At 59.2% G+C, this 56,906-nt stretch carries 52 protein-coding genes and 1 pseudogene (1 of these 53 cut by a window edge); 25 read left to right on the top strand and 28 right to left on the bottom strand.

The window, feature by feature from the left end; translation table 11 throughout:
* Both WA845_RS15040 and WA845_RS15035 read left to right on the top strand, forming a co-directional pair.
* Nucleotides 1–837 (top strand): ABC transporter substrate-binding protein, encoded by an 837-nt coding sequence (locus WA845_RS15040; protein ID WP_112555447.1) that lies wholly within the window; start codon nt 1–3, stop codon nt 835–837.
* Nucleotides 838–936: 99 nt separating this feature from the next.
* Complete coding sequence (locus WA845_RS15035; protein WP_004438040.1) at nt 937–1,611, top strand: 4-carboxy-4-hydroxy-2-oxoadipate aldolase/oxaloacetate decarboxylase; 675 nt, start codon at nt 937–939, stop codon at nt 1,609–1,611.
* Between the two features lie 262 nt (nt 1,612–1,873).
* Here the strand turns inward: WA845_RS15035 and WA845_RS15030 are convergent, their stop codons facing one another.
* From WA845_RS15030 to WA845_RS15010, 5 genes are all read right to left on the bottom strand, one after another.
* Nucleotides 1,874–2,923, bottom strand: a complete 1,050-nt coding sequence (locus WA845_RS15030; RefSeq protein ID WP_112555448.1) for an ABC transporter ATP-binding protein — start codon at nt 2,921–2,923, stop codon at nt 1,874–1,876.
* Nucleotides 2,923–3,969: an NAD(P)-dependent alcohol dehydrogenase gene (locus WA845_RS15025; protein WP_112555449.1), complete on the bottom strand. Its 1,047-nt coding sequence runs from the start codon at nt 3,967–3,969 to the stop codon at nt 2,923–2,925. Before WA845_RS15025 ends, WA845_RS15030 begins: the two co-directional genes overlap by 1 nt.
* 7 nt (nt 3,970–3,976) lie before the next feature.
* A complete protein-coding gene (locus WA845_RS15020) occupies nt 3,977–4,795 on the bottom strand; it encodes a carbohydrate ABC transporter permease (RefSeq protein ID WP_006698723.1) in 819 nt (272 codons plus the stop codon).
* Nucleotides 4,792–5,655: a carbohydrate ABC transporter permease gene (locus tag WA845_RS15015; RefSeq protein WP_004438055.1), complete on the bottom strand. Its 864-nt coding sequence runs from the start codon at nt 5,653–5,655 to the stop codon at nt 4,792–4,794. Before WA845_RS15015 ends, WA845_RS15020 begins: the two co-directional genes overlap by 4 nt.
* Before the next feature lie 67 nt (nt 5,656–5,722).
* Complete coding sequence (locus WA845_RS15010; protein WP_112555450.1) at nt 5,723–6,973, bottom strand: ABC transporter substrate-binding protein; 1,251 nt, start codon at nt 6,971–6,973, stop codon at nt 5,723–5,725.
* A 135-nt stretch (nt 6,974–7,108) separates the two neighbouring features.
* Between WA845_RS15010 and WA845_RS15005 the strand changes: the two genes are divergently transcribed.
* The 3 genes and pseudogenes from WA845_RS15005 (at nt 7,109) to WA845_RS14995 (ending at nt 9,438) form a co-directional block, all read left to right on the top strand.
* Nucleotides 7,109–8,041: an AraC family transcriptional regulator gene (locus tag WA845_RS15005; RefSeq protein ID WP_006698722.1), complete on the top strand. Its 933-nt coding sequence runs from the start codon at nt 7,109–7,111 to the stop codon at nt 8,039–8,041.
* Nucleotides 8,042–8,193: 152 nt separating this feature from the next.
* A pseudogene (locus WA845_RS15000) lies at nt 8,194–8,721 on the top strand (lipocalin family protein); the annotation flags it as partial.
* A 15-nt stretch (nt 8,722–8,736) separates the two neighbouring features.
* Nucleotides 8,737–9,438 carry an SDR family NAD(P)-dependent oxidoreductase gene (locus WA845_RS14995; RefSeq protein ID WP_162719226.1) on the top strand — a complete coding sequence of 234 codons (702 nt, stop codon included), beginning with the start codon at nt 8,737–8,739 and terminating at the stop codon, nt 9,436–9,438.
* A 104-nt stretch (nt 9,439–9,542) separates the two neighbouring features.
* Here the strand turns inward: WA845_RS14995 and WA845_RS14990 are convergent, their stop codons facing one another.
* Nucleotides 9,543–10,694: a glucoamylase family protein gene (locus tag WA845_RS14990; RefSeq protein WP_112555612.1), complete on the bottom strand. Its 1,152-nt coding sequence runs from the start codon at nt 10,692–10,694 to the stop codon at nt 9,543–9,545.
* Between the two features lie 325 nt (nt 10,695–11,019).
* Here WA845_RS14990 and WA845_RS14985 point away from each other — a divergent pair, with 325 nt between their 5' ends.
* From WA845_RS14985 to WA845_RS14975, 3 genes are read left to right on the top strand one after another with little or no spacing between them, the layout of a single operon-like run.
* Complete coding sequence (locus tag WA845_RS14985) at nt 11,020–11,679, top strand: ABC transporter ATP-binding protein (RefSeq protein ID WP_034498451.1); 660 nt, start codon at nt 11,020–11,022, stop codon at nt 11,677–11,679.
* On the top strand, nt 11,676–14,084 hold the full coding sequence (locus WA845_RS14980) for an ABC transporter permease (RefSeq protein WP_112555452.1): 2,409 nt from the start codon (nt 11,676–11,678) through the stop codon (nt 14,082–14,084). The genes WA845_RS14985 and WA845_RS14980 overlap by 4 nt, the downstream gene beginning before the upstream one ends.
* Nucleotides 14,074–15,141 carry a lipocalin-like domain-containing protein gene (locus WA845_RS14975; RefSeq protein ID WP_077986461.1) on the top strand — a complete coding sequence of 356 codons (1,068 nt, stop codon included), beginning with the start codon at nt 14,074–14,076 and terminating at the stop codon, nt 15,139–15,141. Before WA845_RS14980 ends, WA845_RS14975 begins: the two co-directional genes overlap by 11 nt.
* 69 nt (nt 15,142–15,210) lie before the next feature.
* Here the strand turns inward: WA845_RS14975 and WA845_RS14970 are convergent, their stop codons facing one another.
* Nucleotides 15,211–16,152: a GlxA family transcriptional regulator gene (locus WA845_RS14970; protein WP_282454772.1), complete on the bottom strand. Its 942-nt coding sequence runs from the start codon at nt 16,150–16,152 to the stop codon at nt 15,211–15,213.
* A 121-nt stretch (nt 16,153–16,273) separates the two neighbouring features.
* Here WA845_RS14970 and WA845_RS14965 point away from each other — a divergent pair, with 121 nt between their 5' ends.
* Nucleotides 16,274–17,068, top strand: a complete 795-nt coding sequence (locus WA845_RS14965; RefSeq protein ID WP_337322437.1) for an SDR family NAD(P)-dependent oxidoreductase — start codon at nt 16,274–16,276, stop codon at nt 17,066–17,068.
* A gap of 50 nt (nt 17,069–17,118) precedes the next feature.
* Here the strand turns inward: WA845_RS14965 and WA845_RS14960 are convergent, their stop codons facing one another.
* The 6 genes from WA845_RS14960 to WA845_RS14935 all read right to left on the bottom strand — a co-directional run bounded on the left by WA845_RS14960 (nt 17,119) and on the right by WA845_RS14935 (nt 23,622).
* Nucleotides 17,119–17,577, bottom strand: a complete 459-nt coding sequence (locus tag WA845_RS14960) for a 2'-5' RNA ligase family protein (RefSeq protein ID WP_223215420.1) — start codon at nt 17,575–17,577, stop codon at nt 17,119–17,121.
* A gap of 125 nt (nt 17,578–17,702) precedes the next feature.
* Nucleotides 17,703–18,827 (bottom strand): zinc-dependent alcohol dehydrogenase family protein, encoded by a 1,125-nt coding sequence (locus WA845_RS14955; RefSeq protein WP_022563521.1) that lies wholly within the window; start codon nt 18,825–18,827, stop codon nt 17,703–17,705.
* Nucleotides 18,828–19,285: 458 nt separating this feature from the next.
* Nucleotides 19,286–20,854: a gamma-glutamyltransferase family protein gene (locus WA845_RS14950; protein WP_174151638.1), complete on the bottom strand. Its 1,569-nt coding sequence runs from the start codon at nt 20,852–20,854 to the stop codon at nt 19,286–19,288.
* Nucleotides 20,855–20,953: 99 nt separating this feature from the next.
* Complete coding sequence (locus WA845_RS14945; RefSeq protein ID WP_112555614.1) at nt 20,954–21,976, bottom strand: ABC transporter substrate-binding protein; 1,023 nt, start codon at nt 21,974–21,976, stop codon at nt 20,954–20,956.
* A gap of 29 nt (nt 21,977–22,005) precedes the next feature.
* Nucleotides 22,006–22,779, bottom strand: coding sequence for an ABC transporter permease (locus tag WA845_RS14940; RefSeq protein WP_006698710.1), 774 nt, complete (start codon nt 22,777–22,779; stop codon nt 22,006–22,008).
* Between the two features lie 3 nt (nt 22,780–22,782).
* Nucleotides 22,783–23,622 carry an ABC transporter ATP-binding protein gene (locus WA845_RS14935; RefSeq protein WP_006698709.1) on the bottom strand — a complete coding sequence of 280 codons (840 nt, stop codon included), beginning with the start codon at nt 23,620–23,622 and terminating at the stop codon, nt 22,783–22,785.
* 231 nt (nt 23,623–23,853) lie between these two features.
* Between WA845_RS14935 and WA845_RS14930 the strand changes: the two genes are divergently transcribed.
* A complete protein-coding gene (locus WA845_RS14930) occupies nt 23,854–24,558 on the top strand; it encodes a GntR family transcriptional regulator (protein ID WP_037090971.1) in 705 nt (234 codons plus the stop codon).
* 23 nt (nt 24,559–24,581) lie between these two features.
* On the opposite strand, the gene WA845_RS14925 is transcribed toward WA845_RS14930, so the two are convergent.
* Nucleotides 24,582–24,980: a nuclear transport factor 2 family protein gene (locus WA845_RS14925; RefSeq protein WP_006698707.1), complete on the bottom strand. Its 399-nt coding sequence runs from the start codon at nt 24,978–24,980 to the stop codon at nt 24,582–24,584.
* Nucleotides 24,981–25,061: 81 nt separating this feature from the next.
* On the opposite strand from WA845_RS14925, the gene WA845_RS14920 reads away from it, so the two are divergent.
* Entirely contained in the window at nt 25,062–26,300 is a 1,239-nt protein-coding gene (locus WA845_RS14920) for an amidohydrolase family protein (protein ID WP_112555458.1), read from the top strand.
* Between the two features lie 110 nt (nt 26,301–26,410).
* Here WA845_RS14920 and glgX read toward each other — a convergent pair whose 3' ends face one another.
* From glgX to WA845_RS14905, 3 genes are all read right to left on the bottom strand, one after another.
* Nucleotides 26,411–28,486: a glycogen debranching protein GlgX gene (glgX, locus tag WA845_RS14915; RefSeq protein WP_112555460.1), complete on the bottom strand. Its 2,076-nt coding sequence runs from the start codon at nt 28,484–28,486 to the stop codon at nt 26,411–26,413.
* Between the two features lie 282 nt (nt 28,487–28,768).
* Nucleotides 28,769–28,957: a DUF2934 domain-containing protein gene (locus WA845_RS14910; RefSeq protein ID WP_004438121.1), complete on the bottom strand. Its 189-nt coding sequence runs from the start codon at nt 28,955–28,957 to the stop codon at nt 28,769–28,771.
* A gap of 319 nt (nt 28,958–29,276) precedes the next feature.
* Entirely contained in the window at nt 29,277–30,113 is an 837-nt protein-coding gene (locus WA845_RS14905; RefSeq protein ID WP_006698704.1) for a helix-turn-helix domain-containing protein, read from the bottom strand.
* Nucleotides 30,114–30,247: 134 nt separating this feature from the next.
* Between WA845_RS14905 and WA845_RS14900 the strand changes: the two genes are divergently transcribed.
* Together WA845_RS14900 and WA845_RS14895 are read left to right on the top strand one after the other, a co-directional pair.
* On the top strand, nt 30,248–31,282 hold the full coding sequence (locus tag WA845_RS14900; protein WP_112555462.1) for a fatty acid desaturase: 1,035 nt from the start codon (nt 30,248–30,250) through the stop codon (nt 31,280–31,282).
* Between the two features lie 20 nt (nt 31,283–31,302).
* Entirely contained in the window at nt 31,303–32,049 is a 747-nt protein-coding gene (locus tag WA845_RS14895; RefSeq protein WP_162719236.1) for a phosphate/phosphite/phosphonate ABC transporter substrate-binding protein, read from the top strand.
* Nucleotides 32,050–32,113: 64 nt separating this feature from the next.
* Here the strand turns inward: WA845_RS14895 and WA845_RS14890 are convergent, their stop codons facing one another.
* The 6 genes from WA845_RS14890 to WA845_RS14865 all read right to left on the bottom strand — a co-directional run bounded on the left by WA845_RS14890 (nt 32,114) and on the right by WA845_RS14865 (nt 37,934).
* Complete coding sequence (locus tag WA845_RS14890; protein WP_112555466.1) at nt 32,114–33,601, bottom strand: HAL/PAL/TAL family ammonia-lyase; 1,488 nt, start codon at nt 33,599–33,601, stop codon at nt 32,114–32,116.
* A gap of 88 nt (nt 33,602–33,689) precedes the next feature.
* A complete protein-coding gene (hutC, locus tag WA845_RS14885; protein WP_034498429.1) occupies nt 33,690–34,430 on the bottom strand; it encodes a histidine utilization repressor in 741 nt (246 codons plus the stop codon).
* A 100-nt stretch (nt 34,431–34,530) separates the two neighbouring features.
* Nucleotides 34,531–35,445 carry an ABC transporter substrate-binding protein gene (locus tag WA845_RS14880; protein ID WP_022563532.1) on the bottom strand — a complete coding sequence of 305 codons (915 nt, stop codon included), beginning with the start codon at nt 35,443–35,445 and terminating at the stop codon, nt 34,531–34,533.
* Between the two features lie 61 nt (nt 35,446–35,506).
* On the bottom strand, nt 35,507–36,178 hold the full coding sequence (locus WA845_RS14875; protein WP_004438136.1) for an ABC transporter permease: 672 nt from the start codon (nt 36,176–36,178) through the stop codon (nt 35,507–35,509).
* Complete coding sequence (locus tag WA845_RS14870) at nt 36,175–36,825, bottom strand: ABC transporter permease (RefSeq protein WP_006698697.1); 651 nt, start codon at nt 36,823–36,825, stop codon at nt 36,175–36,177. Before WA845_RS14870 ends, WA845_RS14875 begins: the two co-directional genes overlap by 4 nt.
* Nucleotides 36,822–37,934: an ABC transporter ATP-binding protein gene (locus WA845_RS14865; protein ID WP_112555468.1), complete on the bottom strand. Its 1,113-nt coding sequence runs from the start codon at nt 37,932–37,934 to the stop codon at nt 36,822–36,824. The genes WA845_RS14870 and WA845_RS14865 overlap by 4 nt, the downstream gene beginning before the upstream one ends.
* 645 nt (nt 37,935–38,579) lie before the next feature.
* Here WA845_RS14865 and WA845_RS14860 point away from each other — a divergent pair.
* The 4 genes from WA845_RS14860 (at nt 38,580) to WA845_RS14845 (ending at nt 43,390) form a co-directional block, all read left to right on the top strand.
* Entirely contained in the window at nt 38,580–40,199 is a 1,620-nt protein-coding gene (locus WA845_RS14860) for an FAD-dependent oxidoreductase (protein WP_112555470.1), read from the top strand.
* Between the two features lie 112 nt (nt 40,200–40,311).
* The gene (locus tag WA845_RS14855) at nt 40,312–40,491 is read left to right on the top strand and encodes a hypothetical protein (protein ID WP_006698694.1); all 180 of its coding nucleotides are present in this window, start codon (nt 40,312–40,314) and stop codon (nt 40,489–40,491) included.
* 78 nt (nt 40,492–40,569) lie between these two features.
* Nucleotides 40,570–41,427: an SDR family oxidoreductase gene (locus WA845_RS14850; RefSeq protein ID WP_034498416.1), complete on the top strand. Its 858-nt coding sequence runs from the start codon at nt 40,570–40,572 to the stop codon at nt 41,425–41,427.
* Between the two features lie 181 nt (nt 41,428–41,608).
* Nucleotides 41,609–43,390 (top strand): thiamine pyrophosphate-binding protein, encoded by a 1,782-nt coding sequence (locus tag WA845_RS14845; RefSeq protein WP_112555472.1) that lies wholly within the window; start codon nt 41,609–41,611, stop codon nt 43,388–43,390.
* A gap of 162 nt (nt 43,391–43,552) precedes the next feature.
* On the opposite strand, the gene WA845_RS14840 is transcribed toward WA845_RS14845, so the two are convergent.
* The 3 genes from WA845_RS14840 to WA845_RS14830 all read right to left on the bottom strand — a co-directional run bounded on the left by WA845_RS14840 (nt 43,553) and on the right by WA845_RS14830 (nt 47,114).
* On the bottom strand, nt 43,553–43,867 hold the full coding sequence (locus WA845_RS14840) for a plasmid stabilization protein (protein WP_112555474.1): 315 nt from the start codon (nt 43,865–43,867) through the stop codon (nt 43,553–43,555).
* A 348-nt stretch (nt 43,868–44,215) separates the two neighbouring features.
* Nucleotides 44,216–45,811: an EAL domain-containing protein gene (locus tag WA845_RS14835; RefSeq protein WP_112555475.1), complete on the bottom strand. Its 1,596-nt coding sequence runs from the start codon at nt 45,809–45,811 to the stop codon at nt 44,216–44,218.
* A gap of 454 nt (nt 45,812–46,265) precedes the next feature.
* Nucleotides 46,266–47,114, bottom strand: a complete 849-nt coding sequence (locus WA845_RS14830; RefSeq protein WP_044459754.1) for a LysR family transcriptional regulator — start codon at nt 47,112–47,114, stop codon at nt 46,266–46,268.
* 103 nt (nt 47,115–47,217) lie between these two features.
* Between WA845_RS14830 and WA845_RS14825 the strand changes: the two genes are divergently transcribed.
* Nucleotides 47,218–48,552, top strand: a complete 1,335-nt coding sequence (locus WA845_RS14825; protein ID WP_112555479.1) for an aspartate aminotransferase family protein — start codon at nt 47,218–47,220, stop codon at nt 48,550–48,552.
* Nucleotides 48,553–48,582: 30 nt separating this feature from the next.
* Here the strand turns inward: WA845_RS14825 and WA845_RS14820 are convergent, their stop codons facing one another.
* Nucleotides 48,583–49,209, bottom strand: a complete 627-nt coding sequence (locus WA845_RS14820) for a GDSL-type esterase/lipase family protein (protein ID WP_112555481.1) — start codon at nt 49,207–49,209, stop codon at nt 48,583–48,585.
* A gap of 55 nt (nt 49,210–49,264) precedes the next feature.
* A complete protein-coding gene (locus WA845_RS14815) occupies nt 49,265–50,176 on the bottom strand; it encodes a 2-dehydro-3-deoxygalactonokinase (RefSeq protein ID WP_112555483.1) in 912 nt (303 codons plus the stop codon).
* 116 nt (nt 50,177–50,292) lie between these two features.
* Between WA845_RS14815 and WA845_RS14810 the strand changes: the two genes are divergently transcribed.
* The 7 genes from WA845_RS14810 to WA845_RS14780 all read left to right on the top strand — a co-directional run.
* On the top strand, nt 50,293–51,201 hold the full coding sequence (locus WA845_RS14810; RefSeq protein ID WP_004438166.1) for a dihydrodipicolinate synthase family protein: 909 nt from the start codon (nt 50,293–50,295) through the stop codon (nt 51,199–51,201).
* Entirely contained in the window at nt 51,198–52,364 is a 1,167-nt protein-coding gene (locus WA845_RS14805) for a mandelate racemase/muconate lactonizing enzyme family protein (protein ID WP_044459757.1), read from the top strand. The genes WA845_RS14810 and WA845_RS14805 overlap by 4 nt, the downstream gene beginning before the upstream one ends.
* A 24-nt stretch (nt 52,365–52,388) precedes the next feature.
* A complete protein-coding gene (locus WA845_RS14800; protein ID WP_004438170.1) occupies nt 52,389–53,660 on the top strand; it encodes an ABC transporter substrate-binding protein in 1,272 nt (423 codons plus the stop codon).
* Nucleotides 53,661–53,726: 66 nt separating this feature from the next.
* Nucleotides 53,727–54,653, top strand: a complete 927-nt coding sequence (locus WA845_RS14795; RefSeq protein ID WP_112555485.1) for a carbohydrate ABC transporter permease — start codon at nt 53,727–53,729, stop codon at nt 54,651–54,653.
* 10 nt (nt 54,654–54,663) lie between these two features.
* Nucleotides 54,664–55,494, top strand: coding sequence for a carbohydrate ABC transporter permease (locus WA845_RS14790; protein WP_112555486.1), 831 nt, complete (start codon nt 54,664–54,666; stop codon nt 55,492–55,494).
* A gap of 2 nt (nt 55,495–55,496) precedes the next feature.
* Complete coding sequence (locus WA845_RS14785; RefSeq protein ID WP_022563544.1) at nt 55,497–56,579, top strand: ABC transporter ATP-binding protein; 1,083 nt, start codon at nt 55,497–55,499, stop codon at nt 56,577–56,579.
* Nucleotides 56,576–56,906, top strand: partial view of an NAD-dependent epimerase/dehydratase family protein gene (locus WA845_RS14780; protein WP_044459759.1) — the 5' end (the start) only. The gene runs 650 nt beyond the window's last position; only the first 331 of its 981 coding nucleotides appear in the window; it begins with the start codon at nt 56,576–56,578; its stop codon lies off the right edge, out of view. Before WA845_RS14785 ends, WA845_RS14780 begins: the two co-directional genes overlap by 4 nt.

Raw genomic sequence — 56,906 nt, 5'->3', positions numbered from 1 at the left:
ATGAACTGGAAATGCCTGACACTCACAGCGATCATCGCCGGTACGGCACTTGCCGCACCCGCGTCAGCCGACCAGCTGGACACCATCTTGAACAACAAGGTGCTGCGTTGCGCCACTTTTGCGGACGTTGTGCCCTTTGCTGCGCCCGACCCCAAAACTCGCGAAATGGCCGGATTTGATGTCGACCTCTGCAATGCGATTGCTAGAGAACTGGGCGTGAAGGCTGAAATCAAGCCGGTTTCGGTCGAGGCGCGTGTCCCAGAGGTCAAGCTCGGGCGTGTCGACATTACCGTCGCCAACCTTGCTTACACGCAAAGCCGCGCCGAGCAGATCCAGTTTAGCGATCCATATTACCTCGCCAAGGAAATGCTGATCGTTCCCGTTGACGATGCCGGACAAAAGAAGGCCGATTATGAAGGTCAGCGTGTGGCCTCGACGAAGGGCTCGACCTCGGAAATGTCGATCAAGCTCAACAAGTCGGAGCCCTTGACGTTCCAGGACACAGCCTCCGCCTACCTCGCCGTTCAGCAGGGTAAGGCACGCGGCATGGTAGCCAACACCATGACGACGACCAAGTTCGTCAACGAGTCCAAAACCAAGGGTAAGCCAATGCGCATGATCGAGGAGCCGATGTTGTATCAGCCGATCGGCATCGGTATGGCGAAGGATAATCCGAAGCTAACTGCGAAGGTCAATGAAGTGCTTCGCAAGCTGGATGCTAACGGCGAGATCAACAAGATCTGGGACAAGTGGCTCGGCCCGAATACTGAATACAAAATGGCCCGCACCGACAAGGTCGTTCCGCTGTCCGAACTGAAGTTCGATCCCATTCCCTGATCCTGCCCCGAGTTGCTCTCGGGCAAGAACTCCACCAGACGAAACATTCATTGCAGGCGGCGGGATGCTCTCGCCGCAGGCCTTACCGTGGGAGGTCTTATGATCCACATAAAAGATATAGCAGAGCGGCCGGGCAAGGCCGACATCGAAGCACTTTCGCAGTTTTCGCCAGCCACCATTCATGAGGCGCAGGGACGCAGGGGCGCGCTGTCATCGCGGCTTAAACCCGTTGATCACCGGATGAAGCTGTGCGGACCCGCATTTACGGTCAAATGCGCCCCCCGCGACAACATCATGTTGCAGCTTGCTATCAACTACGCCACACCGGGCGATATCATCGTCGTTTCCGCAGGCGAGTATGAAGAAGCCGGTTCTTTCGGCGATGTGCTTGCCAATGCCTGCCTGGCAAAGGGGATCGGCGGATTGGTTACCGACACCGGTGTCCGCGATACCCTGCAATTGAGAGAACTTGGCTTTCCGGTATTCTCGCTCAGCGTCTGCATCAAGGGAACTGTAAAGGAAACCATTGCCGCCGTGAACGACAGCATCATCGTTGGCGGTGAGATTATCAATCCCGGAGACATCATCGTCGGTGATGCCGATGGTCTCGTGGTCGTGCGTCGGGAAGACGCCCAGGAAACCGCCCGGCTATCCCGGGTTCGCGAAGATGCCGAGGCGGGCTATATCGAGGCCTACAAGCAGGGAAAATCCGTTATTGAAGTCAGTAATCTTGAACCTGTCTTGAAGGCCAAAGGTCTTCTCGTCGATATCTGACCGGGAAGGCAACGAAAGCCACGAGCGCACCAAGCTCCAGCAACTGAACGGCGCAGGCGACCAGCGCGCCGTTTCACGTCGGAGATTCCGACGACGCTTTCGCTTTTCGCTCTTTCTGCGTCACTTCGTTGAAATCCGGGTGCTTTCCGGGTGATCGACCGACGGATGGATGGGAGAAAGTGGAACCCGATGGACCGCCTGAGCTGCATCACAGGCGTTCCATTGCGCGGCACGCCGCCATCCTGGGCCGGTGTCACCACGGTTAATTCAGTCTCAGGCCCGATCCGGGATCAAAGACGTGAATATCAGAAGAGGCGACTTCGACTCCGATTATTTCGCCAATTGCTGGTCGTATCTCGGCGGGCACGGAAATGTTGATCTCGTGGCGATCATTCTTGAGGCAGATAAGGCGTGTCTCGCCGTGGAACTCATTGCGCTCAACGGTTCCACGAAACGCCTTGGCATCGTGGTTCAAGCGGAATGATCCCGGCCTGATCCCGACGGTGACCTCACCGGAGCGCAGACCAGCAGGGGCAGCAAACTTCACGAGATCGTCGCCGACGCCCTCCGGCGTCATCTGCAATTGCAGGAAATTCATGTTCGGAGTGCCGATGAAGCCTGCGGCAAAGATGGTTCGTGGTGTCTGGTAAATCTCTTCAGGCGTGCCCATCTGCTCGATCCGTCCGTCTTTCATGAGGACGATACGATCGGCAAGCGTCATGGCTTCGAGCTGGTCATGAGTGACGTAGATGCTCGTCGTTTTCAGGTCCTTGTGGAGCCGTGCGATTTCAACACGCAGACTGCCCCGCAGCTTTGCGTCGAGGTTCGAAAGCGGCTCGTCGAAGAGAAAAACTTCCGGCGTCTTGATCATGGCGCGGGCAATCGCCACACGCTGTTGCTGTCCGCCCGACAGTTCCGTGGGCTTGCGCGCAAGGTAGACGCCAAGTCCCAGCGCATTGACCACGGGTGCGAGACGCTGATCGATTGCGGACTTTCCAATACCGGCCCTCTCGAGCCCGAAGGTGATGTTGTCCCGTACGCTCATATGAGGGTACAGCGCATAATTCTGAAACACCATGGCGATGCCCCGGTCGCCGGGGTCGCGGTCGTTCATCCGCTCGCCGCCGATGAGAAGATCTCCGCCGGAAATTTCCTCAAGCCCGGCAATCATTCGCAGCATGGTGGATTTCCCGCAGCCTGACGGTCCGAGAAAGACGACGAATTCGTGGTTATCGATCTTGAGGTCAAAATCCCGCATGACCTCCAGCGAACCATAGACTTTCCGGATTCCCCGGCATTCGACGGTGGCCATCAATGCGTCTCCCCATTCATCACGATCTGCAGCTTCACATCTTCCGGCCGGCCTTCGGCCGCCCTCTCGAAAGCGGCAATCGATTGATCGAAGGCATAGGTGCCGGAGACCAATGGTTTCAGGTCAACCTTGCCGGCGGCAATCAGCGCCAAAGCGCGATCGAATACGTTGGCGTAGCGGAAAACCGTCTCGATACGGCATTCGCGGAAGCAGGCTGCTGCAAGGTCCACGGCGACGGGTTCCGGCGGCAGGCCGACGATAACAACCGTTCCGCCTGGGCGGACGACCTTGAAGAGATCCCGGACCGCAGCCGGCGCGCCCGAGCATTCGAAGACTATGTCCGCTCCCCAACCTTCGGTTTCCTCATTGACCGTCTGAACGAGATCAACCTCCTTCAGGTTGACACCGGTTATGCCACCATAGCTTTCGGCAAGTTTGAGCTTGGTCGCGGAAATGTCCGAAATGAACACCCGAGAGCAGCCACCGGCCAGAGCGGCGAGCGCCACCATGATGCCGATCGTCCCGCAGCCGGTAACGACCGCGGTATCGCCAGGCGTGATGTTGGCCCGGGCGGCCGCCTGCATGCCCACGGCAAATGGTTCGACCATCGCCCCTTCGGCAAAGGAGACATTGTCCGGCAGCTTGTAGGTGAAACTCGCCGGATGAACCGTTTCGGGGCAAAGCACACCGTGCACCGGTGGCGTCGCCCAGAAGGTGACAGCGGGATCAACATTGTAGAGGCCGAGCCGCGACGCGCGAGATTTCGGATCGGGAATGCCGGGCTCCATGCAGACGCGGTCGCCGGGCTTCAAATGCGTTACGTTCGCTCCGGTCTCGATGACGGTCCCCGCGGCCTCGTGGCCGAGCACCATTGGCTCATTGACGACGAAGTCACCGATGCGCCCGTGCGTATAATAATGCACGTCGCTGCCGCAGACACCGACGGTATGCAGACGAATGCGAACGTCATCCGGCCCCAATTGCTGAGAAATTTCGATGTCGCGCAGGGAAAGTTCGCCGACACGTTCGAGGACAAGTGCTTTCATGGGTCAGTCAACCTTGATCAGTTTTCTTGGAAAATGCGGCATTGAGGCCACCTGCAAGCACGCCGAGCAGGATCAGTGGCGGCAGCGACAAGAGGACGACGGCGGCGTTGAGGATGCCCCACGGCACGTTCATGCCGAGCTGCGACATTTCGGACGCGATGATCGGCAGGGTTTTCGCCTTCGAGGTCGTGAGCATCATGGCAAGCAGGAACTCGTTCCATACAAGAACGAATGAGAAGGCGACCGCGCCAAAGACCTGGAAACGGGCAATTGGCAGGGCGATGCGGAAGAACGTCGCATAGGGACCAAGTCCATCCACCCGGGCAGCCTCTTCAACGTGTAGGCTGACGCGCTCAAAAGCCGGCACGGAAAGCCATATGGTTATTGAAGCAGTGACGATGAGATAGGTCACGATCAGCGACAGTCTCGTGTCGTAGAGATCAAGACCAAGCCAGATGACCAGCATGGGAATGGCGATTGCGACGGGCGGCAGGAAACGGAGCGACAGGACAAAAAACTGCGCTTCCGCCGTGATCCTGTTCTTGAATCGGGCAATCACATAGGCGGCGGGCACACCGAGTACTGCGCCGAGGACGACCGCACTCGAGCAGATGATCAACGAGTTGGTGAGCGCGCGCGCGACCGAACGGCGATTGAGCACATAGCTCATATTGTCGAGGACAGGCTGGAAGACGAGTTTAGGCGTCGATACCAGCAGGTCGGCATTGGTCTTGAAAGCGTTGAGCAGGGTCCAAAGCAGCGGCAGCACGACAAGTGCGGCGGCCAGAACCAGCAACACCCTGAGGAAGAAAGTGGAGACTTTCATCGGTTCAGCCTCTTCCACGTAAAGGTAAAGGTGACAATGGTCAGGACCATCATGATGACAGCCATGGAGGAGGCGTACGAAATCTTGCCGGCTTCGATGAAGCCCTGCGAATAGGCGTACATGTCCAGCGTCTCGGTAGAGATGCCGGGACCACCGCGCGTCATGACGTAGACGAGATCGAAGGAACGCAGGCTCTCGATAGCCTTGACGAGGAGCAGGCTGATCAAGGGCGCTTTCAGCATCGGAAGCGTTACAAAACGATGGATTTCGAAGCGGCTCGCGCGATCGATACGTGCGGCTTCCAGCGGCTGCGGCGGCAGGGATTCCAGAAGCTTCAGGATGATGACTGCAAAGAACAAACCCCACTGCCAGACATCAACGAAGGCAACGGCAAGAAGGGCGCCGAGGGGTGTCGACAGAATATCGGGCGTAATGCCGGTGAGTTCCCTGACCGGCCAGGTCAAGGCGCCGTAGAGCGGATGAAAGGCGAATTTCCAGACGAAAGCGGCGCAAACCCGTGGCAAAAGAACGGGAATGATGAAAAGCACGCAGAGAACGTTTCGTACGCGAGGGCTTGCGGCCTCGAACATCGCAATCCCGAGAGCAAGCCCGGTCACCATGGTCATTGAGACGCTGATGACCTCCCACTTGAACGACACCCAAAGCGCGTTCAGAAAACGTGCATCTGAAAACAGCGCGGCATAATTGGCAAACCAGACGTAGTCCGCGTCGGGCGCAGACAGCGTGCGGTTTTGCAGGGAGATGTTGATGGCGTAGACCGTCGGCACGAGCGCCAGAACGATCAGGATGCTGAGAGTGGGTCCAAGAAAGACGTAAGGCAGCGAGCGGCCGCGGCGCATGGCAGATCCTCGGGTGGGGAAAAGGGGGCGCGTCACTGGACGCGCCCTTCAGACGGCTTGGGAGGCGTCAGAGTTTGGCGGCGAAAGCTTCGAGTTCGTTGAGCGTCGCCTTGATATCGGTGCGGCTGCCGGTGATCAGCTCTTCGAGCATGATGCCCCACTGGTTGCCCAGTTCCTGCCAGCGCGCATCCTGCCAGAAGGTCACGGTGGTCTTTTCACCGGTCGCGGCCATGGCATCGGCAAGGTTCTGGCCGAAGGTCTTGGCATATTCCGGGCTCTGGTAGGTGCTGGTGCGCGTCAGTTCGCCCGGCTGGCCGGCGGCGAGGCGGCGTGCTTCCTGTTCCTTGGATGTCGCCCAGGCAACGAAGAGACCGGCGCAGGCCTTCTCCTCGTCAGTCTTGTTGGCCTTGGAAGCAATCGCAAAACCATGGGCGTAACCGGCGCCGGGCAGCGGCGACGGCGGAACCGAGAAAGCGACCTTGTCCGCAACCTGGCTCTGGGCCTTATCGACGGACATGCCGCCAAGAGGTGCGGATTCGATGATGATCGCCACCTTGCCGGAGCGGAAAGCGCCGGTGGACTCGTCCCAGGAGCCGGTCTGCGTGCCCGGTGCGGAATATTTGAAGAGCTCGAGATAGGTCTCGGTCGCCTTTACGGCCGCATCGGAATTGAAGGCAGGCTTGCCATCCTTGAACCACTCGCCGCCATTTGCCTTGAAGAAGGGCATCCAGCGCCAGACATTGGCGCCTGAACCGCGCTGACCGCGCAGCGCAGTGCCGTAGACGCCATTGGCCGGGTCATGCAGCTTCTTCACGGCGGCAAAATATTCGTCCCATGTCTTTGGCGGGGCGATGCCCGCCTTTTCCAGAAGGTCGGAGCGATAGACCATCAGGTCGCCGCCGCCCTGTACCGGTGCAAACCATTCCTTGCCGTCGTAGGTCGCAGCGGCGCGCATGCCGGCGTCGAAGTCCTTGTAGTCGTATTCTGCCGGGTAAAAGCCTTCGAGCGGAACGATCCACTTTGACGAGGCAAAAAGCGCCAGATTGGCTTCGTCAACGTAATAGACGTTGAAGCTACCGACTGTCGAGGCGTCGGCCTGCGACTTTGCGCGGCGATCATTCTCGTTGAGATAGCTGATCTCGAAGCCTGCGCCGGACAGTTCTTCGAACTCGTCGACATATTTTTCGAGAAGGGTCAGTCCGTCGCGCGGCTGTGCCAGAACGCGCACGTCGCTCGTGCATTGTGCGGCGGCAAACGCGCTGGACGCGGCAAATAGGGCAACAACCGCGCAGCCTGCGCGGAGAGCATTGAGTGTCATGATGTCCTCCCTTGGTGGCAACTCCCGTGCCATCGACGCGTCCAGATTTGCGCAAGCGACGGGCGCAAACTAGTTGGCGTCAGTCACAGAACTGGTATTATCTTGACATTTGTACGCCATAACATGAGCAGATGAATGCGTATTGCATCAGACTTTCCTCAATCAGTATCTGAGACCTTCACCGCCACGCGCGAGCAGATCGTCTTGCCCAGAGGCGCTTCCTATCTGATCCGCCGGGACGACTATCCCAACCCGATCTGCATCTGGAACTATCATCCCGAATGGGAAATTCACTTCATACCTGATGCTACCGGCTTCGCTTATGTGGGAGACTACATCGGTTCGTTCCGTCCGGGGCATCTGGTGCTCACGGGGACAAACCTTCCCCATAACTGGATTACACCGGGCGCGCCGGCCTTGCCCGGCCGTGACATGGTCCTGCAGTTCGACGCGGATGCCTTGATTGGCGTCCGCTCGGTCTGTCCGGAGTTTGACGTGCTCTACCGACTGAAACCCCTGGCGCAACGCGGGATCGAGGTTCTGGGGGAAGACGCGTTCACTATCGGGGCAAAGATCCTCAGGCTGCATTCGGCAGGACACCGCGGCGGACTGGGTCTTTTTCTGGAAATCCTCGAGGATATCGAAACAGCCGCCGAGAAGCGGCTGCTCGCCAGCGAACACTTCATATCCGTTTATAATCAGGTGTCTGACCGCAGACATCGCAGGATCGATCAGGCGATCCAGATACTGCAATCGAATCCTGCCGCGCAAATGCAGGAAGTGGCAGAACTGGTCGGCTTCGAGCCCTCCGCATTTTCGCGTGCCTTCCGGCGCCTGACCGGCATGAACTTCTCCGACTATAGCCGTTCGGTGCGTGTGTGGCGCGCGAGAACCCTGCTTGCGGAGACCGAGACATCGATTACGGATGTCTGTTTCGAGGCGGGCTTCAACAACCTGTCGAACTTCAATCGTTACTTTCGGATGGAGATGGGGCTTACACCTCGAGCCTACAGAAAGGCCGCTCGCATCAGGGCGAAATCCGTTATCGCAGGACCATCAGCGAAATAGGGTTTGCCGATGGCCTGAACGGGCCTGCGTGTGCAACGCTTTCTGACGCGGATGCGTTCTATGCCGCCAGCGTTCGTCTTTCATCGCTGTGGGGTATGCCGCAAAGGCGGGCGGATACCTGGACCTATGGGCGCCATCAACAGGAGGAGTTCATGCACACAGGTATCAAGCAGCTGATCGGAGCGCTAACGCTTGCGGTTGCGCTATCGGCGCAATCCGCTTCCGCCGCCAGCCCAAAGCCGGTGCCGGTTGGGAGCGATCATTACCGCGGCACGTGGCTTGAGATTGGCCGTATGCCGATGCTGCTCACGGACGGCTGCGTCGCCGGCTATTCGACATACCGGCAGGGCAGGACTGCAAACGAGGTTCTGGTGGAAGACGGCTGCCGGGTCGACACTCCGCAGGGCCGGCTGAAAACCATCAGGGGCGTCGGCAAGATAGAGGACTTCGGTTCTGCGAATGCAAAGATGCGGGTTCGCTATCCTCTCCTCATCACTTTCAACTATTGGGTCCTGTATAAATCCCCGGACAAATCGTGGTTCATCAGCGCCAATCCCTCCACGGATGACGTGTGGATCTACGCCAGAAGCGTTCCCTCCAAAAGCAAACTTCAAAGAATGATCGCAGAAACGCGCAAGCTGGGTTACGACGTCAACAAGCTTGAGTTTCCAGCTCAGCGCCAAAGGACCCTGACGATGCTGCATTCCCTCGCAAATGGTTACAGGGCGATCGTGATAGGGGCATCCGGCGGCATAGGAGGGGCTTTGCTGTCTCTTCTTCAGACAGATCCTCGTTGCGCGCTCGCCCTGCCACTCTCGCGCAGTGGAGGTGATCTTGATATCACCGACGAGGCGAGTGTCGCCGGGGCTGTCAGCCGTCTGTCAGATCAGCGCGGCTCGTTCGATCTGGTCTTTAATGCAACGGGTGCGCTGACGATCGATGGCGTCGGACCGGAAAAGACGATCAAGGCGATTGATCCTTCCCAAATGGCCAAACAGTTCGCTGTCAATTCGATCGGACCAGCCCTGCTGCTGAAGCATTTTGCGCCGCTTCTGAAACGGGAGGAACGGTGCGTTTTTGCCTCGCTGTCCGCACGCGTCGGATCGATAGGAGACAACAGACTGGGCGGCTGGATTTCCTACAGGGCATCGAAGGCCGCCCAGAACCAGATAATCCGAACCGCGGCGATCGAAATCGCGCGTACCCATCCTCAGTCCATCGTGGTGGCGCTCCATCCGGGCACGGTGGATACTGATCTCTCGCAGGCCTTTTCAAAGGGCCGGGAGCGCTTTTCACCGAAACACGCCGCAGCAAGTCTCCTGGCAACGATAGATGGACTTACGCCCGCCCAGACAGGGCAGTTCTTCGCCTATGACGGCCGCAGGATAGAGTGGTAGGGCCGTGACAGCGGCGAAGGGAGGCGCAAAACACCTCCGTCAAGTGATTAAACTCTACCTTCCGGGGTCCGCTGCAGCCGATCATAGGAACTGGCAGGTCTCCGTTACCGCGACGCCAGGAGATCATCTGTTTCCCGGTACCTGTCCGTGTGAAAGCCCAGCTTTATCAAGCCACGGCTGACCTCCGCCGCATTCATGAATAAATCCCAGATCAGGCCGCTGCGATGGTTTTCCATCATAGCAACTACGGGCCCCTGATCGATGGCGAGATGGGTTTTTGAAACCCAGCCGGTGGACGGCTGGAAGGAATCCATCAGGCCGAAACGACCCCTTAGTGCGCCGCCACGCCATTGCAGAAAGCGCACAGCCGCCCGTATCGATCGAACCGGCAGGAACGGTATGCTAGAGAGCGCAGCCGTCGTGGTAATGATGCCATGGTCATCGGTTGGAGAATTGACGGCATACCCCTTCGGCCCGTCGCAGGCCGATAGACCCCATCCGTCTTCCGGCGCATAACGGGTGCTGCAATACCGATAGTTGATGAGGCTATGGGCATGGACCTGCTCGAGATAATCATTGCAATAGGCATCACCCAAACCGCGCGGATCGAGAGTGCAGAATGAATATTGCGACAGGAAGAGCGGACCTCCATACGGCTCGCCGAGCGGCAGCCTGACGCCAAGATATCTCGCGCCGTTTCTGATCTCGCCATCGCGCGCCCAGCCGGAGTGGTAGGAGACCGGGTTTATTGGATGCGCGGCCGATCCTGCCGCAAGAACGTAAGTGACCAGAGCCTCGTTCCATCCCGCAATCGGCAGGTTCTTCGCCCAGCCGAAGCGGGGGCTCCAATGCCAGTAGAGAGGGCCGGGCTTTCCCTGTGTAAACCAGTTCCACTCCACTGCCTCCACGATGTGGGTAACCGACCGGCGCAGATCCATTTCCGTCGATGTCGGCTCGTCGAAGAACTCGCGGGCGCAGATCAGTGCCTGAACCAGAAGTGCAGTCTCAACGAGATCGCCGCCGTCATCGAACTTCGCAAATGGAATTGTCTTTCCGCCGGAGCTGTGGACAAAATGCGGAAAAGCGCCGTGAAATCGCTTCACCGCGCCGAGAGATCGCAGCATAAGGTTCGCCCGATCGATCGCCTCCTGCCGCGTAATCCAGGACCGGTGAACGCCGACAATGAGCGCAAGAAATCCGAACCCCACCCCCGATATGGATGTGATTTCGTGGATCGTCTGACCATCTGATCCCATGCGGTCCCTGGGAAGTCCGCTCTCACGATGGCTGCCGGACCAGAAGTAGTCGAAGGTAGTGCGATGCAAGTCATCAAGTTCAGCAGAAAATTCGTCCGTCACCTCAAACCTCGAATGATCCGCAGCAAATCGCAACCACATCCGCAAACAGGCTTATCCGACTTGGTCATTGATTCCAAATACCCGTGGAAGTGGTGGACATCGTATTGGTAGACAAAATCGGGGCCGGCTTCTGTCTCGCGCCAAGGGAACATCGTCGGGTCAGCTTGGTTGAAATCTGTGACCACATCCGATCATATAAGATCAGTTAGAGACCAAAGCTCCCATGATCCTATCAATTTCCGGCCTCAGAAAGACCTATCAGACCGCCGAAGGGACGATACCGGTTCTCAATGGCGTTGATCTGAGCGTTGACGCGGGAGAGAGCCTTGCATTGACGGGAGAATCCGGCAGCGGCAAAAGCACGCTCCTGCATCTTGTTGGCGGCCTTGATCTGCCCGACAGCGGCACCGTCAGGGTGAACGGCCGTACGATCACCGATCTTAACGACAGAGACCGCGCAACATTTCGCCGGCATGACGTCGGTTTGATTTTTCAGCAGTTCAATCTGATTCCGAGCCTCGATGTCGGCTCCAATGTCTCTTTCCACGCAAAGCTCGCGGGCCGTTTTGATCGGACGTGGGAAAAGACACTGGTCGAAGCCCTGGGAATTGCGGCGCTCCTCGACCGTTATCCCGAGCAGCTCTCGGGAGGGCAACAGCAGCGGGTTGCGATCGCAAGGACGCTTGCGGCCCGGCCGCCGCTGATCCTTGCCGACGAACCGACCGGCAATCTCGACGAGAACACCGCAGATATCGTTATCGACATCATGCTGCGACTGACGACGTCAGCGAAAATCGCGCTTCTGCTCGTCACCCATTCCAGCCGGCTCGCCGCAAAACTTGATCGGCGCATTGCCCTCAGCGGCGGAAAGGTGTCGCAATGAACGCGACCGCCTTCAGTGCGCTGCTCTCGCACTGGCGCTACAGACCACTGCAATTCTTGATGCTCGTCATGGGCGTGGCGCTCGCGACAGCGCTATGGTCTGCCGTACAGGCCATCAATTCCGAAGCGCGTGCCAGCTATGACAGGGCGGCCTCGCTATTGTCTCAAAACCAGCTGGATCAGCTGGTCGCCAAAGACGGCGGCATGATAGCCTTGGAAACCTACGCCAGACTTCGCCGGGCCGGCTTGGATGTCTCTCCGGTCATCGAAGGTCAACACCGGTTCGGGACGACGCGTATCAGGCTGATCGGGATTGACCCGTTGACGATGCCCTCGGATGGATCGGTACTTCCCCCTTCGGACCGATCCGGCCTTATAGACTTCATGACCGCGCCCGGCGTTATGATCGTCTCACCGGCGACGGCCAGCGCCTTAAAGGATACGGCGGGTCTTGCCGTCAGACCGACGGCCAATATTCCCGACGGGGCGGCTTTTGTCGACATTTCCACTGCCGCCCGCATCCTCGAACGCAAAGGAGATCTCAGCCGGATCGTCATTTCACCCTCACAAGCAGTTGATCGTCAGGCAATCGCGGTTGCAGCACCGGACCTGACAATAAGAGAAGCGGGCGGGCGATCGGACGTTGCGCGGCTCACCGACAGTTTTCATCTCAACCTCACGGCATTCGGCTTCCTTGCTTTTGTCGTTGGTCTGTTTATCGCCTATTCCGCAACCGGTCTGTCATTCGAGCAGAGACGAGGCACCTTCAGAACCTTGAGATCGCTCGGCATCTCGCTCGGCTCACTCACGGTGATGCTCGTTTTTGAAATTACGCTTTTTGCCCTCTTGTCCGGCGCCTTTGGCGTCGTTCTCGGCTATGTCATCGCTTCTGCACTTCTGCCAGGGGTTGCCGCGACGCTCAGTGGGCTTTACGGGGCGAGCGTTTCAGGCTCACTTTCCATCAGGCCTGAATGGTGGCTGGCTGGTCTAGGCATGGCGCTGATCGGGACGTGGCTTTCCTCGCTGCAACATCTATGGCGTGTCTGGCGGATGCCGATATTGTCCGCGGCGCATAGCCGGGCATGGACAATGGCATCGGTCAGGGGGCTGGTGCTACAGGCAACAATCGGCACATTTCTGATCGTGCTGTCCGGCCTGCTTGTCTGGACTGGCAGTGGGCTCCTATCCGGATTTGCGGTTCTGGCCGCGCTGCTGCTCGGCGCGGCATTCATTCTTCCTCCTTTTCTCTCCTTTGCCATGAAGGCAGGCGAACACGTTTCCCGACACATACTGGTGCGATGGTTCTTTGCAGATACGCGTCAGCAATTGCCCGGGCTCTCCCTTGCTTTGATGGCATTGCTGCTTGCGCTATCGGCCAATATCGGCGTCGGCACGATGGTCTCGAGTTTTCGAGAGACATTTCTGGGTTGGCTCGATCAGCGACTTGCAGCAGAGGTTTACGTGACAGCGCGAGACGAGACGGAAGCCGAGAAGCTACGCCAGTGGTTTCCTCAACATACGCGCGCGGTTCTGCCCATCTGGAGCAGCCGTGGTGACGTTTCAGGCGAACAGGTGCAGATTTTTGGTGTCGCCGATGATCCTACCTACAGGGATCATTGGCCGTTGATCCTTCGCTCGCCCACGACCTGGGATGAAATCGCGAGCGGCCGGGGCGCAATCGTCAATGAGCAGTTGTGGCGGACCGGCAAGGCTTCACCTGGCCAGAAGGTCCAGTTGCCAGGTGGCTGGAGCGCTACCGTCGTCGGCGTATTTTCGGATTACGGCAATCCGTCCGGACAGGTGATTATCGGCATTGATACTCTTGTTGAGCACTATCCGGATGTCGAAAAACTGCGATATGGCCTTCGCCTTGCGCCGGAGGAGGTGGCGGATTTTCGACGCAGCCTGATGGACGAGTTCGGCCTGCCGGAAGCCAATATCGTTGACCAGGCATCTCTTAAGCGGCAATCCGCAGCCATTTTCGAGCAGACCTTTGCGGTGACGGGCGCCCTGAACGTCCTGACGCTCGGCGTTGCCGGTTTTGCGATGTTTTCAAGCCTCTTGACGCTCGCCTCACTCCGGTTGCCGCAACTGGCCCCGGTCTGGGCGCTCGGACTTCGCCGTCGTGATCTGGCGTGGCTGGAGTTTATCCGCACACTCGCTTTGTGGTTCATAACTTTCGTGGCCGCCATTCCCGTCGGGCTTGTTTTGGCCTGGGTTCTCCTCGTGATCATCAATGTGGAAGCGTTCGGATGGCGGCTGCCGATGATCCTCTTCCCGATGGAATGGCTGAAACTGGGCCTTGTCGCCCTCGTGGCCGCCATCATGTCGGTTTTGATCCCGGTCCGGCGATTGGCGAAAACGACACCCACGGACCTTCTCAGGATATTTGCCAATGAACGCTAGGCCCATCATTCGTCTTTTTTTCGTCTGTTGTCTTCTCGCGCCGGCGGCATCGGTAGCGCAGGGTTTCGCCGGACTGGGGTCAAATGCGGAAGGCTTCAGCGTTCCACGACGAGGGGTGCCGCTGGTTTTTCCACGGGAGCATGGGCCGCATCCGGACTTCAGGATCGAATGGTGGTACGTCACCGCAAATCTCCAGACCGCCGACGGTGAGCAGCTAGGGGCTCAATGGACGCTTTTTCGTTCGGCGCTCCAGCCCGGCGAGCGGGCAGGATGGGCGGATCCGCAGATCTGGCTGGGCCACGCCGCCGTGACAACCGCCAGCCGCCATTATGTTGCCGAAAGACTGGCGCGCGGCGGCATTGGACAGGGGGGTGTCGGGGTCGCTCCTTTTAAGGCGTGGATAGATAATTGGGAGATGAAGACGGCAGTGACCGGACATGCCGACCCTCTCGATAAAATTGACTTGAACGCCAACGGCAAAGGTTTCCATTATCAGCTCAAACTTCAGGCAAACGGCCCGTTGGTTCTTCAGGGGGACAGGGGCTTTTCGGTCAAATCAGCCGCCGGGCAGGCCAGCTATTATTATTCCCAGCCCTTCTACGAGGTCAGCGGCAACGTCGTTCTTGAGGGCCGGGTCCTGCAGGTGACAGGCAAAGCCTGGCTCGATCGTGAGTGGTCATCCCAGCCCCTCGCTTCCAATCAGACGGGATGGGACTGGTTTTCCCTCCACCTCGCATCCGGCGAAAAGATGATGGCGTTCAGGCTGAGAGATGACGAGGGAGGTTATACGTCTGCCAACTGGATTTCGGCCGATGGCACGACCTCGCCGGTCGATCCCCGGGAGATACAGATTTCGCCCTTGCGGACCGCAACGGTGAACGGCAAGGCGGTTCCGGTGGAATGGAACCTGAAGATTCCAAGCCGGGGTCTCGACATCAAAACGACGGCGCTGAACGAGCAGGCATGGATGGCGACCTCGACCCCTTACTGGGAGGGACCAGTCGAATTTACGGGAACGGCCTCGGGACGAGGCTACCTGGAAATGACCGGTTATTGAACTCGGCTCTAAAGCGTCCGGGGTTTCACCCGGGGGGAAAGGGCACTTATCTCTCTTCAGACTATCTAATCAGGCGGTCCTTGCAAGCCGCCTGATGGTTTGCGGCGGTTGTCCATACTGCCGCATGAAGGCATCGCGCATGCGCCGAAGATCGACGAAGCCACTTTCGCGCGCGATCTGATCCATCGGGTGCCGGGTCTCCTCGATCATCAGGCGAGCTGCCTCAAGGCGGATTTGCTCCACGGCCTTGGCGGGTGTCTGGCCGGTTTCGGCATGAAACGCACGGCTGAACTGGCGGGGCGAGAGTGCCGCGACCTCAGCCAGTTCCTCGACGGTCAAAGGGTTGGCAAGATGTGTCTTCGCATGGATCAGCGTCTTCTGGATGCGGTCACTGCTGGGTGCAAGTTGAAGCAATTCAGAATGTTGCGACTGACCGCCGGCACGGCGATGATGCATTACAAGTCTTCGGGCTATCGCGCCTGCCACATCGCGTCCCAGATCTTTTTCGATCAGTGCCACTGCGAGATCCAGGCCGGCGGTCAGGCCGGCCGATGTCCAGACCGGTCCCTCGTTGATGAAGATGCGATCGTCTTCAACGCGCACCTTTGGGAAGGACCTGCGCATCTCCTGCGCATAGGACCAGTGGGTGGTTGCGCGCCGTCCGTCGAGAAATCCCATTTGCCCAAGCAGAAACGATCCGGTGCAGAGCCCTGCGACCCGCCGCGATGCCCTGGCCATTGCGCGCAAGGTGGCAAGCGTTGGTTCATCCTGCTGCGGAGGCGGAAGGAGGCCTGCCAGAAGAAGCAGTGTATCCACCTGTCCCACCTCATCGAGTTTTGTGGTCGGTACGGAAAAACCGCTGGACGACATGACAGGGCCACCTTCGACCGAGGTGATCGAGAGCGTATAATAGGCTTCATCCCTCAACACATTGGCCAACTCGAAAGCAGCTTGGACGCCCAGCGCGAGAAACTGGAAACCCGGCGTCAGCACCATGGAAATATGAGGCACCCGTTCCTCCTATCCTGTGTCTTAAAAACGTAGTTTATACGTCATATCGGACAAATGTCATCTGGTCCATAACGTCCGTGTCGAAAGCGATGGCGCTTTCCCCCGAACAAGGAACAGACCAATGACCACAAAGGGAACTGCACTTATCACCGGCGCCTCAACCGGCATCGGCGCGATCTACGCTGACCGTCTAGCCGCGCGCGGTTATGACCTGATCCTTGTAGCCCGAAACGGGGACAAGCTGCAGTCGCTCGCCTCTGAGATATCGAACAAGACGGATCGTGTGGTTAAAGTGCTTGCCGCCGATCTGGGCGATACGGCCGATCTTGCCCGCGTTGAAAAAGTGCTGCGTGAAGACGCCAACATCACGGCGCTGGTCAACAACGCCGGTATCGGCACCCACACGACGCTGCTGGAAAGCGATGTCGATCGCATGGAAGCCATGGTCCGGCTCAACGTGACCGCTTTGATGCGCCTGACATACGCGGCAGTGCCAGGCCTGGTGGCGCGCGGCGGCGGCACGGTGATCAATATCGCTTCGATCGTTGCGGTTGCGCCAGAACTGCTCAACGGCGTTTACGGTGGTACCAAGGCTTTTGTGCAGGCGTTTACCACATCGCTCAATCACGAACTCGCGGACCGTGGCATCCGGGCGCAGGCCGTCCTGCCCGGTGCCACCCGGACCGACTTCTGGGCAATCGGAGGCCTGCCGGTCGAACATCTTCCCAACGAGATCGTCATGCAGGCCGAGGATATGGTCGATGCCGCGTTGGCCGGGCTCGATCAGGGGGAAACCAGCACCATTCCCGCGCTCAGGGATGTCGAGCTATGGCACGCCTATGAGGTGGCACGTCTCGCGCTCGGCCCTCAGCTTTCCGCCACCCGGCCGGCAACGCGTCTGATCGCGGCAGCCTGAAACGTCCGCCCTTTATGGTTTGAGACAATCGGAATCTTCGCCGCAGCGTATCAATCGGTGAACGGCACGGTGGCCTCCCTTTCCCAGGGGCCACCGAGATATCTCCACAGGTCAAGCCCTACAATCGTGATGTCGTGGGGCGAGAAGCCATCTGCAAGCGTGCGATAAAGCTCGTTCGCCTTCGCTCGCGAAGCCTTGTTTTGAACCGTGATGTGCGGTCGCCACGCCTGCATGTCTTGAGAGCCAAGCCATTGGACGAAATCGCTCCGCAGGGCACCACGAACCGAGCTCAGCGTCGCGCTTTCGATCGTGAACGCGACGCCAGCACCGAGGTGACGGACACCGCTGACTTGGGCCGAAATCACGCTGGTACCTTTCGCAATGGATCGAAGGCTCTCGCCAATTACATCAACATATTCGCCCGGCAGGCGGTAAAACATCGTCAGATGCGCCCGCAGGAAATTCCGGTCCTGCGGGAAATATTGCTGACGAAGCAGATCGAAGGGCATGAGATCGTGCTCTGCGATGCGGGCTGTCAGGATCATCGGATGGCGTGTCTTCAAATTAGCGGATCCGGGCTTGTCGCCCGGGTTTCCGAAGCGATCTCGGTGGCAGTGGCATCCCGTCGCAGCTCCTAGAACTCGATGACCTGGCGTACGGCGCTTCCGTCATGCAGGCGGTCGAAACCTTCGTTGATATCCTCGAGCTTGAGCCTTGCACTGAGCAAACGGTTCACCGGCAGCCGCCCATCACGGTAAAGCGCGATGAACCGCGGAATATCGCGGACGGGCACACAGGTGCCGATGTAGCTGCCTTTGAGTGTCCTCTCCTCGGCAACCAGTTGCACGATGTTCACCGGCAGGGTCGCGGACGGCGGCGGCAGGCCTGCGGTCACGGTCGTGCCGCCGCGTTTGGTCATCCTGAAGGCATTTTCGAGAGCGGGAATGGAACCGGCCATCTCGAATGCATAGTCAGCGCCGCCGGAGGTAAGCTGTCGAACCTGTTCGACGGCATCTTCATCGCGTCCGTTCACCACTGCTGTCGCACCAAGTTCACCAGCAAGCGCCAGCTTTTCCTCTGAAAGATCGACGGCGACGATCTTGCTGGCGCCAGCCGCCCGGGCTCCCAGCACCGCGGCAAGACCAACGCCACCCAGCCCGATGACGACGGCGGTTGAGCCGGCCTTTATCTCAGCCGTATTCACGACTGCGCCCACGCCTGTCAGAACCGCGCAGCCGAAAAGCGCGGCTTCCACAAATGGCAGGTCGCGGTCGATCTTGATAAGTGAATTGCGCGAAACGACGGCATATTCGGCAAAAGCGGATACCCCGAGATGATGATGGACGGCTTGACCGCGATAATTCAGCCTCATCGCGCCGCCGACAAGTGTTCCTGCTGCGTTGGCCGCAGCACCCGGTTCGCAAAGCGCTGGCCGACCTTCCGCACAAGGCAGACAATGCCCGCAGCTCGGCATGAAGACCATTACGACGTGATCACCCGGTTCGAGGTCCCGGACCCCATCCCCAAGGGCCTCGACAACGCCGGCTGCCTCGTGCCCCAGCGCCATCGGCATTGGCCGGGGCCTGTCACCGTTGATGACGGAAAGATCGGAGTGACAAAGGCCGGCGGCGCGGATGCGAACGAGGACTTCGCCGAGGCCGGGCTGCGAAAGTTCGATTTCCTCAATCGCAAGAGGCCTGCTTTCGCGGTAAGGAGGAGACACATTCATCCTCTGCAACACAGCTGCTTTGACCCGCATTATTCCCTCCTTCACCGACTTTCCCCAGAAATACACGATATCCGTCCACCAGTAATGCAAGGAGTGGCATAAACTGTTTTGAATTGGATTGACCAACCCGTCCGGCGTGCAAAAACCGCCGAGGAGCGTCGTCTTGTCCCGTATAGCCAGCGCGGTCTGAACGCGACGGTTTCGACGGCGAAACGCGCTCCGCGCGGCCTTTGCGCGTGGACGCGAAAGCAATGGCCAGATGCTACAGACCTGCTTTGGAGCAACGCAGTGAACACTCCGCTCGATATCGACGGATACGGCGGTAGAACTGGGTGCGCTCGAGCCCGAAATGAGCGCCCGCTCAATCACGAGTTTCGAAGAACAGTGGCAAGATCAGGATTTGCTCTTCACGAAAATCGCGCCGAGGGCAGGAAAACCATTCGATACTCTTTGAGACCAAGGAGGACGCCATGAGAGCTGCTGCTTGATCACGGAAACCACGTTGCTGATTTTCGATCGGTGGAAACACACATGGCAACGCCTTCACCACGTGGATCGTGGGATCCAAGAATCGTTTCTTGATCCTGGATGCAGATGACGCCCGCCTGTCCGAAAATCGGCGACAGTGCCGGCAGTGGCAAGACGTCATGCCCAAGCGCAGTCAGTCCCCCGATAATGTTCGCGTCAGGCGACTGCTCGACTTTCAGGCTGTGATGCACGTCGGAAAATGTCTTGCCAAGCAGAAAACGAGGTTGTGCCAAAGCCTGTTCGGGCGTCATGCCGTAGTCGAGCAGGCCTGTGAGCACCAGCGACAATGTTTGCGGCTGGCCATCTGCCCCTTGCGTTCCGTAAAGCAAATAGGGGGATCCATCCTTGAACGCGATGCCCGGGTTGAGGGTATAGAAGGGCCGCTTTCCAGGCTTTATGGCGTTCGGATGGCCGCTTGCAACCGAAAACGCCGCGCCGCGGTTCTGCCAGATGACGCCGGTGTCGCCAACGACCACGCCGCTGCCCCAGTCGAAATATGTGCTCTGAAGCACGCTTGCACAGCGCCCCTGCTCGTCGGTTGCCGCGAAGAAGACCGTGTCACCATGCTGGTAAGCATGAGGCCATTCGAGCGCCCGCTCGTGGTCGATGGCCTGAGCTTTCTTCTCAAGCCGGGTTGGGTCAAGAAAGCCGGGAGAGTGGCCGTCGGCGAAATCCGCGTCGGCGATGTGCTCGCGATCGAGGAACGCCTGTTTCACGGCTTCAACCAAAAGATGGTAACGCGCTGTGCTTGATGGCGGTAGTGACGCCAAATCCAGCCGGGACAGAATGCCAAGGATTGCAAGTGTGGAAACCCCTTGCGTCGGCGGGGGCGGGGCGAAAAGCGTTACGCCGCGATAGTCCTGCGACACGGGTTCCGCATCGCGGGTGCGGGTGAGCTGCAAGTCGACAGCAGTGATCGGCGAGCCCAGCGAAGCCATCGCCTCTCCAAGGCGGCGCGCCAACTCTCCCTCATAAAACGACCGATAGCCATGCTCGGCGATGTGCCGAAGGGTTCGAGCGAGCGGACGTTGCGTGAAAATGCCCATGCTTGCTGGATGATCAAACGCGGCTGCGAAACCCGGCCATTGGGCTATTTCGGGGCGTCTGAATTCAAGCCAGAAATCTTGTGTGTTGCCCGGCTGGTATCCGCTTTCCGCAAAAGCTATTGCGGGCATCAGAAGATCGGAAAGCTGCTCGCGGCCTTGCCAATGCTGCTGTCCAAACGCCAGGGCATGACCCCAGCTATCTACCGCGCAGGCGGTCGTTATCATGGAAGAGGGGCCGCGCAGCGGGATTGCCGTCTGATAGTCGGGAAGGACCGCCGCGGCCTGACCTATTCCCAGAAAGGACCGGCAGAGGCCCTGCTTGTCGGCGACCAGCCATACGGCATCGCCGCCCAGACCGCAAAAATGCGGCATCACCACCGCAAGTGCCGCAGCGATCGCAACGGCCGCCTCGGTAGCATTGCCGCCACGTCTTAGTACCGCTGCGCCGGCTTCGCTAGCCAGGGGATGTGGACTGGTGACCATTCCCGGCAGGGCAGCTTCCGGCACAGGTAGCGACATGATATTTCCTCTCTTGACGGACTGGCCGGAAACTTCCGGCCAGGGATGCACATCGTGGCTCGCTCAGTCGATCTTGTAGGCGAGCTGGCGGTCGTCCAGGGACGGCAGGAACTGGCGGGTGAATACCTGTTCGGGCTTTGGCTTGGAAGGCAGCTGATAGCCTTCGGCCACGATATCGATCGAACGCGCAAGACGAGCGTCATCAACGTCGCCGAGGCCGAGCCTTTCGACTTCCGGCGAGATGATCAGGTTCTCGTAGGAGAATTTCATGCGCGCAAGTTCGAGTTCTTCCTTGGCAAGATTGTCGTAGGCCAACACGGCCTCTATGCCTGCCCTGGAATTTTCGGCGATTTCCCTGGTGGCCTTGTTCACCGCGCGTACCAGTCCCTCCACCGCTTTCGGGTTTTCCCTGACGAGTTTCTGCGACACCATCATGCCGTTGGCGTAGAGATCAAGGCCATAATCGCCGAAGGACAGCCAGTTATAGTCCTTTGCCGGGTCCTGGCGATTATTGATGAGGTTGAACCAGCTGGTGATGTTGAACACGAGGGCGCCGTCGATATCGCCCTTGATGAGCATCGGCTCCTGCAGGTTGGGACCCATGTTCTCGATCGCGACCTTGGTCATGTCAACCTTGTTGATCGTACCCAGCACGTTGACGAGGCGAGTTGTAGGTGTGCCCTGCGCACCGCCCAGCTTCTTGCCTTCCAGATCGGCCGGCTTGGTGATGTTGGTTTCCTTCTTGCTGACGATGGCGAAGGGCGGCTTGCTCCAAAGCTGGTAGACCATGACGGGCACGTCGTTCGGCCGTGTGGCGGCATTCTGGATGATGGCATTGATATCGCCGAAGCCGGCATCGTAGACGCCCGACATGATACGCGTGACCGTTGCCGCCGAACCCTCGCCCTGATCGATGGTGACATTGAGGCCCTCGTCCTTGAAGTAGCCCTTCTGCAAGGCGAGCAGGAAGGGGGCGTCCGAGCCTTGCGTCTTCCAGCCGAGGGTGAACTTGATATCCGTGTCAGCCCGGGCGACACCGCCGAGGCAAAGGCTAAGTGCAAGAGTCGAGATCAGTTTCTTCAGCATGTCTGGCTCCATTTGTTTTGAGTAGATGTTCAGGCGGCAGTGAAATCCTGGCCGCGGGCGGCCCAGCCCGTGACGCGTGCCTCGATAAGGGAGAAGGCGACGTAGAGAAGCACACCCAGAAGGGCGAGGATGAAAAGGCCAGCAAAGACCAGCGGCACATCGAAATTGGACGAAGCCGACATCATGACATTGCCGATCCCGCGGTTGGAGGCCACGGTTTCCGACAGGACAGAGCCGACGAAGGCGAAGGTGACGGCGATCTTCAGCGAGGCGAAAAAGAAGGGCATCGTGCGCGGCAGTCCGACATTCCAGAGGATGTCGAGCTTGCTTGCGCCCAGCGATTTAAGCACGTCCTCCAGCTCCGGCTCTGTCGTTGCAAGGCCGGTAGCGATGTTGACGACGATCGGGAAGAAGCACATGGCGAGCGCAGTGAGAATTGCCGGCACGGAGCCGGAGCCGAACCACAGAACGAAGATTGGCACAACCGCTACCTTGGGGATCGACGAAAAACCGATCAACAAAGGGTAAGCCGTATCGTAAGCCACGCGCGACACGCCGATTGCAGCCCCAATGGCAACGCCGACCGCCACTCCGAGGACAAAGCCAACCATCGTCGTCCAGAGTGTCTGTATTATATGTGGCACGAGGATCGGAAAGCGCTCGACCAGCGTCTGGAAGACCTGGCTTGGACGAGGCACGACGAGATCGGACACCTGCAAGGCGATACAGAGGATTTCCCAAAGGACGAAGAACGCGAGGATGAGAGCGGCGGCCCAGAAGCGGCGGCGCAATTCGTAGGTCATGGGTCAGGCTCCCTGGATGGCGGTGTCAGACCGGGCATCGATGATGAGTTCGCGCAGGCGCTGGTTGAGCGCGACGAAATCGTGCTCGAAGGTCATTTCGATTGTGCGGGGGCGCCGGAAATCGACGGGGCTATCATCGATAATGCGACCGGGCCGCGCACTCATGACGCAGATGCGGGATGCCAGGAAACCTGCTTCCTTCAGGTCATGGGTGATGAGCAGGACGGTCGGCTTGCGCTTCATCCAGAGCGACTGCATCGTGCCCCATAGTTCTTCGCGGGTAAATTGATCGAGCGCGCCAAAGGGTTCGTCGAGCAGAAGCAGGCTGGGTTCGTGAACGAGCGCTCGGCAGAGATTGGCGCGCTGGAGCATTCCACCGGAGAGCTGCCATGGGTAATGGCTGGCGAACTTGTCCAGGCCGACATCTGCAAGCAAGGCGCGGACCCGGTCGCGGAATTCACCGTTTTTCTTCGCTCGGTATTCGGCACGGAACGGCTTCACGATCTTGAGTGGCAACATCACGTTGCGCTCTATCGTCAGCCAGGGAAGCATGGTCGGGTTCTGGAAGGCCATGCCGATGCGTAGCGCCTTGGCGCCAACTTCTCGCCCGCCAACGATGACCGCGCCCCTGGTCGGCTGCAGCAGGCCGGCGGTAAGCCGCATGATCGTTGACTTGCCGCAGCCGGAGGGGCCGACGAGTGCCACAAATTCCCCGTCGGCAATGCGCAGATTCGTCTCTTGCAGCGCAACGACTGCCTGTTCCTTGCGGCCGAAGGAAACCGCGGCTTGCGAGAGCTCCACGGCGGGAGCGGCGGATGTCGTCAGTTTAGGCACAGTCAGCATTAGGTCACCGTGAAAGCGTTTCGATAACTGTATGCAATATACGTGCCAACATACATGCATGTTCAATTGTCTTGTTCTGCATGCGATATCTCCGGCGTGTAAAATGAATGCACTAATTGTATGCATGTGTTTTGGGCATTTTTGATTTGCCTTGCATTTAAATGCGGCAGCGCGCCGAGTTGATTTTCCCCGTCGCCTCGCTTATCGATTGGCCGTAGAAGAGGGTTGGCAATGACCGGCAGTAAACGTTCGGTAAGAGGTGAAGGGGATCGCGTCGCAGCGATTTGTACGGCTCTGCGCCGTGCCATCATCGAGCGGGCGCTGCAGCCGGGTGACCGGCTGCCGGAGGATGCGCTCGGTGAGCGGTTCGGTGTCAGTCGCACTATTGCCCGTCACGCGCTCGGCCAGCTTGCGGCCGAAGGTCTCATCGACCTTCGGCGAAACCGTATCGCCGTGGTCGCTACGCCATCCTTCGAGGATGCACGGGATATTTTTGACATCCGCCTTGATCTGGAAAAGCAGGTGGTGAGACGTCTCGCGGGCAAGTTGACGGACGCGCAGGCCAAGCAGCTGAGGGCAATCGTTGAGGCCGAGCATGAGGCCCGGCACGGGCCTGAAGGCGCTTCGATCCGCCTCGCCACAGACTTCCACGTGCTTCTGGCAGAGATGACCGGCAAGCCTATCCTGATCCGATATGTCACGGAAATCTGTTATCGTGCAGGCCTGTCGCTTGCTGCCTTCGGGCGGCCACACTCCTCCGACTGCGCGGTCAGCGAGCATCTTGACCTGATCGAGGTGATCCGCACCGGGCCGGCGGAGAAGGCTGAGGCGATGATGGTCGAGCATCTCGAGGCGGTTGCCTCGCGGGCGCTGTTGCAAAGCTCAGGCGCCAAGCCACGCGACCTGATGGATATCCTGGCGCCTTATGCAGACTGAAAGGAGCCGGGCTCCTCTGACGTTTAGCGGGCGACGGATGGGTCGAGTATCCATTCGGCGCTGTCGTTCCAGACGTCTGTATCCAGGATCAGGCCGTCACGCACGGTGAATCGGTCGATATATCGGTTGTTGTCGAAAGGGGTGCCGTCCGGCCATTCGCCGTAGAGATAGCCGAGGCTATAGATGATGGTTTCCGTTTCGCCAGGCACGACGTCGTAACGCTCGATACGCTTCTTCACCCATTTATAGCGAGCCGCGTTGAAGTCGGTTGGGCCGCTCGGTGTGTCAAAAAGCCGATTGCCGGTAAAGCGGCAGATGAAGCCCGGGGCGACATAGGTCGCGGCGCGAGCAGGATCGCGCGCCATTGAAGCAGCGAGATAATCCTTCACCGATTGCAGATCGCGTTCTGTTGCCTCGTTCATGGGAACCTCCAAATCTGTTGCGAATGTTTCTTCAAAAGTGCATACAGTTATTGTTACGCAAACTACCCGTCGAGTTGCAATATGTCATTTCAAGAATCCTTCGATCTTGTGCTGCGCGATGCACGCGTGAACGGATGCGCCGCGCTGCAGGATATAGGCGTCACCAATGGCCGCATTGCCGCTATTGGTCAGATCGCGACGGGAGCAGGCCGGAAGGATGAGGCAGTCGGTGGGAGGCTGGTGCTGCCGGGTTTCGTCGATACCCATGTTCATCTCGACAAGTCGTGCCTCTTGTGCCGTTGCAGCGATGCAGGAGGCGGGCTGAAGGGCGCGATTGCCGCGGTTGCCCGTCTGAAGCGGGACTATACGGTCGAGGACGTCTATGCCCGCGGAGCCCGGACGATAGAGATGGCAATTGGCAAGGGTACGATGCACATGCGCACCCATGTGGAGGTTGATCCGCGGGCGGGCTTGCGCAGTTTCGAGGCGATGAAGCGGTTGAGACAGGATTATGCTTTTGCACTTGATCTTTCCATCTGCGTGTTTCCGCAGGAAGGGCTGACCAATGATCCGGGCACGGAGGAATTGCTCGAACAGGCGCTTGTCGAAGGTGCGGACCTTCTCGGCGGCTGCCCCTATACCGACAGCGATCCGTCCGGCCAGATGGAACGGCTTTTCGCCTTGGCCGCGCGACATGACGTGGACCTGGATTTCCATCTGGACTTTGACCTCGATCCAAGCTGGGGGCATCTTGAGGAGATTTGCGATCGGACGGAAAAGGCCGGTTGGGGCGGGCGGGTGGCTGTCGGCCACGTGACAAAGCTTGCAACCATGAACGAAGCAATATTTGAACGTCGGGTCGCGCGGTTGTTCCAAGCGGGCGTCGCGGTAACGGCGCTGCCTTCGACCGATCTCTATCTGAACGGCCGGGAAGCCGGTTTTCGCGCCATGCGAGGCATAGCACCCGTGCATATCCTCAAGGATCGGGGTGTCACGGCATCGATCGCCAGCAACAACATACTCAACCCGTTCACGCCCTTTGGCGACTGTTCACTTCTGCGCATGGCCAATCTCTACGCCAATGTGATGCATCTCGGGCCGGAGGATTTCGCGGCCTGCCTGGATCTCGTCTCGGAGGATGCAGCCCGGCTGATGCGGATCGACGGTTACGGGCTGGTTGTCGGCGCGATGGCCGACATCCTCGTAATGGAAGGCGAAGACGAGACCGAGGTCTTCGGCGGGTTGGGCGAGCCGGTCATGGGTTTCAAGCGGGGGCGCAAGAGTTTTGTCAGGCCAGCCGCTACGGTGCTCCGGCCTTGACATTTTTGGAGCACCGCTGCGTCGTTCTGGTTCTCCTCCGACCTGCGGTCCCGGTGGGCCGGCGCCGGCCCCAAACAGGATACTATCCTGCGAAGCGCTCTTATTCCGCTTTAAGGTTGTTTTCCCGCACGCAATAGCACGAGGCTACGGTCGATCAGAACATATTCGGCGGCTTCGATTTTTCGGTCAGTCGCTTCGGGATCGACTGTCGTGAGGACTTCCACCCATCCTCCGCTTACCTCCGGAAGAGCGAATGGAACGGACCCGTCATGGGGATTGAACAGGATGAGGATATCATCCCAACCTTCTTCCTCATCGTGATCGCGGCCAACACGCAGCCCGATGGTGGTGGCGCCGGGATCATCCCATTGCTCCCGGGTCTGCTCGCTGGCCGCCGGGTTGTACCACGTTATGACCATTCCGTCGCGCCAGTCGTCGCGCCTCAAAATCGAATGTTCGTGACGCAGCGAAATCAATCTGCGGGCGAAATCGCGCAGTTGTGCGGCGCTTGCGGGTAGATCCTCCCAATGCACCCAGCTCAGTTCGTTATCCTGGCAGTAGGCATTGTTGTTGCCCATCTGGCTGCGGCCAAACTCGTCGCCAGCCAGAAGCATCGGTGTTCCATGAGAAAGAAAAAGCGTCGCAAGAAAATTTCGCTTCTGACGGTCGCGGAGAGTAATCACTCCCTCGTCATCGGATGGTCCTTCCACGCCAAAATTAAAGCTTCGGTTGTCCCCATGACCGTCCTTGTTATCCTCGCCGTTCGCCTCATTGTGCTTGTCGTTGTATGAAACGAGGTCGTTGAGCGTGAAGCCGTCATGCGCTGTCAGGAAATTTACGCCGGACCAGGGACGACGGCCGCGCAAGTCATAAACATCGCCGGAGCCGAGGATACGGGCCGCGAAATCCCTGGTCGTGCCATCCCTGTTTCTCCAGTAATCCCGCACGGTATCGCGGTACTTGTCGTTCCACTCGGCCCAGCCTGGCGGAAACCCACCGACTTGATAGCCGCCTGGCCCAATGTCCCATGGTTCTCCAACAAGCTTCAGACGTGACAGCACGGGATCCTGCCCGACGGCATCGAAGAATCCGCCGCGCTGGTCGAACCCTTCCGGCTCGCGTCCCAGGATCGTGCCGAGATCAAATCGGAACCCGTCGATCTCCATCTCCTGCGCCCAGTAGCGCAACGAGTCCGTAACCATCTGCAAAACGCGCGGGTGGGAAGTGTTTACCGTGTTTCCGGTGCCGGTGTCGTTGATGTAGTAGCGCGGCTCGTCCGGCATTGTGCGATAATAGGAGAAGTTGTCGATGCCTCTGAAAGAGAGGGTTGGTCCCATCTCATTGCCTTCGGCGGTGTGATTGTAGACGACGTCCAGGATGACCTCGATCCCGGCACCATGAAAAGCGCGAACCATGTCCCGAAAGCCCTGGATGCCCCGCGGACCCATGTAGCGGTTCGCCGGAGCGAAGAAGGCAAGCGTATTATATCCCCAATAGTTTTTCAGACCTTTTTCCAGCAAATGGGCGTCGTCCGGAAACCAATGTACCGGGAGCAGCTCAATGGAGGTAACCCCCAGACTTTTGACGTAGTCGACGATCTCTTTCTCCCCAAGGCCCTCAAATGTGCCTCGGAGAGCTTCCGGAACAGCGGGGTGAAGCTGCGTGAAACCCTTGACGTGGGTCTCATAAAATATTGTCTTCGACCAGGGGACGTCGGGGCGCTGTTGACCCCTCGGCGCGTCGGACCTGGCGACCACGCGAGCCTTTGGCACAAACGGCGCGCTGTCAGTGTCGTCGAAGGACAAGTCCTTGTCCGGACTGTCTGTCACGTAAGCAAATTGCGGCTGCCCCCACTCTATGTCGCCCACGACTTCGCGCGCATAGGGATCGAGCAGAAGCTTGTTAGGGTTGAACCGGTGCCCGCTTTCGGGTTCGAACGGCCCGTAAACGCGGTAACCGTAAAGTGCGCCTTCTTTCAGGCCCGGTACATAGCCGTGCCAGACCTCGTTGGTGTATTCTGGAAGCTCGAGGCGTTCAATCTCCGCGGTCCCATCGCTTGAAAACAGGCAGAGTTCCACCCGCTCCGCATGGGCGCTGAACAGCGCGAAATTCACGCCATCTCGGTCCACAGTCGCGCCGAGTTGACGGTGGTCACCGGCGAGAATACGGGAGTTTCTGCTGATCATGGATGCCTCTGGAAAACGGGTGGGATCTTGCGGGTGAGTGGAGACGCGGTGTTTTCGTCGCATGAGAAACACAAATGCGTCAGGAACGTTCCCTCCCGTATGGCGACAATCTTGCAGCCAGAGGCATGGGCCATTCGGTTTCGCGAGTGAGTTATCCGATGTCGGCCGGAACAGACAAAGACCGACGGGCGCTGGTATTATCGCCCCGGAGATGAGCGACTGTTCAGGACGTTGCGCCGCTCCTGAACAGTCTGGCAGTTTTGTGGTGAAATCGAGCTTCTGTTACGTTTGCGGTGACAGGTTTTCCTCCGCTGCGCCGTCCGGGACCGGGGCGTCGACCGGACCGAATTCACTTTCCCACTCGGCACTTGCGGCATGCCACTGCTCTTCGTCCTGACCTTCCGGACGACCGGCCTGCTCCCACAGTTCGTAAGCGCGCTTCGAAATCCATTCCTCGCGATCGGTGCCCATTTCATTCTCCCTTTGAGGTGTGAAGCAATATTGTCCTGCCCCAACCTTCGCCACCAACGAAAGTTCCGGTCGCGCCGCGTGGGCATCAGGCAACCGTCACCATTGTTGTCCGCGAATATGGCGATCTCACTGAGGCGGATGACGCGCCCGGTATTGTGAGAACAGGAAGAGCCCCGGAACGGCGGAAGCAGCCGGAGCGTATGAGGATGATCCCAAAGGCGGGTATAGCGTGAACGACGCGGCGGCTCAGTCCGGATTTAGATGGCGTTGCAGACCTTGTGTCGGATGATTTCTGGACGGCGGATGCCGAGGGCTCGCTTCACGAAACTTCGAGCGTCCTGACGAAGTCGGCAGTCTGATGCGCGTGAACACGCGTGAAGCGGATCAACTCATCGAAGTGCCGCTGCATCTTTCGGATGGATTCAGCATTGTTCAGCACGAGATACATGCCGCCGACGAAAATCGCAGCGCGTTGCGATCCAAAGATCGTGTAGGGCACAGAAAACCGTTCTTTCTCATTGAACAGGAACAATCTGAACGACGGATAGAGTTCATTGATCAGGTTTGACATGTACTGAAGCTGCTCCGCACGTATCTCCCTTTTCAGTCCCCGCCACATGCCGCTCCCCTGGGCAAAGGCCTCAAGTGTCTCGCGTGGCATACACACTTCCATGTCCGTGCCGGGTTGACGATTGTAATCGAGCCTGAATGCCGTTTCGCTTGCTTGCGCCTTGACGCTTTGATGTGCGGATCTCGCCTCGAATGCGATGATCTGTGGCGTGCGGAGCAGGTCGGGAATACGGGCCGGCACGTAGCGTATCTTGGAGCCCGCGGCCTCTGCATGCCACTTCATCAGGAGGGTGTCGGTGTAGTCTTCGCCACCTTCCTCTATCTCGAAGCTCGGGCGCAGTTCGCCCATCAGCCCCGGATCGTGCGAAATGCCAAGCAGCCAGTCCAGTGAAACGGAATGACGTTCGGCAATATTCAGAAGCGTTTCAACGCGCGGCAGCCGCGCCGAGTCGCTTGATAGAAGCTGCGACAGAGCCGACCGGTCGATCCCGATCTCGGCTGCAAAGGCCGAATGACTTAATCCAGAGCGGGAAACCAGCTCCGTCAGCCTGATGCGAAACAGGTTGGAAAGCGCGCGCTTGTCCACTTTTCACCTCATTGTTTACAATTGTCACAATATTCTACTTTTTGTGATCAAAATCAACGGTTGGTAACCATGATCCCGTTGTGTACCGCGCCCTGGGGTGAAAATCTCTCATTACATTCTAATCGAGGGATATTATGAGTGACATTGCTAGTGAATCCAACGCAGTAAGCCGGCCTCGCCCGAAGTCGCTCAGGATCGAGTGGCCGACAATAGGATTGCTGATCGTCTGTTATGGTCTCTGGGCCGGCGCTGGTTACGTCCTCTATCCGCTTTATCCGTTTGCAGCGCTTGTCGTGATGGGCATCGCTATCGCGTTGCATTCATCACTTCAGCACGAGGTGCTGCATGGGCATCCGACCCGCAACGCAAGGCTCAATGAAGCGCTGGTGTTTGCCCCGCTTGGGATTTTCTATCCCTACCGCAGCTACAAGCGGACACATCTGCAGCACCATGCGGATGAGCGGCTGACGGACCCGTTCGATGACCCGGAAAGCTATTACCGCGCCATGGGCGACTGGGAGACTTTGCCTGGATTTTTAAAGACATTGCTCGGATGGAACAACACGCTTATTGGACGCCTTCTGATCGGTCCGCCGCTGATGGTCGTCGGATTCACGATATCGGAGTGGCGAAAGATCGCCAAAGGTGACCGGCGGGTCATCTATGCCTGGGTTCTGCATATGGCTGGTCTCATTCCCACGTTGCTGGCCATATCCCTGCTGTGCGGTATTCCGCTCTGGCAATATATCGGTGTCGCTGCCTATCTCGGCATTTCCATCATCGCCATCCGCTCCTATTGTGAGCACCAGTGGGCCGAGCGGCCGGACGGGCGGACGATCATCGTCGAGAACTCCGTTCTGGCCCCCCTGTTTCTCTACAACAACCTGCATTTCGTGCATCACAAGCTGCCGACTGCGGCGTGGTATAAGCTGCCATCGCTTTATAAAGCCAGACGCGCCGAATGGCAGACGATGAACGAGGGCTATGTTTTTGCCAATTACTTCGAGGTTTTCCGCGCTTTTGCATTCCGTGCGAAAGAGCCGGTAGTGCATCCCGTATTGGGACGGCCCGAATTGGTTCCCGCAACAACGGCCGTGACCTATGTGCCAACTGATTTCGTAGCCTACGTGATGCCCGATAATTCCTTGGGATCGGACGCCTCGACGTGACCTTGATAGCGGCGCTGCCGATGTATGACTGGCCGGAATTGCGTGCTGAGACCGATGCCGTGTGGGCGGGAATGCGCGTAAGATTTCTTGCGCAAGGCATCGATGCTCCCGAGCGCCTTGTCCGGCGCAACTCAGATATGCCGCCCGTTCCCGGTGGCATTCGTGATGCGGCAGGATCCGTCATCGCTCCGGATCCTGCCACGCTTGATCCTTTCTCCCTCGATCTCGCAGTCTTGTGGCGCCATCCAAACCTTCTCGTTTCCCAGACATGCTGGGGTCCTATGGAGCTTGGCCTCGAAGAACACGTCGAGGTCATCGGTCAGGGCAATTATGACGGGATCACAGGCGGCGCGGGTGCATTTTACTCAAGTGCCCTCATCGCCCGGATTGGTGAAGGCGGCTACGACGTCGCCCCGTACGAGGAAGGCGAGGCAATTCTGCCGCTCGGATTTTTCAGTCAGAAAAGGCTGGCGTTTAATGAGCACCGGTCCCTGTCCGGTTATCTCAGCCTCAAACGCGATTTACAGGCGGCCGGTCAAGGCCTCGATATGTTCCGGGAACTGGTTGAGACTGGCTCGCACCGCGCTTCGGTGATTGCCGTTGCCCACGGTGATGCCGATATTGCCGCGATTGATTGCAAATCCTGGATGATTGCCCAACGATATGAGCCGGCAGCAGCAGGCCTTCACGTTGTCGGCTGGACCGCGCGGCGCAGAGGCCTGCCCTTCATCCGCGCTAAGGGTATGGATATTAAACTCGCGATGTGACGGAGAAGCTGGAAACAGTGTGGCCGTCAATCGGTTTTGCATGTGCCTGTAGCGCCGCCTGATATCAGTTTGGCGGCGTGTTTTGCGACATAAGGGATCGGATAGCCTCGATGTCCGCCGAGGGCGGCCGGTCATCCGAGTAAGGGGCGACATGGGTGCGGAGCAGGCCGTAGAGCGCGTCGGTACCGGGCGCCCTTGCCGCAACGGATTGAATGAAATCATGCGCCTGTGTCGCCGCCATCCATTCTATCGACAGGATATATTCGGCATTTTCGATAATTGCGAGGAGCTTGTTGGCGGCGGCGGTTGGATGGGCCAGGAAGTCTTCTTGCAGAGCGGAGGTCAGCCCGCCATCGGTGGAAGCGGGCGCCGCAAGGCGCCGGTTTTCGTTGGACAGCGCAGCTGCGGTATATTGCGCGATCATGAAACCGGAATGGCTGCCGGGATCGGAAGCGAGAAATGGAGGAAGCCCGCTCACCAGAGGGTTGACGAGCCTGTCAATCCGCCGTTCGCTCATCGCCGCGATCTGGGAGAGTGCGATGGCAAGACTATCGGCTGCCTGTCCAAGGGCCGGGGCCACCGCGTGAGCCTGCGACCATACGATGGGCTCTTCCGGTGACCCGGCGAGCGCCGGATTGTCTGTCACGGAGGCCAGTTCTCGGTCGATGATGGTCGCGCAGCTATCGAACACATCGCGTGCGGCGCCATGCGCGTGGGGAACGGCGCGCAGGCTGAGGGCATCCTGTGTGCGCTTGCCAAGCGACGCTTCGATGAGACCGCTGCCTTCAAGACGCGTCCTGAGGGCTTTTCCCACCGTTGCCATGCCCGGTGAGGAGCGTAGCGAGAGCACGGCTTCTCCGAAGGCCGACATCTGGCAACCGACCGCTTCCAGCGTCAGCGCGGCAATAGCATCCGCCCAATCAAGCAGCCGTGCTGCGCGTGCCAGAGCGACACTGGAGAGGCCCGTCGCACATGACGTGCCATTGACGAGGCTCAAACCTTCCTTGGCGCCAAGAACGAGCGGTTGAAGGCCCATTTCCGCCAAAGCGTCCCGACCGCTGAATGATTTGCCACCGAGCTTTGCCCTGCCTTCGCCAATCAACACGAGCGCAATATGGGCATTATGTATCAAATATCCGGCTGACCCTTTTGAGGGCACATCAGGGATACAGTCGCATTCCAGGAACCTCGTCAGATGGGCAACGATCTTCCTGCGGACACCGGAGTAACCATGGGCGAAATTGGCTATTTGTGAGGCAATGATTGCGCGTACCTCGTGACGGCCAAGCAATGGGCCGACACCGCAGGCGTGACTGAGAACGATACTGCGGGAAAGCTTTCCTTGGGCAGCGCGATCGACCACCGTGTCAGCCAGAGCGCCAACACCGGTGTTGACGCCATAGGCACGGATACCATTTTCAACGATGCCGTCGACAATTCGGCTTGCCCTTTCGATCCGCCGGTAGGCTTCGTCCGAAAGGACGAGATGATCGCCTTGGCTCACAAGGGCGACATCGTGCCAGCTCAGGGCCTTGTCCAGCATGACCGTCATGAGGTTCTCCTCGGGGAACGCCGTCTAGACGGAAGACGACGACATTGTGTTGCCATTGACTGATCCGGTTTGTACGCCTGCCTGTGTATCAGGTGCTGTACAGGCGGTAGCGGCTTCCGGGATAGAGCAGGCGCACCGACGAGATGACGCCAACGTCAGACCATGTCCGGCGTCGCACCAGAAGGCAGGGCTCTGCTTTGGAGATCGCCAAAAGCTTGCATTCCCAAGGCTGCGCCGTCACGGCCTCGATATGTTGTTCAGCCCTGATGATCGGTGCCACGGCGGTGAGATAGCCGTTCGGCGTTCTGGTGCTGAAGTCCTGATTGACGTAATCCGGGACGATCCCGTGGTTTACGAAACGATCTTCGATCTGCATCGGGACGGAATCTTCCGCGTGGACGATAATCGAATGAGCAACCGTCGCGCCCACATCGACAGAGAGCGCTTCGGCGAGTTCGGCATCGCATGTCTCCATGCGAAGCAGAACGATCTTTGCCGTATGAATGCCGCCATTCTGGTTGATCTCGTCGGCAATATTGGGAACACTTTGGAATTGGGACGTTCGCTTTTTACTTGCAACGAACGAGCCTTTGCCTCGGACACGAACCAGAAATCCTTCGTCCGCGAGTTCGCGCAGCGCCCGGTTGGCGGTCATGCGGCTGACACCGAGCATGTCCACCAGTTCATTCTCCGATGGTACACGCTGGCCGATCGACCATTCGCCCGTTTCGACGCGGCTGCGAACGTAGTCCTTGAGTTTGACGTAAAGCGGCGGGGAAATTGCCGCTTCATCCTGCCGATTTTCGACCTGTTTCTTTACCGTGTGCATGGGTTCCAAGTCGCTTGGTCGTCACAGCCCGAAATCTCGGCGTCTGACATAGGGAAATGCATGTATGCGGGTATGGGTGTGCCATACCCGCAAATGATGGTCAGTTCAACTTGTGGGCCGTGAGCCACTCTTCGGCGACGACGTCGAAGCTGTCATGATTGGCCAGTCGACCGTTCATGACGATGAGATCCTTGGTGGTCAAGGCTGCGGATACGGCGTTGAGCGTCGTTGTTACGACATCGCTGACTTTTGGCGTCGCGATAACCGGGACGATGTTCTGTGCCGGGAAGAGGTTCTTCACATCTTCAAGAATGATGAGATCATTGGCGGCAATGGCGGGATCCGTCGAGAAAAGGTTTGCCGCCTGTACCTGATCGTTCACCAGCGCAGACAGCGTCAAGGGACCGCCGACATCGAGCGACTTGAAGGACTTGAACTCCAGGCCGTAAATGTCCTTGAGGCCGATGATGCCTTCTTTACGGGTTTTCCATTCCGGCGGACCGCCGAGCACCAATTCTGAGGCGACCGGTGCCAGATCGGCAATTGTCTTCAGCTTGTATTTCTCGGCGGTTGCGCGTGTCACGGCGACGCCGTCCGAGTCCTGTGCTTCAGATGGCGTCAGCATCGACACGCCCTTTGGCAGAGCGGCCTTGAGCGCAGCCGCCACGTCCGCCGGTGCGTGCGCGGTGGCGTTTTTGTCGAGATAGCTCAGCGTCGCACCCGCATATTCGGGCAGGAGATCGATCGAGCCGTCGAGCAGGGCAGGGATGTAGACCTCACGGCTGCCGATGCTGAGTTTCGTCTCCACCTTGATGCCCTTTGCAGCAAGCGCCTTGGCGTAGATGGTCGCCAGAAGCTGGCTTTCGGGGAAGTCGGCAGAGCCGACGATGATGGTCGAGGTGTCCGTTCGCGCCGCCGGAGCCGCGCCCAGCGGGTCGGTCTGGCCGAACGATGTGGTCGCCGAAAGCGCCATGAAGGCCAATGCGCCAGCGGCTTTTAAAATCCTGAATGCCATGCAGCTGCTCCTCTTGTTTTTTACTGGGTGAAAATGCGTCGGTCTTTCGGGCATGTCGCGCCTAATGGCGGCGCGTCAGTCCGGGTGAGATCGTCAGCTTCGAGATGATGCCTATCGTCAGGTCGACGGCCAGCGCCAGAGCGCCAACAAGCACGGCGCCCGCTGCCATCTGATAATAGTCGTTTTGCGCCCGCCCATCGATGATCAAGCGGCCCAGTCCGCCGAGTGACACGTAAGCGGCGATCGTTGCGGTTGAAATGATTTGCAATGTCGCGCTGCGCAGACCGGAAAAGATCAGCGGCAGTGCGCATGGCAGTTCCACGTCGAAGAGAATGTCGAGCGGGCGTTTGCCCATGCCGCGCGCCGCATCGACCGCGGCCGGATCAACCGCCGCCACGCCGGCATATGTGCCATTCATGATGGGCGGCACCGCCAGAAGCACCAGAACGACGATGCTGGGGAGAATAAAGGCCATGTCTGACGAAAAGACGGGTCCGAACAGGATTACCAGCAGAACGATCAGGCCAAGGCTCGGAAGTGCACGCAAGGCATTGGCAAGACCGGCGATCAGGAAAACGCCACGGCCGGTGTGTCCGACATAGAGGCCGACCGGCAGGCCGATCAGGCACGCAAAAAAGAGGGCGATGGAACTATACACCAGGTGCTGCACAATAAGCGCGAAGACACCGTCATTGCCGGTCCAGTGTGCCGGGTTTGAAAACCAGTCGATCATCTTTCAGCACCTCCAGCCTGCCAAGGTGTGAGACGACGCGCGATGAAAAGCACAATGCCATCCAGAAGGACCGCCAGAACAATACACAGGATAATGCCTGCAATGATCGGTGTCAGAAAGCGCAGTTGCAGTCCCTGTGTGAAAAGCAGGCCGAGCTGGGGTGTCCCCACGAGCGCCGCGACCGAGACGATGCTGACATTCGAAACCACGGCTACGCGCAGGCCCGCTGCAATCACGGGAACGGCGAGGGGAAGTTCGACGAAGAGCAGACGGTGCATGGGGCGATACCCCATGGCATTTGCGGCCTGGACAACATCCGGCGACACCGACTCCAGTCCGTCGCTGACGGTTCGCACCAGAAGAGCCAGCGCATAGATCGTCAGCGCGACGACGACGTTCAGAGGATCGAGGATGCGTGTACCCAACACGAGCGGCAGAAGGACGAAGAGCGCCAGCGAAGGAATGGTGTAAAGCAGCCCGGCTGCGCCGAGCATTGCAGAGCGAAAAAGACCTGCCCGCTGCGCGAGCCATCCGAGGGGCAGCGCCAGGATGAGTCCGATCACAACGGGGATGACGGAAAGCCATACGTGCCAGGCGAACAGTTCGGCGATGCGGCCGGATTCGCGGTATAACCAGTCGAACCTCATGACCTCGTCCCCTGACGGCCGTTGCGCGCGGCCTCAATCGCGGCCACAACATCAGGCAAGGTCACAGTGCCAACGAGTTCGCCGGACGGCCTCACAATAACGCCCCGGCCTGAAGGTGAACTGAGCGCCGCGTCGAGGACGTGGCGCAGGCTGCTCCCCTCGACAGCGAGGGTCCCGCTGAGATTAAGGTCGCCTTCGCGCACGGTATTTCCGGTGCTTTCAACGTCCACCCAGCCGAGCGGACGATTTGCGGCGTCGGTTATCAGGACCCAACGGTCTGTGGCAATCTGACGGAGTGACTCGGGACTGGTGCCGAGGGGCGCCGTCGGCTCCTTGCCGAGAGAAATGCCTTCCTTGAACTCGGCGAAACCGAGGATCCGGTAGCCGCGATCGCGGCCGATGAAGTCTGCGACGAATTCATCCGCCGGCCGCGCAAGCAACTCCTGTGGCGTGGCAATTTGCGCCAGCGTACCGCCGGTGCGCAGCACCGCCACCTGGTCCCCAAGTTTCAGTGCCTCGTCGATATCATGTGTCACCATGATGATGGTTTTGCCGATTTCGCGCTGAAGACGCAGGAATTCATCCTGTAACTGCGCGCGAACGACCGGATCGACCGCACTGAAGGGCTCGTCCATCAACATGAATTTCGGATCCGACGCCAAAGCCCGGGCAACGCCAACACGCTGTTGCTGTCCACCGGATAGCTGCCACGGGTACCGATCGGCAAAGGCAGCCGACAGTCCTACGCGCTCCAGCAGATCGTGCGCGGTGCGAAGCGCCTGCTGCTTGGGGGTGCCGTTCAGGCGCGCTGTCGTCGCGATATTCTGCACCACCGTTCGATGGGGAAAGAGACCAGCGTTCTGGATGACGTACCCTATCCGACGCCGCAGCAGCGCTACGTCCATCTTGTCCGTGGGTTCGCCGTCAAGAAGGATCGACCCGGACGAAGGCGTGATCAGCTGGTTGATCATGCGCAGCGATGTGGTCTTGCCGCAGCCTGAGGGGCCAACGAAAATGGTCAATTTTCCTGTCGGCGCGGTGAGCGACAACCTGTCTACAGCCGTTGTCGCGCCACGATAATGCTTGCTGACCTGATCGAACGTTATCACGCACACAATCCTCTGTAGCCGGGGTTTTTGACCACCCTCTATTGCTGCCCTCAAGTTGTCTATACAATCACGAAGCTTTCGATTTCGCAAGCGGGTGTGCCTAAAGATTTCGCGTGTCGCGATTTTGATAATTCTTTGGGCGATTTGCGTGGGGTGTGGGGAACGTGACCGTTTGAAATTGAAAGAGAAATCGCCCCGCACTGTCTTTCGCCCAAGTCGGTGGAAAGGGGGCTGCCCCAGTTAGCAATCACGATGTCGAGAAAAAATTCTGCGCGGGCTGAGCGCGGGGCGACGGTTAACGCTGGCTTCGTTTCGGAAACTCAGCGGCAGACATGTGTGTTGCCGGTGAATGATGCCGCTCGCACCGTTCCCGTAGATAAGCCGCTGGAAGCTCGCGCCCGGGTCGTGGCCCGTTGGCTGGAACGGCGCGGCTTTGAAATTGCTCTTCATCTGCATGGTTCCGAAGCCGCTGCCGCATTAGCTCTTCTCTCGCACTCGGGTTTGCGTCCCGCGAGCTCTCTGGCTAGCCTGTACGGCGCTCCCGCCCGGGGGGCGAGTGGCGCGAAGTGAACGGTGAAAACTTGGCGTTGCAAGGCACCCCCCACCTTCCGTTAGTGTGGAAATGATCCGTGGAAGCGAGGGGTGATGGTCGAATACAATCCGGGCGCGTCTTCGATATCGTTTCAGGTTTGCGTTATTGGGGCGGGGCCGGTCGGGCTCGCGCTTGCCTTTGCCCTCGAAAGACAGGGCGTAAGTGTTCTGCTGGTGGAGGCGGGCCGAAATGGTCATGATGGACGGCTTGCCAGCATTACAAACCACCACCATGCGCCTCTGGCTTCTTCAACGGCAGGAGGGCTTGGCGGGACCACGTCACTGTGGGGCGGGCGTTGCGTGCCGTTCGATGACATTGACTTTCTCGAGCGTGCGCATGTTCCCAATTCCGGGTGGCCGATCGGTCATGAGAGTATAAGCCGCTATTATGCCGATGCCCTGCACTTTCTGAATGTCAGGGCTTCGGCTCTGTCGCCGGGCGTCGGTGCTTCACCGGCGGGAGATATCCATCTTGACTCTATCGAGTGGTGGAGCAGCCAGCCGGACCTTGGCGTGACATGCCGGGAGCGAATTGAAAAATCCCGTTTGATACATTTTCTTTCGGATACATCCGCAACGACAATCGATGTCGACGCCACGGGGGCGGTTACGGATGTCCGGCTCAGCAACGGGCATGGCGACATGCGTGTTCCGGTAACGATGCTTGTGCTGGCCTGCGGCGGCGTGGGCAATGTCCGCTTGCTTCACGAACTACGCAAGAAACAGCCCGAGCGTATTTCTCCGACGCTCGGGCATTATTATCAAGGCCATCTCACCGGTTATATTGCCGTGATCGAGCTTGAGAATGACGCCACGGTGGAACAGCTGTCTTTTCAAAGAGCGCCTTCCGGCGGAATTTTCCGTCGAAGGTTCCAGCTTTCCGGGGATGTCCAGCAGCGTCTGGGTCTGCTCAATTCCGTCTTCTGGCTTGATACCATCTCCATATCGAACGCGATTCACCATTCTGCCGGTCTTTCCGCCCTCTTTCTCGCCCTGCAATTAACCGGACTTTATGGTCTGCTGGCCAAGGGCAAGGCCGCAGGGTCCCGCCTGAGCACAGGCGTTCGTTATCGCGAGCATTTCCGGAATCTGGTCCCTACATTGTCGGCTTTTCGCGATCTGCAGGCCACAGTCGGCCAGCTCCTCCGCCGCCGCGATCGCAATAAACCGCTCGTGAATCCGGCACGGCGCTATCTCCTGCGTTATCACGCAGAGCAGATACCTGATCACGCCAGCACGGTTCTGCCGCCTCCCGCCGGCGTGGAAGATCGGCCCGCCGCTGTTGCGATAGACTATCGGGTCAGCGAGGAAGATCTTGAGTCGATCGAAAAATCCCATGCCTTTTTGGATCAGTGGCTGCGGGAAAATGGGGTAGGGAAGCTCGACTTTCTACACCCCTCTTCGGAGCGGCGGCAGGCTCTTCGTGTTCAGGCCTATGACGGGTTCCATCAGATCGGCTTGACCCGGATGGCCGCAACAGCCGATGCGGGCGTGGTCGACAGTGACTGCAAGGTCCACGGTATCGCCAATCTCTATGTCGCCGGGAGCTGCGTGTTCCCGACGGGCGGGCACGCCAATCCCACCTTGCCGGCCGTGGCGCTTGCCATGCGGCTTGCCGACCATCTGGGCCAAAAGCTCAAGGGCCGCGAGCCAGCGTTCCACGCCGGTCCCTGAAATACGTCCTCACGAAATGTTAAATCTCGGAACTCCTTTCGGGCCGCGCAGTTCGACTGGTGCGGGCCATGAGGCGCGCGAGTGATAAATCACCAACATGAGGAGACATACCATGGCAAATCAGGGTGGTACGCACGAACAGCACGTGAAAGCAGGCCAGCAGAGCCATAAAGGCAGCGATAAGCGTTCGCAGTCTGCATCGGCCTCCGGCAGCGGTGACAACGGCAAAACCCGCGGCGGCACGCATGAGCAGCATGTGAAGGCCGGCCAGCAGAGCCATAAAAACTCCTAGTGACTACCGATAGCCGAAAGATCCCCGCGCACGCCGCGGGGATTTCTTTGTTTATTTTGTGAAAGACAGGAAAGCTCCATGACCGGTTACCCGCAGCCCCCTTTTCCAGAACAGCAACAGAAAATCCCAGGCCGTACCAATGAGATGTCACCTGTTCCTGATCATGGTGAAAAGACCTATGTCGGGTCTGGCCGACTGGAAGGAAAAAAGGCGATCATTACCGGCGGCGACAGCGGTATCGGACGGGCAGTCGCCATCGCTTATGCGCGCGAGGGCGCCGATATATTGATAGCGTATCTCGACGAACACGATGACGCTGAAGAAACGAGGCGTCTGGTGGAGGAAGCCGGACGCAGGGCGGTTCTGGTGGCGGGCGACATCCAGTCATCCTCCCATTGCCGCCAGATTGTCGAGAAGGCCCGTACGGAACTGGGCGGCATCGACATCCTTGTCAACAACGCGGCCCATCAAAACACCTTCACCGAAATAGAAGACATCAGTGACGACGAGTGGGAGATGACTTTTGCCGTCAATATCCACGCAATGTTCTACCTGACAAAGGCAGCCGTTCCACATATGAAGGCCGGGGCGGCAATCATCAACACCGCCTCCGTCAATTCCGACAGTCCCAATCCGACTCTCCTTGCTTATGCGACCACGAAGGGCGCGATCCAGAATTTTACGGCTGGCCTGGCGCAGCTGCTGGCGGAAAAAGGCATCCGGGCGAATGCGGTCGCGCCCGGTCCGATCTGGACACCCCTCATACCGTCCACCATGCCCGCGGAAAAAGTAGCCGAGTTTGGCAAGCAGGTGCCGATGAAGCGCCCGGGCCAGCCGGCCGAATTGGCGACAACCTATGTCATGCTGGCTGATCCTCTTTCGAGCTATGTGTCCGGCGCAACCATAGCCGTGACCGGCGGCAAGCCGATCATCTGAACCCGGTGGGCAAGCCGTGTGGAGGGGCGCGTGCCTGGGCGACGGGTCAGCTGCCTTGGGGCTCGCTTCGGCCGCGGCGATGACCCCGACAGCGTCGTATCGTGGAGCCGAATACGACTCTCTTGGAAAATGAGCATCCCGACGGCAATCGGTGGGGTGCGACAGGAGCGAGGAACGGACAATGACCACAGCAGCCGATATTCTGGTGGAGACATTGATCGAATGGAACGTCGATACCGTCTTCGGTCTTCCGGGCGATGGTATCAATGGCGTGATGGAAGCGCTGCGCAAGCGTCAGGACGCCGTAAGGTTTATCCAGACCCGGCATGAGCAGTCTGCGGCCTTCATGGCGACGGCCTACGCCAAATGGACGGGAAAGCTGGGGGTCTGTCTCGCGACCTCGGGACCCGGCGGCACCAATCTGCTGACAGGCCTCTATGATGCCAAACTCGATCAGGTTCCTGTCCTTGCGATCACCGGGATGCAATATCATGACCTAGTCGAAACCTTTACGCAGCAGGATGTTGACCTGACACGGGTCTTTGAAGATGTCAGCGTCTACAATACTGTTGTCAGCGACGCGGCACATATGGAAAATGTCGCCAGCCTTGCCTGCCGCACCGCTCTCGCCCGCCGCGGTGTGGCGCATCTTTCGGTCGCCAACGACACGCAGGAGAAGCCGGCCGAAGAGGAAGGCCGATCCCGGCGAAACCTGCCGAGGCACGTTCCGAATGAATGGTTCTCTTACCGCCACGAACCCGCTGACAATCTTGTCCGAGAGGCCGCTGGCTTGCTCAACGACGGAAAAAGGGTGGCTATCCTGGCCGGGCGCGGTGCTATCGAAGCGCGCGACCAGCTGAAGCAAAGCGCGGAACTGCTGGGCGCACCGGTGGCGAAGGCGCTTCTCGGCAAGGCGGCCTTGGATGATGACGACCCATACACCACCGGCGGTATCGGTATCCTGGGCACTGCACCATCCCAGGAAATCATGAAAAACTGCGACACGTTGCTGATTGTCGGATCGACTTTTCCCTATATCGAATTTTACCCTGATCCCCGGGCAGTCAAGGCAGTCCAGATCGATCTCGACCCGCAACGCATTGGGCTTCGTCATCCGGTGCAGTGTGGCCTTGTGGGCGATGCGGGCGACATATTGCGCCGCCTGAACGCCATGCTGGACAAAAAGGGCGACCGGTCTTTTCTTGAAGCCGCACAGGACCAGATGCGCGGGTGGCGTGATCAGATGGCGCTTCTCACCTCGGACCGCTCGCACCCATTGAAGCCACAGCCGGTGGCTCATGCCTTTGGGCGACGCATGGGTTCGGACGCAATGCTCGTGACCGACTCAGGCCAGAATACCGAGTTGGCGGCGCGCCACATCGATCTTAGGACCACAAACGCCTTTTCCGTTTCGGGTGCACTCGCCTCGATGGCCTCCGGTTTGCCCTATGCCATTGCCGCAGGGCTGGCGTGTCCCGGCCGACATGTGCATGCGGTTGTGGGCGACGGCGGCCTTGCAATGCAACTGGGCGAATTTTCCACCGCCGTGCGGCATCGCCTGCCGCTCAGGATCCTGGTCATATGCAATGGAATGTTGAACCAGATCGCCTGGGAGCAGATGATGTTCCTCGGCCACCCGCAATTCGCCTGCGAACTCGCGCCGATCGACTTTGCCGCGGCGGCAGATGCAATGGGGGGAAGAGGTTTCACGATCTCCACATTTGATGAGATCGAGCGGGTTCTTGACGAGGCGTTCGCGGTGGAAGGACCGGTCATTATCCAGGCCAATGTCGATAGATACGAACCGATGATGCCACCGAAAATGCCGAAGGATTACGCAGCAAACTTCAAGAAGGCTCTACCGGAAACCTCTGGCCATCAGCGGATCGAAGAAAACATCGCGCGCGAACCGCTGCTGACGATGATGCGGGGCGGAGAGAACGCTGAAACCGACGGGGACTGATCGGTGCCGGTTGGGAAGGCAGGTGACCGCCCTTGGCTGATTGTTCAGCCACGCAAGCCTCCTGAACGGTTTCCCCGGCATTCATGTTGCACGCATCGGATGTCATGACGTCATGGACGTCATCAGCGCCTCTGGTTGGCGAACACACGATCGGTTTACGGTTCAATGGTGTGCATGCTGTTCATTGCGCTTGCGGGTGGCCGCAGCCTTCTTGGCGGAGGCGGACCGTTCGGCCTTGGGTCTCGCAGCCGCGGCCTCGCCGCCCTTGCGGCCACCCTTTTTCGATGGCGCGTGGTTTTCCGCGTGTCCGCGGCCGGCGCCGGATTTCTTGCCACCGCCGCTCTCCTCGTTCACCGTGGCCCAGGCCCTGCGTTCGGCCTCTTTTTCGGGTACGCCACGATCCTCATATCCTTCTTCGATATGTTCGGCCTTGCGCTTCTGCTTGTCCGTGTAGGACGATTTGTCGCCGCGAGGCATCGCGTTTCTCCTGTTGTTGAACCGCCCCTAACCCGCCTCGCCAGATGATGTTCCCGCCGGCTGAGGTTCGCGCTTTTCTCTCAGGGTATCAATTGCTGCCCCTGGGATGCGGATGAAGTCAAAAAACGCCTGTCAGGGAACAATTGCCGCAGTGCCCGGTTCGAGAGCGGCCCGTCCGATGGGCTGTGTGGCCAAGCGCTCCGAAACTGCCCCTGGCTTGGTCACCGTGGACGACCTCCCCAACTGGCCTCCTCCAAGATGCTTTTGGGGAGGTCTCTTTTTGAGATATTGCAGTTTCAACCTGTGTTGCCTGCCAGCCCGGGATTCGACCTCGCACACGACCATGTCCTACTTGCCCGCCGCCTTGATGATTTCGGGAGAGGCGCCGTATTTCTGCTTCGTGTGACGGTGGTAGGCAAGGAATTCGCTGGCGGGAAGCGCTTTCGCAAACAGCCATCCTTGACCGAAATCCACACCCTGACCTTCCAGATAGTCCCGCTGGTCTTCCGCCTCGATACCTTCTGCCACGGTGAACAGGCCAAGCGCTTTCGCCATGCCGATGATGTGTGATGTGACCGAACTCGTTGCGGTGTCTTTGCCCACCGTGTCGACAAAGGATTTGTCTATCTTCAACGCGTCCAGGGGAAGGCCCTGCAAATATTGAAGGCTGGAGTAGCCGGTTCCGAAATCGTCGATCGCCACCGAATGGCCGCGCTGGCGCGCCTCGGCAAGAGTGACCTTTGCCGCGTTGATGTCGATGAAGCCGCGCTCGGTGGCCTCAAGCCAGATCTGCTCGGGCCGGATGTCCGTATGCCGAAGCTTGCTGGCGATGACCGCGAGAACACGCCCAGACTTGATATCGTCGGCGCAGAGATTAATGGCGATGTGCAGGGTTCGGTCCTCGACAAGCACCTTGCGAAGATCGGCAATGACGGCGTCGATGACCTGATCGGTGATCGGCATGATCAGGCCGCTTTCTTCCGCCAGGGGGATAAACAGGTCGGGGCGGACAAGCGTACCGTCCGGCCGCCTCCATCGCACCAGCGCTTCCGCCCCCACGCAGATGCCCGTCTTCAATTCCACGATCGGCTGGTAATGAACGATGAATTCCCGTTTGCGAACGGCGATCTCGAGCTCCGCGAGTGGCGACAGGCGCCTCTTCGACAACCATGCCACGATGCCGACCACAAAGGTCGCGACAATTGCCCCGGCGGGAAGAAACAAGATCCGTTCACGCCGCACCTGCTCTGCGACGTTGGAACGTGGCTCCATCGCAATCGCCACCAGATCGTCACGGCGGCTGACAGCATAGATGGTGTCTTCCGTCATGCCCTTTTCGGGCTTGCCGAGCGGTGCCGGCACCAGGGCGCGGTCAGGTGCATTCAGTTCATTTATCAAAATGCCCCGGTCGTTCGTAAGAGCCAGGGACATGCTGTCATCCATGAGGATGTCGACAAAACGCGAGGGTTTGACAAGTGCGCCGTGCGCGCCGTGGTGAAGGGCGATCATCCGTGTGCCGCGACTGGCGCTTGGCTCCACGCGAATAGCCACCTCTAATCCCTGCCCGGTCGTAAAATCGATCGGCGATTGGCGTATCGTTTCCTGGGTGGCTCCCCAGGAGGTGCATTTCAGGACGCCGTTTTCGAAATATCCGATTTCTTCCACTGAGGGTGCATTTATCGTCAGTCTGCGCATCAGTTCTATGTGGTCGTTGGAACAGGAAGGCAAGCGGGCAGCCTCCACCTCATCGAGCGCATTCTCTGCGTCCCGGAACGTGTCCGACGCCCGTTGAATAGCCTGATCGGCAAGCGTCTTCAAAATGTCCTGATCCTTCCTGACCGCGATGATCCATGATGCGTAGGCCATGGTGGCGATCGGTATCATCGCGCCGAGAAGCCCCAGAATTATTCCAGTCGTGATGACGCGGTTTCGTCTTGTTTCCATCACCGGTCCCTCGGCATGTGCAATGCTGGCCCCATAGCCATCAACCCCATGAGATATTCCTGCCGCAGATGGTCGCCTGCCGACGTGCACCCGGAAGGGGCGTCCGAAGGTTTGACCAGATGGCTGCCCTGATCGCTGGATACACGTTTTCGTTGAGCGGGTCTTGATCCGATCTGATCCCTCGACGCAATTTCCAAGCTCTGTCGGAGTTATCTCAACGATCCGGCCTGCCGTTACGCCGGATTCTTACGGGTGGTTTCTCGGGCTTTGTTAAGGGTCGCTGTTCATCTGAGGTTCATGTGCAGGAGGCGAATTTGTCTCCGGTCGCTCCGCCTAGCGGCACGATAGAGGCTCGTTGTTTGAAAAGAACAACGGGCCTCTTTTGGCTCTCGGGCAAAACTGCATTGCGTTCATCCAAAAGCCGCGCGAATGCGGTGGCCTTGGGTGGAATGTTTCAAGGGGTCAACCTTGGAAGAACGGCACGGATGTGGTCACCCAAGGCCCTGGCTGCAGGGGAGCTCTGCGGGCCGGAGCATTCGATTGCTATGCCGATTGTCGGCAGCGGAGGCAGCCAGCTTTTAACGACGTGCAGATCCGGTGGAACAGCGGTTCTCGTGAGCACGCTGATGGCATGGCCGGATCGCGCAATTGCGATGAGGCCCGCTAGGCTGTTGCTGGCAAAGGCGATCCTGTAGCGGCGATTGGCTGTTTCCATGGCGTTGCACGCCGCGCGATGATCCAGCGTCGCCGGTGCCGAAAGAGCGAGCGGCAGCACATCCTTGGCAAGAAGTTCCGTGTCCGGCCTGTCCGCCACCCAGACGAAGCTTTCCCTTCGAAGAACCTCGGAGTGATCCGGTTCCGAGCGCGAAACCAGCGCCATGTCGATCTGACGGCGCTGAAGGAGAGGGCGCAGCTCTATCGTCGGCGCGCAGACCATACGCAAATCCACTTCCGGATAGGTGGCGCAGAAGCCCCTGAGCAATTCGGGAAGAAAGGCGATGGAATAATCTTCGGGACATCCGAGGCTAACCGTGCCCTGGACGGTTGCGCCGTTCATGTCGGCGAGGATTTCGTCATGACGAGCAAGCAGGGTGCTGGCATGGGCCAGCAGTTTTTCGCCCGCCGCCGTCACCCGTACGCCCGCACCGGTTCGTTGCAGCAACGGTTGCCCCACCTGTTCTTCCAGCCGCTGCATCTGTGTGCTGAGCGCCGATTGCGTGCGCCCCACCTGCGTCGCTGCGGTGCTGATGGAGCCTGCGCGGGCAACGGTGACAAAGTTCTTCAGGAGTGTGAGATCAAGCATGGCGATATCAAAATTATCTATATCCGCTTGAAATACTATCAATTGGACTGTCGCTGCAAGAGCCTGTTATCGTCCGGCAAAATCAAACACAGGGAACCTCGGCATGGACGATCTTTCGAAGAACTTCACATCGTTGAATGAGGAGCCGGCCTTCTGGGCGGCGGCCAACAGACATCTCACCCGTTATGGGCCTGCCTTCGAGGAGATCATTGTTGAGCGGGCCGAGGGGAGTTTCGTTTATGATGCGGATGACCGTGCCATCCTCGATTTCACCTCCGGCCAGATGAGCGCCCTGCTCGGGCACACCCATCCCGACATCGTCGCCACCGTCAACCGGCAGATGGCGTCGGTTGCGCATCTGTTTTCCGGGATGTTGTCCCGTCCCGTGGTCGAGCTCGCGGCGAGGCTGGCAGCCCTCGCGCCCGGTCTCGACCGGGTACAATTGCTGACCACGGGCGCCGAATCCAACGAGGCGGCCATCCGTATGGCGAAGCTCGTCACCGGTGGTCACGAGATCGTCGCTTTCGCCCAGAGCTGGCACGGAATGACCGGCGCAGCGGCTTCCGCGACCTATAGCGCCGGCCGCAGGGGCTATGGCCCTGCAACGGCTGGCTCGCTCGTCATCCCCGCACCGAACGCCTATCGTCCGCGTTTCAGGAATTCTGATGGATCGAATGACTGGAAGGCGGAGCTTGATGACGCCTTCGAACTGATCGACCGCCAGTCCACCGGCAATCTTGCCGCTTTCATTGCCGAACCAATTCTGTCGAGCGGTGGCATCCTCGAATTGCCCGTCGGCTATCTTGCTGCCCTCAAGAAGAAGTGCGTCGAGCGCGGCATGCTGCTCATCCTCGATGAAGCCCAGACAGGGGTCGGAAGGACCGGGCACATGTTCGCCTTTCAGCAGGATGGCGTTACACCCGACATCATGACGCTTTCAAAAACGCTGGGCGCCGGCCTCCCGCTCGCCGCGGTAATGACCAGCGAGGAGGTGGAGCAGAAAGCCTTTGAGAGAGGTTTTCTCTTCTATACGACGCACGTGTCGGATCCGTTGCCTGCGGCTGTCGGCGTTACGGTTCTCGACGTGGTGGCCCGCGATGGCCTTGTCGCGCAGGCAATCGCCCGTGGCAACCGCCTGAAGGAAGGCCTTCTTTCACTTCAACAGCGGTTCGAATGTGTCGGCGACGTGCGCGGCCGCGGGCTTCTGCTGGGGCTTGAGGTCGTGGCCGACAGGCATACGAAAGCGCCCGGTTTCGAGCTGGGCGCCCGCATCATGCAGGAGGCGATGCTGCGAGGGCTCAGCATGAACATCGTCAAACTGCCCGGCATGGGCGGTGTTTTCCGCATTGCGCCGGCGCTCACCGTATCCGATGCCGAGATCGACCTTGGGCTGGAAATACTGGCGGACTCAATCGAATCCGCCCAGGCGACGCGGTAGCATGTCGATGCCGGGCTTCTTTCCTGAAAATCAGGCGAGAAGCGCCGGCGTCTTCCGAAGTGCCTCCGCCCAGACCGCGTAACCTGCGGTATTAAGGTGAACCAGATCGGGAAGATAATAGCGGAACATCGGCAGGCCGTTTTCCCCCATAAGGCCGGCATTCGGGTCCAGCCAGACGGCGTCGTTGGAGTTTTCGCACCAGTCCTGCGCCATGCGGTTGAAAAGGTCGAATTCGCCACGATAAATCCAGCGCGCGGGGCTGTGCTTGATGGCCAGAACAAAAACCTGCGTCTGCGGCAGCTTCTGCAGGATGCGCTGTCTGAGCGCCTGCAGATGTTGCAGCGCCGTGGCCGCCTTTAAGCCATCGCTGGCTATGTCGTTCTCGCCGAAATAGAGCGCCACTCTCCGGGGTCTCAGCGGCAGCAGGAGTTTTTCCATGTAGTGAACGGCCGAGAGGCAGGTGCCGCCGCCAAAGCCGAGATTGACGATGTCGAGCGTGCCCAGATCCTCGGCGATGGAGTTCCATATCCGGAAAGATGAGGAGCCATAAAAGGCAATCGGGTCCACCGGCAGCCCGAGTCGCTGAAGGCGCGTCAGGATGGTGAGGATATCGTTTTCGTGACGGCTGGTGCCGATGCTGGCCGGATAATCGTACATGTTGGTCCCTGGTATTGTGAAGGCCGGACACCAGGTGTCCAGCCGGCGTTTCCATTCAGGAAAGCGTCTTCTGCAGAACCGCCAGGGCTCCCTTCGTCAACGCGTCGTCATCGCCCATTGATATTCTGAGGCCGAATTCGCCAGCGGCAATCAGATAGAGATCGTTGAGCCCATCATTGCCCACAATCGCCGCATCGTCTCCCTCTGCGTACCATCCCGCATCGCGGGCCTGCCGAAATTCCTGTCCGATGACCAGCCCACGGACATAAGACCGCAGCTGCTGTGCCGACAGTTTGCCGGCGAGCCCGCCTGTGCGTGCGGAAAACAACAGCGACAGCATGGCTGCGGATTTTTTGGCCTCTTTCAAACCCCACAGGTATGCCTCCGGATCGTCGACCGGCGGCTGTGCGGAACCGCGCGCGATGAAGGAGTGATTGATGAGTAGGTTGAAGATTTCACCGGTCACGAATGTCTGGAAACCATCGATCCGCCCTGTCTTCACCCGTGCCCATTTGCTGTGGGTTCCGGGGATGATGAGGGTGGCGTCTTCCGTAAGGCCGTGGCCGACGATCTGGGTTTCCTCGCCGCGCATGACATCCGGAAACGGCTGGCGGCCGGGGTCGTTCAGGCCTGGCAGGAATACAAGGTCGGACCCATTGGGCAACGTCCTGCGCACCGTGCCGGCGGCAAGTTCCGCCGGTCCCGCCGGGCAGGGCACATAGGCCACCTCGACCCAGCCGTTGCGGCTGGTGATCATGCCAAGCGCGGCCACGGGCAGAGCGCCGTGTTTTGAAAACCAGGGGGCGAGTGCGTTCATGAGGGCAGGCTCATGTTGCCCTTCGGCAAGGCTCGAAATGCCGTCGGCGGTTTCCAGATGTTCAAGTTCCGCCCCGTCGTTACCGACAAGCGCCGCTCGCAATGATGTCGTTCCCCAATCGACGATGATCGATGTCGCCCGTGCTGCCATTTCCCTGAACCTCCTCGTTCATTTCATCTGGGGGCTTGTCATAGGGCTCAAGTCTATGTAGTGTCAATTAGTGAATTCAAGGTATCAATATATGATACTCAATTGGGAGGAGTAAGATGGTGGCTGGCCTGAAGGGAATTTTGCCCGTTTTGCCAACGCCTTTTCTGGCGGATGGCGGTATTGACCAAGCGGGTATGGAGCGACTGGTGATCTTCGCGCTCGAAAAAGGCGTGGATGGTGTGGTGTTCCCGGGTTTTGCCAGTGAGGTTGAGACTTTGGATGCTGCAGAGCGTGCGTCGCTGCTGAAGATCGTTGTTGATGCTGTTGCTGGCCGGGTGCCGGTCGTGGCGGGCGCGAGCGCGGCAGACTGGAGAGACGTGGTTGAACATGGCCGCGCCGCATCTGATCTCGGTATTCGCCACCTGATGGTTCAGCCGCCAAAATCGGTCGGGACTGATGCGCCGGCGCTGATCGAGTTTCTGGGTAAGGTTGTCGAGGCGCTGCCCGGGGTTGAAATCATCCTGCAGAACGCGCCTGCGCCGCGCGGGTCTGATCTGTCGCCGGAGGCGATTGTCGAGATCGTCCGGTCTCTGCCGCAGGTCACCTACGTCAAGGAAGAAACGCTGCCGGCCGGTCCCGCCATCAGCCATATCATCGCCCATGCGCCCTCAACATTGAAGGGTATCATCGGCGGCGGCGGCGCCCGTTACATTCTGGATGAATATGCGCGTGGCGCCACCGCTGCCATGCCGGCGCTGGAGATCGTCGAGGAACACGTGGCAATAGATCGCGCTCTCCGCGCGGGCCGTCAGGATGAGGCCCGGAAAATCTATGTCCGCACTCTTCCGCTTCTGGTTCTGCAGGCGGTTTATCGCATGCGGCTGACCAAGTACGTGCTGGCCCGCCGTGGGGTGATCGAGGGTCTCGGTGTCCGCGCGCCCACCCCGGAACTCGACAAGGCGGCGATTGCCGATATCGACGCCAACCTCGTCGAGCTCGGCCTTGTCGCCCCGGAGGCCGCATGAACAGCCCCGTTGCAACCATCGAAGTCTTCACGCTGACCCAGCCACGCAAAGTTCCCTATCTCGGAGCGCTGCGGGAAGGTGAAGTGGTCAACCCCAATGGATACATCGTCAGAAAGGGCAACCGCACGGTCTATCCAACCTTCGACCGCAGCGTGCTTCTGCGAATGACGACGGAAGCCGGCACCGTCGGCTGGGGTGAGACCTATGGCATCGTAGCACCCGGTGCGGTGGCGGCTCTCATCAACGACCTGCTGGCCGGTTTCGTGATCGGCCGCGATGCATCCGATCCATCGGCGATCTACGACGATCTTTACGATATGATGCGCGTGCGCGGTTATACCGGTGGCTTTTACGTGGATGCGCTTGCTGCAATCGATATCGCCCTCTGGGATATTGCCGGACAGGAAGCCGGAAAATCCATTCGAGACCTGCTGGGTGGCGGCGTGGACAATTTTTCGGCCTATGTTTCCGGCCTGCCGGAGAAGACGCTGAAGGCGCGCGGAGAGCTGGCGAAATACTGGCAGGATCGTGGCTTCGACGCCTTTAAATTCGCCACGCCCGTTGCCGATGATGGGCCGGCGGCGGAACTTGCCAATCTTCGGCAGGTGCTCGGCCCGCAGGCGAAGATCGCCGCCGATATGCACTGGAACCAGACACCGGAGCGGGCGCTGGAGCTCATCGCAGAAATGCAGCCATTCGATCCATGGTTCGCCGAGGCGCCCGTCTGGACGGAGGACATTGCCGGGCTGGAAAAGGTTTCGAAAAATACCGACGTGCCGGTCGCGGTGGGCGAGGAATGGCGCACCCATTGGGATATGCGCGCCCGCATCGAACGCTGCCGTATTGCGATCGTGCAGCCGGAAATGGGCCATAAGGGTATCACCAATTTCATCCGTATCGGCGCTCTCGCAGCCGAACACGGCATCGACGTCATACCGCACGCTACCATTGGCGCCGGCATATTCCTTGCCGCCAGCCTGCAGGCATCGTCGACGTTGCCGACGCTGAAGGGGCACGAATTCCAGCATTCGATCTTCGAGCCGAACCGCCGCCTGCTGGAGGGCGACATGGATTGCCGCGAAGGCAGGTATCACCTGCCGTCGGGTCCGGGACTGGGCGTAAGACCGTCGGAGGCGGCGCTCGCCCTTATTGAACGTATCTGATTTGGTTCTTTGGAGGAGGAAACCATGACCAAAAGAATGAAGAAGCTGGCGCTGGGTACGGCGACCGCCGTTTTGATGACGATGAGCGCCGTTGCCCCTGCCATGGCCGATACCGTCCTGAAATTCATTTCCTGGCAAACGGATGACGCGGGAACGGGTGAATGGTGGCGTTCGGCAATCGCCGCCTTCGAGAAGCAGCATCCCGGCGTGAAGATCGAGTTCACCAAGGCGGAACGCAGCTCCTACGCGGATACGATGACCACGCTTTTCGCTGCCAACCAGCCGCCGCAGATCGTGCATCTCGCATCCTTCGAGTTCCAGATGTTCGCCGACAGCGGCTGGCTGGAGCCGCTCGACCCGTGGCTTAAGAAGGACGGCATCGACATGACCGGCTGGGCCGGTCAGCAGAAATGCGAATGGAACGGTGAGACCGTGTGTATTATGACGAACTACTTCGGCTTCGTCATGGCTTATAACAAGAAGATCCTGGATGAGGCGGGCGTCGCGGTTCCGAAGACCTATGACGAGTTTCTGGCGGCCGCAAAAGCCACCACCAAGGATTTGAACGGTGACGGTATCATCGACCAGTTCGGGACCGGCCACGAGACCAAGGGCGGTCCCGGGCAATATCTGACGGAGATGCTGAACTATGTCCTCGATGCCGGCGCATACTGGACCGACAAGGACGGCAATATCACCATCGATACGCCGCAGATGGTGGAGGGTCTTTCACGCTGGAAAACCGTCATGAAGAGCGGGATCAGCCCGGTCGACATGAGCGCCAGCGACGTGCGCAAGCTTTTTGCCGATGGCAAGATGGCGATGCGTCTCGACGGGCCTTGGCTTTACGGCACCACCGAGAAGGGTTCAGCCAAGGCTGACATCGTTTACGCGGCACCCCCGCTTCATCCGCCGCTGGGAGGATCGTCCAACGTGCTCGCCATGCCGGCCGATATTCCCGATGACCAGAAGGCGCTCGTCTGGGATTTCATCAAGCTGACGATGTCGCCGGAGTTCCAGCGCAGCTATGCCACCCTTGGCGGCAACACCCCGCCAAGCCCCAAGGCCGACGTGTCGGGTGTCGAAAAGACCATCCCGCATTTTCCGGTACTGATCGAGACGATGAAGGCCGCATCCGAGGCGGGTATCGACCGCATTCCGACCGGACTTGAGCTCTTCTACAATGAATTCAGCAAGATGGTGATGGAAGAAAGCCAGCGGATGATCATTCAGGACCTCGATCCCGCGGAGGTGGCAAAGACCATGCAGGCGAAGGCCGAGGCCATCAAGGGCTGATCCCGTTTTGCCATGGCCCGCCTGGCGGGCCGTGGTTACCATCCGCATCCGGCAGGAGGACCATCCATGACCGCACCCGCTCGGGCCGGGCGCCGCAAGTTCTTTGATCTTGCGCGTCCCAGCCGGCAACATCTCCTCGGCTATATTCTGATCGCACCCGCGGTCCTGATGGTTGCCGCCATCATCGTCTGGCCGCTTGTGCTGGCCATCGACCTGTCTTTCCAGCAGGTCAAGATACCGCGGCTCGGTGGCGCAAGCCGGCCGTTTTCACTGGGCAATTACACCTGGCTTTTCTCATCGCCGGAATTCTGGCTCGCCTGCTGGGTGACGCTGAAGCTGGTTGTCGTTGTCACCGCGGGCAGCGTGGCCGTTGGCCTCAGCACGGCGCTTCTGGCCAATAACCGCTTCAAGGGCCGAACCGTTGCGCGGCTGGGAATGGCGCTGCCCTGGGCAGTGCCGGAAATCATCGCGGTCGTCATCTTCGCGTGGATGTTCGATACGTCCTTCGGGCTGTTCGGATGGCTGGCGATAAAGCTCGGTTTCACCGACCAGATGATCCCGTGGGTGAGCAGTTCGACAGCCGCCTTCTGGGCTGTCGCTATCACCATGGTCTGGAAGGGTTTTCCTTTCGTGTCGATCATGTGCCTCGCCGGTCTGCAATCCATTCCGGCCGATTATTATGCGGCCGCCAAGGTGGATGGCGCGAGCGTCTGGCAGCGTTTCCGCTGGATCACCATGCCGCTTTTGATGCCGGTGCTGGGCGTGACGCTGGTGCTGACGCTTCTGTGGGTGTTCCGCGACTTTTCCATCATCAAGGTTCTGACCGGTGGCGGACCGCTGAGGTCGACCCAGACCCTGTCGATCATGACCTATGACCAGGCCTTCCAGTATCACAATTTCGGCCGCGCCGCCGCCGTCGGCGTGCTGACACTGGTGATCTGTATCGTCGCGAGCCTTCTGATGCTCGGCCGGCGTTCGAAATCGATCTATTGAGGAGGCTTTGATGAAACGGACATTTTTACAGAGCCTTGCCCTTTACTCGACTGTCATCTTCACGCTGGTGATGATCCTGTTCCCGGTCTACTGGCTTCTGGTCACGGCGCTCTCCACCACCGATGAACTGTACCGCCTTCCGCCGACCTTCTGGCCGGATGATGCGCAATGGGACATTTTCGCCAGGGTCTGGGCCGCGAAGCCGATCCTGCTATGGCTGTGGAACTCGATGCTTGCGGCCGTCGGTTCGGTGGCGCTGTCGATGCTCGTCTCCGTCAGCGCCGGTTATGCCCTTTCGCGTTATTCCATGCGGGGCGGCGCGACCATGGGTCTCTTCGTCCTGACGGCGAAGATGCTTCCTGCAACGCTGCTCGTCATTCCGCTGTTTTCGATCTTTTCCAGCTTCGGTCTGATCGGCAGCCTCTGGACACTGGTGCTGGCGCATTCGACCATGATCATTCCTTTCGCCACATGGATGCTGAAAGGCTATTTCGACACCATTCCGAAGGAACTGGAGCAGGCCGCGATGGTCGACGGTTGCTCGCCGATCGGTGCAATGGTCCGGGTCGTGCTTCCGATCGCCACACCCGGTCTTGCTGCCACGGCACTTTATGCCTTCGTGCTCAGCTGGGCGGATTACGCCTATGCCCGCACCTTCCTCGTCAACTCGCCGGACAACTGGACGGCCAATCTCGGCATCACCACGATGCAGGGCGAATACGTCACCTACTGGAACGACATTTCCGCCGCATCCGTGTTCATCGCGCTGCCGATCATCGCAATCTACCTGTTTCTGGAACGTTATTTGGTCGGCGGACTCACCGCTGGCGCGGAGAAATAAGCATGGCCAATATTTCCATTCGCAATGTCAGCAAGTCCTATGGCGCCCTCAACGTGCTCAGGCCCTTTTCGCTCGAGATCGAAAACGGCGAGTTCGTGGTGCTGGTCGGGCCTTCCGGCTGCGGCAAGTCGACGATGCTGAAAATCCTTGCAGGCCTTGAACCGGCAAGCGAAGGGCAGATCTTCATCGGCGAAAACGAAGTCACGGATCTGGCGCCGGGTGACCGCGACATCGCCATGGTGTTTCAGAATTACGCGCTTTATCCGCACCTGACGGTCCGGCAGAACATCGGCTTCGGCCTGAAGATGCGCGGCACGGACAAGACGGAGATTGATCGCCGGGTGGATGACGCGGCGCGCATTCTCGAGGTAACGCCCTATCTCGATCGCAAGCCGAAGGATCTCTCGGGCGGACAGCGGCAGCGCGTGGCGCTCGGCCGCGCCATCGTGCGTCAGCCGCAGGCCTTTCTGATGGACGAACCGCTGTCCAACCTCGATGCCAAGCTGCGCGTCCACATGCGTGCCGAAATCGGCGCCCTGCACAAGCGTATCGGTGTCACCACCGTTTATGTGACGCATGACCAGGTGGAAGCCATGACCATGGCGGACCGGGTGGTTATCATGCAGGGCGGCATCATCCAGCAGATCGCGGCGCCCGATGAGCTTTTCAACAATCCGGCCAACCTCTTTGTCGCCGGTTTCATCGGATCGCCCGGCATGAATTTCCTCAACGCGGAACTGCGTGACGGCGCACTGACTGTTTTCGGCCAGAAGGTAAACCTGCCGGCGGCATCTGCCAGGCAGGGTAGCGTGATCGTGGGCTTGCGGCCAGAGCATCTCGTTCTGGGCGATGGGCCGGTGACCTTCAGCGTTCGCCCGACGCTGGTGGAAAGTCTGGGATCGGAAAAATACGTCTATTTCGATGCGGAAGGCGCAAGGGTCGCAGATGGCGAGGAGGGCAGGTCCAAGGGGCTGATCGCCCGCGTCTCGCATAGCGGCAACCTTCGGGCTGACGAAGCGCTTCAGCTCGGCTTTGATCCGGCACAGCTTTATCTCTTCGACGCAAAGACCGGAGCACGGCTATGATCCTCGTCACCGGATCGGCAGGCCGTGTGGGTCGTGCTGTCGCCGCTGCCTTGCGTATGGACGCTCGGGCGGTCCGCGGCTTTGACCTTCGTCCGTCGGGTACGGGCGGTGAGGAGGTCGTCGGATCGCTGGAGGACGGGCAGGCGCTGTCCAAAGCCATGGAAGGTGTGAGCGCCGTTCTGCATCTCGGGGCCTTTATGTCATGGGCGCCGGAGGACCGGGACCGCATGTTTGCGGTCAATGTCGAAGGCACGCGCCGTCTTCTGGATGCGGCCGCAGCCGCAGGCGTGCAGCGGTTCGTCTTCGCCTCTTCAGGAGAAGTCTATC

Origin of the sequence: Agrobacterium sp. CMT1, assembly GCF_037203725.1 — a bacterium.
Lineage (GTDB): Bacteria > Pseudomonadota > Alphaproteobacteria > Rhizobiales > Rhizobiaceae > Agrobacterium > Agrobacterium pusense.
Note: the sequence above shows the minus strand (reverse complement) of the source record. Positions and strands in the feature narration are given on the sequence as shown.

Excerpts from the sequence above, each read along its gene's own strand:
- WA845_RS14985 (WP_034498451.1), top strand. The coding sequence starts at position 11,020 with ATGATCCTATCAATTTCCGGCCTCAGAAAGACCTATCAGACCGCCGAA.
- WA845_RS14855 (WP_006698694.1), top strand. The coding sequence starts at position 40,312 with ATGGCAAATCAGGGTGGTACGCACGAACAGCACGTGAAAGCAGGCCAG.
- WA845_RS14895 (WP_162719236.1), top strand. The coding sequence starts at position 31,303 with ATGTATGACTGGCCGGAATTGCGTGCTGAGACCGATGCCGTGTGGGCG.
- WA845_RS14880 (WP_022563532.1), bottom strand. The coding sequence starts at position 35,445 with ATGGCATTCAGGATTTTAAAAGCCGCTGGCGCATTGGCCTTCATGGCG.
- WA845_RS14995 (WP_162719226.1), top strand. The coding sequence starts at position 8,737 with ATGCTGCATTCCCTCGCAAATGGTTACAGGGCGATCGTGATAGGGGCA.
- WA845_RS14960 (WP_223215420.1), bottom strand. The coding sequence starts at position 17,577 with ATGCCCTTCGATCTGCTTCGTCAGCAATATTTCCCGCAGGACCGGAAT.
- WA845_RS14795 (WP_112555485.1), top strand. The coding sequence starts at position 53,727 with ATGACCGCACCCGCTCGGGCCGGGCGCCGCAAGTTCTTTGATCTTGCG.
- WA845_RS15035 (WP_004438040.1), top strand. The coding sequence starts at position 937 with ATGATCCACATAAAAGATATAGCAGAGCGGCCGGGCAAGGCCGACATC.
- WA845_RS14950 (WP_174151638.1), bottom strand. The coding sequence starts at position 20,854 with ATGGTCACCAGTCCACATCCCCTGGCTAGCGAAGCCGGCGCAGCGGTA.
- WA845_RS14835 (WP_112555475.1), bottom strand. The coding sequence starts at position 45,811 with ATGGAAACAAGACGAAACCGCGTCATCACGACTGGAATAATTCTGGGG.
- WA845_RS14980 (WP_112555452.1), top strand. The coding sequence starts at position 11,676 with ATGAACGCGACCGCCTTCAGTGCGCTGCTCTCGCACTGGCGCTACAGA.
- WA845_RS14925 (WP_006698707.1), bottom strand. The coding sequence starts at position 24,980 with ATGAACGAGGCAACAGAACGCGATCTGCAATCGGTGAAGGATTATCTC.
- WA845_RS14930 (WP_037090971.1), top strand. The coding sequence starts at position 23,854 with ATGACCGGCAGTAAACGTTCGGTAAGAGGTGAAGGGGATCGCGTCGCA.
- WA845_RS14975 (WP_077986461.1), top strand. The coding sequence starts at position 14,074 with ATGAACGCTAGGCCCATCATTCGTCTTTTTTTCGTCTGTTGTCTTCTC.
- WA845_RS14845 (WP_112555472.1), top strand. The coding sequence starts at position 41,609 with ATGACCACAGCAGCCGATATTCTGGTGGAGACATTGATCGAATGGAAC.
- WA845_RS14935 (WP_006698709.1), bottom strand. The coding sequence starts at position 23,622 with ATGCTGACTGTGCCTAAACTGACGACATCCGCCGCTCCCGCCGTGGAG.
- WA845_RS15025 (WP_112555449.1), bottom strand. The coding sequence starts at position 3,969 with ATGAAAGCACTTGTCCTCGAACGTGTCGGCGAACTTTCCCTGCGCGAC.
- WA845_RS15030 (WP_112555448.1), bottom strand. The coding sequence starts at position 2,923 with ATGGCCACCGTCGAATGCCGGGGAATCCGGAAAGTCTATGGTTCGCTG.
- WA845_RS14805 (WP_044459757.1), top strand. The coding sequence starts at position 51,198 with ATGAACAGCCCCGTTGCAACCATCGAAGTCTTCACGCTGACCCAGCCA.
- hutC (WP_034498429.1), bottom strand. The coding sequence starts at position 34,430 with ATGCACACGGTAAAGAAACAGGTCGAAAATCGGCAGGATGAAGCGGCA.
- WA845_RS14800 (WP_004438170.1), top strand. The coding sequence starts at position 52,389 with ATGACCAAAAGAATGAAGAAGCTGGCGCTGGGTACGGCGACCGCCGTT.
- WA845_RS14785 (WP_022563544.1), top strand. The coding sequence starts at position 55,497 with ATGGCCAATATTTCCATTCGCAATGTCAGCAAGTCCTATGGCGCCCTC.
- WA845_RS14955 (WP_022563521.1), bottom strand. The coding sequence starts at position 18,827 with ATGCGGGTCAAAGCAGCTGTGTTGCAGAGGATGAATGTGTCTCCTCCT.
- WA845_RS14810 (WP_004438166.1), top strand. The coding sequence starts at position 50,293 with ATGGTGGCTGGCCTGAAGGGAATTTTGCCCGTTTTGCCAACGCCTTTT.
- WA845_RS14990 (WP_112555612.1), bottom strand. The coding sequence starts at position 10,694 with ATGGGATCAGATGGTCAGACGATCCACGAAATCACATCCATATCGGGG.
- WA845_RS14900 (WP_112555462.1), top strand. The coding sequence starts at position 30,248 with ATGAGTGACATTGCTAGTGAATCCAACGCAGTAAGCCGGCCTCGCCCG.
- WA845_RS14825 (WP_112555479.1), top strand. The coding sequence starts at position 47,218 with ATGGACGATCTTTCGAAGAACTTCACATCGTTGAATGAGGAGCCGGCC.
- glgX (WP_112555460.1), bottom strand. The coding sequence starts at position 28,486 with ATGATCAGCAGAAACTCCCGTATTCTCGCCGGTGACCACCGTCAACTC.
- WA845_RS15005 (WP_006698722.1), top strand. The coding sequence starts at position 7,109 with ATGCGTATTGCATCAGACTTTCCTCAATCAGTATCTGAGACCTTCACC.
- WA845_RS15040 (WP_112555447.1), top strand. The coding sequence starts at position 1 with ATGAACTGGAAATGCCTGACACTCACAGCGATCATCGCCGGTACGGCA.
- WA845_RS14820 (WP_112555481.1), bottom strand. The coding sequence starts at position 49,209 with ATGTACGATTATCCGGCCAGCATCGGCACCAGCCGTCACGAAAACGAT.
- WA845_RS14945 (WP_112555614.1), bottom strand. The coding sequence starts at position 21,976 with ATGCTGAAGAAACTGATCTCGACTCTTGCACTTAGCCTTTGCCTCGGC.
- WA845_RS14890 (WP_112555466.1), bottom strand. The coding sequence starts at position 33,601 with ATGACGGTCATGCTGGACAAGGCCCTGAGCTGGCACGATGTCGCCCTT.
- WA845_RS15020 (WP_006698723.1), bottom strand. The coding sequence starts at position 4,795 with ATGAAAGTCTCCACTTTCTTCCTCAGGGTGTTGCTGGTTCTGGCCGCC.
- WA845_RS14920 (WP_112555458.1), top strand. The coding sequence starts at position 25,062 with ATGTCATTTCAAGAATCCTTCGATCTTGTGCTGCGCGATGCACGCGTG.
- WA845_RS14830 (WP_044459754.1), bottom strand. The coding sequence starts at position 47,114 with ATGCTTGATCTCACACTCCTGAAGAACTTTGTCACCGTTGCCCGCGCA.
- WA845_RS14790 (WP_112555486.1), top strand. The coding sequence starts at position 54,664 with ATGAAACGGACATTTTTACAGAGCCTTGCCCTTTACTCGACTGTCATC.
- WA845_RS15015 (WP_004438055.1), bottom strand. The coding sequence starts at position 5,655 with ATGCGCCGCGGCCGCTCGCTGCCTTACGTCTTTCTTGGACCCACTCTC.
- WA845_RS14860 (WP_112555470.1), top strand. The coding sequence starts at position 38,580 with ATGGTCGAATACAATCCGGGCGCGTCTTCGATATCGTTTCAGGTTTGC.
- WA845_RS14940 (WP_006698710.1), bottom strand. The coding sequence starts at position 22,779 with ATGACCTACGAATTGCGCCGCCGCTTCTGGGCCGCCGCTCTCATCCTC.
- WA845_RS14840 (WP_112555474.1), bottom strand. The coding sequence starts at position 43,867 with ATGCCTCGCGGCGACAAATCGTCCTACACGGACAAGCAGAAGCGCAAG.
- WA845_RS14875 (WP_004438136.1), bottom strand. The coding sequence starts at position 36,178 with ATGATCGACTGGTTTTCAAACCCGGCACACTGGACCGGCAATGACGGT.
- WA845_RS14910 (WP_004438121.1), bottom strand. The coding sequence starts at position 28,957 with ATGGGCACCGATCGCGAGGAATGGATTTCGAAGCGCGCTTACGAACTG.
- WA845_RS15010 (WP_112555450.1), bottom strand. The coding sequence starts at position 6,973 with ATGACACTCAATGCTCTCCGCGCAGGCTGCGCGGTTGTTGCCCTATTT.
- WA845_RS14870 (WP_006698697.1), bottom strand. The coding sequence starts at position 36,825 with ATGAGGTTCGACTGGTTATACCGCGAATCCGGCCGCATCGCCGAACTG.
- WA845_RS14965 (WP_337322437.1), top strand. The coding sequence starts at position 16,274 with ATGACCACAAAGGGAACTGCACTTATCACCGGCGCCTCAACCGGCATC.
- WA845_RS14850 (WP_034498416.1), top strand. The coding sequence starts at position 40,570 with ATGACCGGTTACCCGCAGCCCCCTTTTCCAGAACAGCAACAGAAAATC.
- WA845_RS14815 (WP_112555483.1), bottom strand. The coding sequence starts at position 50,176 with ATGGCAGCACGGGCGACATCGATCATCGTCGATTGGGGAACGACATCA.